We start from the raw sequence: 57,671 nt of genomic DNA, 5'->3' as shown, positions 1-57,671 counted from the left end.
GCACAAGTTCGCGCCGGAAATGATTTCTATCGTCAAGCGCAACAACTGCGGCAAGGCGCTCGATATCGCCAGGCAAGCCCGTGACATGCACGGCGGCAACGGCATCCAGATCGAATACCACGTCATGCGCCATTCCCAGAACCTTGAAACGGTCAACACCTATGAGGGCACGCATGATGTCCACGCACTGATCCTCGGCCGCGCCCAGACCGGTATTCAGGCGTTCTTCTGATGGGCGGTCCGAACAGTGCACCGCTTGCCGGCCTGAAAGTCGTCGAACTTGCCCGCATCCTTGCCGGTCCCTGGATCGGCCAGACACTCGCCGATCTCGGCGCCGAGGTTATCAAGGTGGAAAGCCCGCAGGGCGACGACACCCGCAGTTGGGGGCCACCCTTTATCGAACGCCCGGACGGTAAGGGCGGCGCTGAGAAGGTGGCGGCGTATTTTCATGCGGCAAACCGAGGCAAGTCGTCGGTCATTTGTGACTTCGGCGATCCCGAGGGTCTTGAGCGCGTCAAAGCATTGATCGCAGAAGCTGACGTTGTGATTGAGAACTTCAAAGTTGCCGGGCTGCAAAAATTCGGTCTCGATTATGAAAGCATCGCCGCGATCAATCCGCGGATCGTCTACGCTTCGGTGACCGGTTTCGGTCAGACAGGCCCGCGCGCCCGTCAGCCAGGATACGATTTCCTCATACAGGGTATGTGCGGAATTATGGACCTGACCGGTGAGCCAGACGGTGAACCGCAGAAAGTCGGCGTCGCCTGGATCGACGTCTTTACCGGACTTTACGGCGTCATCGGCATTCAGGCAGCGCTTGCCGAGCGCGACCGCTCCGGCGTTGGCCAGCATGTCGATCTGGCGCTCTTCGACGTCGGAGTTTCCGTCCTTGCCAACCAGGCCATGAATTATCTCGCAACCGGCAACGTGCCTCACCGTATGGGAAACGCTCATCCGAATATCGTGCCCTATCAGGTTTTCCCGGCCTTCGACGGTCATCTCATTATCGCTTGTGGCAACGATCGGCAGTTCGCATCCCTTTGCGACCTGCTGGATCTCGCTGCGCTCGCCGGAGACCCGGCCTACGCCACCAATCCCGCACGAGTGGAAAACCGCGAGAAGCTTTGCGCGATAATTGCGGAAAAGACGCGACTTCGGCCGAAAGCAGAACTGATCGCCGCACTTGAAGGGGCGGGTGTTCCGGGAGGACCGATCAATAGCGTCGCCGAGGCGATCGACGATCCGCAGATCAAGGCGCGCCGGCTTAAGATCGCTCCGGAAGGCTTGTCCGGCCTGAGAACGCCGATCGGCTTGTCGCGCAGCCTCCTCACGCTCGACAGTGCCTCGCCGCTTTTGGGTGCTGGACGCTGGAGCTTTTCTTCCGAAGAGTCGAGGGTAGACACGAAATGACGATCGAAACCATCGGAGTGCTCGGCGCCGGGCAGATGGGCAGCGGTATCGCTCATGTGCTTGCAATTGCGGGATTCGAGGTCTCGCTGATGGACGTCGACGCGGATCGGCTCGTCGCCGCGGTCGCCAAAATTAGCGAGGATATGGACCGGCAGGTGGCACGGGGAACGATCGCGGCCGAGGCAATGTTGAGCGCCGTTGGACGCCTCAGGACGACCGTAAACCTGCCCGAACTTGGCACGCTCGATCTGATCATCGAGACGGCGGCGGAGAGCGAGCCGGTCAAGCTGAAATTATTCGACGATCTCCGACCTCACCTGAAGCCGGAAGCGATCCTCACCTCAAACACGTCTTCGCTCTCGATCACCCGTCTAGCCGGACGGACTCGAAAGCCCGAGCAGTTTATGGGCCTCCACTTCATGAATCCGGTTCCGGTCATGCAGCTCGTCGAGCTCATTCGTGGAATCGTGACCAGCAACGAGACTTTCGAGGCTGTCCGCGCCGTCGTACAACGACTCGGCAAAACCGCAGTCGTTGCGGAGGATTACCCCGCCTTTATCGTGAACCGGATTCTGGTCCCGATGATCAACGAAGCCGTTTATACGCTTTACGAGGGTGTCGGTTCGGTTTTCGACATCGATCAGAGCATGAAGCTTGGCGCGAATCATCCGATGGGACCGCTGGAACTGGCTGATTTCATCGGCCTCGATACCTGCCTCGCCATCATGAACGTTCTGCATGAAGGCCTGGCGGACAGCAAGTACCGCCCATGTCCACTGTTGGTGAAATATGTCGAAGCGGGATGGCTAGGACGCAAAGTCGCCAGAGGCTTTTATGATTATTGCGGCGATACGCCGGTTCCGAGCCGCTGATCAGGAGTGCTGCACATGAAGATTCTCGTTCCCGTGAAGCGGGTAGTTGATTACAACGTGAAGATCCGGGTGAAGCCGGATGGTTCGGGCGTCGAGCTTGCGAATGTGAAGATGTCGATGAACCCGTTCGACGAGATTTCGGTCGAAGAAGCGCTGCGGCTGAAGGAGGCCGGCAAGGCCGAGGAAGTGGTGGTGGTGTCGATCGGACCGGCCAAGGCCGAGGAGACATTGCGCACCGCCCTTGCCATGGGCGCGGATCGCGCCATCCTGGTCGAGACCGAAGATCAGGTCGAGCCGCTGGCCGTCGCCAAGATCCTCAAAGGTGTTGCCGATGCCGAACAGCCGGGCCTGATCATCGTCGGCAAGCAGGCGATCGATGATGACTCGAACCAGACCGGCCAGATGCTGGCGGCCCTCTTGGGTTCGGCGCAGGCGACCTTCGCCTCGAAGATCGAGATCGGCGAGGGAAAAGCCAAGGTGACCCGCGAGGTCGATGGCGGCCTGCAGACGATCGAGGTCAAGCTGCCGGCGGTGGTGACCACGGATCTTCGCCTCAACGAGCCGCGTTACGCCTCGCTGCCGAACATCATGAAGGCGAAGAAGAAGCCGCTCGACAAGAAGGCGCCTGCCGATTTCGGCGTCGATACGACACCGCGGCTGAAGGTGCTGAAGACCGAAGAGCCGTCCGGCCGCAAGGCAGGCGTCAAGGTCAAGTCGGTCGCCGAACTGGTCGAGAAGCTGAAGACCGAAGCCGGCGTGCTCTGAGGATAGAAAGGGAGAACTTCACCATGGCCATTCTTCTTCTGGCTGACCACGACAATGCCCATCTTTCCGACCAGACCGCCAAGGCGCTGACGGCGGCCACTCAGATCGGCGGCGATATCCATGTGCTGGTGGCCGGCAAAGCCGCCAAGGCTGCGGCCGATGCCGCCGCCAAGCTTGCCGGCGTCTCCAAGGTGCTGCTGGCCGAAAGCGACGAGCTTGCCAACAATCTCGCCGAACCGCTTGCCGATCTCATCGTCTCGCTGGCGGCAGGTTATGACACCATCCTGACGGCTGCTACCTCGGTCGGCAAGAACGTCATGCCGCGTGTCGCAGCTCTCCTCGATGTCGCCCAGGTCTCGGAAATCATCGAGGTGGTTTCGTCCAACACCTTCAAGCGGCCGATCTATGCCGGCAATGCCATCCAGACGGTGCAGGCAAGCGATGCCAAGAAGGTGATCACCGTGCGCACCGCCTCCTTCGCTTCCGCCGCAGAAGACGGTTCGGCCACTGTCGAGGCAATCCCGGCGGTCGCCAATCCCGGTCTTTCGAGCTTCGTCGCCGATGCGCTGTCGACCTCCGATCGTCCGGAACTGACCTCGGCCAAGATCATCATCTCGGGCGGACGCGCACTCGGTTCGGCGGAGAAGTTCAAGGAAGTCATTCTGCCGGTTGCCGACAAGCTCGGGGCGGCCGTTGGCGCCTCCCGCGCTGCCGTCGATGCCGGCTACGCGCCGAACGACTGGCAGGTCGGCCAGACCGGCAAGGTGGTGGCACCGCAGCTTTACATCGCCTGCGGCATATCAGGCGCCATCCAGCATCTCGCCGGCATGAAGGACTCGAAGGTCATCGTCGCCATCAACAAGGACGAGGAGGCACCGATCTTCCAGATCGCCGACTACGGCCTCGTCGCCGATCTCTTCGAGGCACTGCCGGAACTCGAAGAGGCGCTGTGAAGATTGATATCTGTTTCCGATCTAGCATGCCCGTTGTGAGGGCGCGCTCAAACGACGAAGCCAGATGCCGCAATGGGGCGGCGCTCCGCATAGCCAAGAAGATGACTGTGCCTCAGAGCGACGATGGTGAAGCGGGTCCGATGATTTCGGCCCCAAGCATCAAGCGGGGGACAAGCGGGGACTATGTTGTGGGAATTGATGCGTCGCTGGCACGGCTCTGAACTCGGGTTAACGTTTCTTCCCTGAACGGTTTGGGTGTGATTCAAGAGTGTCGGTGATTTGGAGGCCGACATGTTTGAAGACGATCGCCCGCGGCTGCGGGTTTTGCTGGACCATTTTAGTCTCGTTGAGGATGAGCGGGAGCAATGGCGGGTCGCCCATCCGTTACCCGAGGTGCTTCTTCTGGTCGTTTGCGGGACGATCGGCGCATGCGACGATTTTGACGAGGTCGTCGAATGGGGAGAGGATAACCTGGCGTTTTTACGTCGGTTTCTTCCCTATCACCATGGCATACCGGGTTCGCGCTGGCTGCGCATTCTGCTCAACCGGATCGATCCGGACCTGTTTTCGAACTGCTTCATATCCTGGGCGGCGACGCTTCGACCCGATGCTCCGGCGCTGGTGGCGATTGACGGAAAGACCTCGCGCGGCAGTCATGACCGGGCCAACGGCCGGGCGGCGCTGCATCTCGTCTCGGCTTTCGCCACCCGTGAACGGCTGGTTCTTGGACAAGAGGCAGTGGCAACGACAAGCTGTGAGCAGGACACCATCCCCTTGCTGCTGGAACGGTTGGCCGAAAAGGATCGCCTGAAAGGCGCGCTCGTGACCATCGACGCCATTGCCTGCAATGCCAAAACCGCCCAGGCGGTGCTCGATGCAGGCGCTGATTACCTCCTGGCGGCCAAGGCCAATCAGCCCGGCCTGATGGGTGAGATCGAGCGCTTCTTTGCCGACGCTCCGGCAAACCTCACCTCAACCGTGACCGAAGTCGACAAGGGCCATGGCCGGGTCGAAGAGCGGCGGGTCACCGTCTCCACTCAAATCGACTGGCTCTCCGGCGACAGGCGCTTTCCCGGCGAATACCGCTTCCCGTCCATCGCCACCATCGTCAAGGTGCAAGCACAAGTCTATGAAAAGTCCAGGCAAAGCAGCCAGGTCCGCTTCTATATCTCCTCGCGGTCGATGACCGCGCTCCAGTTCGCCGAGGCCATACGTGGCCATTGGGCCATCGAGAACTCCCTCCATTGGGTACTCGACGTCACCTTCAACGAGGATGCCGCCCGATCTCGAACCGGGCATGGACCAGCCAACATGGCCGTCGTCCGACACTTCGCCATCAACATGGTTCGAAGCCATAACGACAAGCGCAGTATCAAACTCAGACGAAACAAAGCAGGCAGAAACCCACAATACATGGCCGAAATCATCCGAGCATGACTGTTAACCCGGATTCAGCGCCGTGGCGTCGCTGGTGGCTCTATAAACATCAATGTCGAAATATGACATGGGCAAGAGACACTCGCTGGGTTCTGACACCATCGTACATTCAGGATGACAGTGAGCGCGACGAACAGCCCACTGCTTTCGGCGTTGACGGGATCGCAATAGCACTTTCTTTTAGAACTTCTGCTTTGCCCGCTTCGGCATAAAATAGGTTCGGATATTGACGAGTGCTTCGGCGACGGCAGCAGCATCCTGGTGGGTCGCTTTCCGTTTTGTCTCGCCGAGCTTGCGGATCGGCGCGATGATATCCCCAGTGACGGCATGACCTCGAAGGACAGGCTGCCAAAGCCTCGGCGCGTATCCTGTTCCGAGGAGAAAGCAGATGTCCCAATCGAATGGATCAAGGGTCTGATCATCGATCCTGGTGAACCTGGGCCGGTGGTCTTTCGGTCTCTCGGAAAGGCTTGCAGATATCCGATTATACTCCGCCACGATCGTCTGCACGGCCCGATGTTCGGTTGTTTCCATTGGCAGGTTCAGGGCATCCGGGCCGGTCAGTTCCGGGATCCATTGGCGTGGGTCGATGAACTTCGGGCCGATGATGAGGGCCGTAAGATAGCCATCGAGACTGCTCATTGACCAGATAGGCGATGGCGGACGACGTCTCCTGATAAAGGCTTCGAATGCGTCGTCATCGAGCTTCGGTCGCGGCGTCATCTCCTGGCTGTTCTGTGTCATGCCGCTTGTCGCTCCTGCTGTGTCATCGCTTCGCGCTCGGCGTTCCAGGCCCAAGGCAAAAGGCTCTCCATCTCGTTGGCTTTGACTTTGCCGGAGATGATGCGTTCCAGCACATCGGCAAGCCAGGCGTCGGGGTCCACGCCGTTAAGCTTTGCCGTGTTCACGAGCGATGCCAGGACCGCGAAGGTCTGGCCACCCCGCTCGTTGCCCACGAATAATGAGTTCTTTCTCGTCAGAGCCACGGATTTCATTGAACGCTCGACTACGTTGGAGTCCACCTCGATCCGGCCATCATCGAGGAAGGCTGTCAGGCCGCCCCAGTGGTTGAGCATGTAAGTGACTGCCTTGCCAAGTGCTGATTTCGACGACACCTCGTCGCTCAGTTCGGTGAGATGGACCTTCAGCTCCCTCATGATGGGAGCCGCCTCACGACGCCTGCCGCTAAGCCGGGTATCTTCATCTTCCCCTCGTAGTTTTGCTTCGATGCGATAGATTTCTGCAATCCTGGCAAGGATCGACAAGGCCTCCGAAGAGCCGGTCAGTTTGACGACATCAACGAACTTTCGCCGTGCATGGGCGAGGCAGAAGGCCAGCCGCATGGGGGCAACGTTGCTCTTGCCGCGTCGTTTGACCATGGTTTTATAGGCTTGGTATCCATCAACCTGAAGCACGCCGGCAAACGACGACAATTGCCCCTCGATCTCGCGCGCACTGCGGCTTTCGGCAAAGATATAAGCAACCGCCGGCGGCGCCGGACCATTCCAGGGGCGGTCGTCAACCGCTTGCGCCCATAACTGGCAGACCTTGGTTCGCTTGCGTCCTGGATCGAGGCGCGGAAGCGGCGTCTCGTCACAGAACACCCTCGGCTGCGAGCGGATGAAGGCGGTCAGCGCATCGTAGAGGAGCTCAAGCCACCAGGCGACACGCGTGACCCATGCCCCGAGCGTACCGCGATCAATGATGACGCCGCAGGAGGCCAGCATTTGCGCCTGTCTGTTGAGCGGGAGATGCCAGGCAAACTTCGAAACAGCGACATGCGCGGCAAACGCCGTGGTCACCATGCCACCGTCCATCACGCGTGCCGGTGCGGACGCCTGCACAACAACACTTTCGCAGGCCCGGCATGCATAGCGTGGCCGGATCGTCCGTTTCACCCGGACAACCGCAGGCACGATGTCGAGCGCCTCGCTGACATCAGTGCCGATGCAATGAAGTTCGAACGAACAGCAGGGGCAAGTCTTGCTCTCTGGTTCGATGACCTCGTCATACCGCGGAAGGTGCTTGGGCAAGCGGCCGATATTGCGCGCTGGCGATCGCCGTGCCTGCATTTTGTCTTCAATGACCGGCACGACATCGTCATTGGCAGCAACGGGAATGTCGCTTAGATCGCCAAGATCGAGCATTGCCTGCGTCGGATCGAGCACTGTCATCTTCTCCGATTTCGTCCCGAAGAGCTGGCGCTCAAGGAAGACCACGCGCGCCTTAAGGTCGGCATTCTCTTCGTTGAGCGAGAGAATGATCCGGGTCAATTGCGCAGTGTCCTGGGGCAAGGGATCGGGTCGAAGCGGCATGACGGACCCTACCACATGAGCCTGAATCTTCAAGCAAAACCAATAGGATCAACCAACTTTCAAGGGCCGCTTCACTGGGTTCTGCTTCACCCTTGTCCAGTCAATACCGGCAACCAAAAGTGAGAACTCTTCGCGCGTCATCTGCATGGCGCCATCGCGGATCGGTGGCCAAACGAACTTGCCTGCCTCCAACCACTTCGTCGCTAAAATCATGCCTGATCCGTCCCAGTAAATGCAACGAAGCCGATCAAGACGCTTGGCGCGGAACACGAACACGTCGCCGCAATAGGGTTATGTGGCGCGCCACATAACCCTTTTTATGCATCGGGTGAGATTTTGTGGCGGAGCCGTCATGGCGCCAGCCGGGGACTGCCAAATCTGGCATCTTCCGCCACATAATGTTTTAGCTTAGATGCTGTTCAGCAGTTGCAGAACGGCATCGGTGGGCCGGAAGCGCGTCCCGTAATCGCCCTTGATGCCCGCCTTTTCGAGTCCGTTACGCATCATCTCGACATCCGCGGCGGCATAGCGGTGGGTGGTGGCGACCTGTGCGTGCCCGAGCCAGGCTTGAATCGTCAAAAGATCCACGCCGGACTGGAGAAGCTTCATGGCAAGGGAGTGCCGGAAGATGTGTGGCGATATGGGCTTTTCGGCCAAATCCGGCCTTGTGGCCACTGCCTTGGCCGCCGCTCGTCGTACGATGTGGGTCGCCCCGAAGCGCGTCAGGCGCTCATTGTGGGCACCGATAAAGATCGGTCGTGGTTCGTGGTTGGTGATTCCGCGCTCGCGCAACAAGGCCGCCAGCGCTCTCGCCAGATCCTGAGGAACGGGGATGACGCGATCTCTGCGCCCCTTACCGTGCAATAGCACCTGCGAGTGCGGGCGTCCCAACTGAAGGTCGTCAGCATTGACACCGATGGCTTCGGAGACCCGCGCGCCGGTCCGCGCCAGGAACAGCAGAAACGCGCGGTCGCGCCGACCACGGGGCGTCCTCTGATCGGGCGCCGCAATGACGGTGTCCACTTCTGCGTCGGTGAGATGGTGCGTCACCTCAATGTGCGCGCGTTTTGTGGGAATCGTCAGCACGCGTTGCGCGACACCAAAGGACGCCGGGTCGGCGGCTGCCACATGGTGGAAGAAAGATCGTATCGCAGCTAGTCGGGCATTACGCGTGGCGACGGTGTTGTTCCGCTTCTCCTCGAGTTCGTCGAGAAATGCGAGAACGAGGTCTCGATCGAGATCTTCGAGCACCAACGCCGCCGGCCTCTTCCGCAACCTGGCGGCGGCAAAGAGGATCAGCATGCGCAAGGCGTCGCGATAGCTCGCGACAGTCGCGGGAGTGGCGTTGCGCTGCTTGGTTAGGCGCCGGCGAAAGTAGGATTCCAGGAGCGGCGCCAGGAGCAGATGTTCGCTCATGCTGCACCTCCATCGAGGAAAGCGCGGTCCGCCGCAATGGCGAGAAGATCCGCCGAACCAGTGAGGTAGTAAGCGGTATCGCTGTAGCTGGCGTGGCCGAGATAGGTGGCGAGCAACGGGAGCAACGCCTGAACGTCTGCGCGCTGTTGATGCCAGAAGCTGAGGCGGGTCACGGCGAACCGGTGCCTGAGATCGTGCGGCCTTAAGGGCTTACCGCCATCAAGGCCGGAGAGCTTACGCACCTCGGCAAAACCGTTTTGCAGGCCGGTCGCTGAGAGGCGGTTGCCACGAGAGCTGAGGAAGAAGCCCTGGTCCTTGGGCGTGGGAAAAGCGGCGTCACGCTCACTGGCGTAGTGGCGAAGGGCAGCCTGGGTCGTCGTGTGAACTGGAACGAGACGGTCCTTGCGGAACTTCGTCTTCCGAACGAGAAGAACCCCGTTGGTCAGATCGACGTCGGAACGATCAAGCCTTACCACTTCGCCAGATCGCAGTCCCGAGCTTGCCAACAATCCGATTAGCGTTGCCATCGTCCGCCCCCTGAGAGGGATGCTTGGCGAAATGCGCGCACATGCGTCGATGAGCGACGCCAACTCTGACTCGCTGAGGATCCGCGGCGGCGGAATTGCCCTGGATCTGGGAAAGACCCTACGCTCCAAGCTCTCGGTTTGGGCGTCATAGACGGCGAGATACTCGTAGAATCTGCGGAGCACGCCGTGACGAGTGGTGCGGCTGTTGGCGGCCCCGCCGAACGATAGGACGAAGTCCAGCGCCATCGTCCGGGTGGCGGGCGCGTCGATTTGAGTGCGTTCAACGTAGCGGACAAAAGCGCGCAACGTACCAGCTTGCTTACTGAAGGCATAGCCGAGCGAGTGGCGCAGTTCGATGTAACGCTCAACCTTCTCGCCGAGGAATCGGGCAAAGGCGGTCATGCGGCGCCTCCCGGAAAGGGGAGTGCGACCTCGGCGAGTTGCGAGGCCGCAACCTTCACGTACAACGCCGTTGTGTTGATGCTCCGGTGGCCAAGAAGATCGGCGACCTCGTTGATTGGCCTTTGCTGCCTGACGAGCTGGGTGGCAAGGCTGTGGCGCAGGAGATGCGCACCTGCGACTCGCCCAAGTTCGACCCCGCCATGCCGCAACCGCTTCCGCACGATCCTCGAAACAGGCGACGCGCACTTGAACGGCCCCAGCGGCGGCGTGAAGGACAGGAACAGATACGGACTATCCACCTTCGGTCGAGCGCGCAGGATGTAATCGGCGAGTGCGGCGCCGGTCTCCTCTAGGAGTGGCACCACCCGATCACGCTTGCCCTTGGTGCGCCGGACAAAAACCTCGCCAGTACGCCAGTCGATATCCTTCAGCCGAATGGCGCGTAACTCGCCGTTGCGAATGCCCGTAGTGGCGAGCAGCAGCAGGACGGCTCGATCGCGGATGTCGACCGGCGTCGTTGCGCCGATCGCATCGATCGCCTGCCGAACGTCATCCCATGCAAGGCGTGGCGGCAAATGTGCCAAACGCCAAGAGGGCGTCCTTGGGACAACGCCGGCGAGATCTTGGCGATGGTAGCCAGCCCAATACAAAAACCGAAGAAATGTTCGAGTGTGAGCAGTCGCTGCCGTGCGGCTGCCGGAGGTCGCCGATAGCGACAGCCGATGCTCGACAGCAGCAAGGACCTGCTCAGCCGTCAACGGCTCGAGGTCCTGGCCGAGATGGTGATGGCGGAACCAATCCAGAAAGCGGCGGCCGCCCAGAAGAACGCCTCGCGGCAAACTGGCTAAAGCGCGCAATCCGGCTCAGGTAAATCTTGGCAGACGCTCGCTTATAACCGAGCGTGAAAAAATGCTCCGCGAAGCGATCCATCTCGCCGCCGAGCGCACCGCTACGCAGACGCTTGAGTACCCCACGATACGAAAAATAGAAGTCGAGCATATTGCCCCTCCAGTATTGCGGCGCAGGGGGATCCCGCGCCCGTCAGAGAGGCATGAAATATTATGTGGCGGAGAATTCTAGATTTGGCAGTCCCCGGCTGGCGCCGTAATGGCTCCGCCACAAAATCTCACCCGATGCATAAATATGGATCGGCCGCAAGGGCTGACGCCACCAACGCCACCAGGCCATTCATGCCGCGCCGGAAGTCGACAGGTCGCGTCGCAACCATGATCTTCACACCGCTTGGTGAAAGTCCGATCACCGGCGCCCTCGCAACACCGCCACCATCGCCTGCGCCAACTCGGGCGCCACCGAGCCGATAACCGTCATGCGTGCGCCCGCAATTTCGATCTCAATTCGGCCAGCAAGAACCTCCGAGGCATTCGATGGCGAGCCTTCGTGTCGTGCGCCATCCCCAACCACTGTCACCGGCACGAACACGGCAGACGGCAAACTGGCCTTTGCCGACCGTTGAGAGGTTAGTCCGGCATCCCGTCGCCACACATTCAGCAAGCCGCGATTGACGCCCCAGCGCCGGGCAACGGCCGAGATGTTCACGTCAGGTTCTGCGCTTTCCGCAAGGATCTGCGCCTTCTCCTCGTCAGTCCAATTCCGCCGCTGGCGCCGACCGGTGATCACCTCGATCCGGCGATACTTTCCCTCATGCCTGGCTTCATGCATGCCTTCATCCATGACTTCAAGCATGGCATCAACGCGATCTCCAACCATTCCATTCCGCTCCTATCGATGAAGGAGCTTATCTCACGGCCTCATTCACAAAAGAAAAGGTGGGTTGTTCGTCGCGCTCACGGATGACAGTAGTTTGCCACAGCAATATTAGACGTCGTCGCACGTCCTCTCAGAAAAAATTTACAAAATCTTCGCGTTCGCAGATTGCTCGGCAATGATACGTTCACCCGCAAATCCGCGGAGAGGCGTGCGTAAAAACTGATGGAAATTCATCCTCAGCTCGCCTGAAAGCACGCCACATGGAGGTTGACGCCAATGAAAGGAAGAACACTCATCTTAATTGAAGGTTCACGGGCTAATGGCCCGCTGTACGTCCAAGCGGCTCAGCGGCTTGGTCTCCATCTTATTACTCTGTCTGCAGATCCAGCTCAGTACGACTATCTTGGCGCGAACGAGGTTCAGACAATCTGTGTCGATACAGACGATCTCGATGCGTTAATCCGCGAATGCTACCAGTTAAGCACGACTTATGAGATTGCTGGCATTACCGGGTTTCCAAGCCCGAGCGAGACAGTCTATGCAACAGTTGCCCGACTCTGTCGACACTTCACTCTACCTGGACCGGACCCCGCATCGATTGATCGATGCTGCGACAAATTTGTGCAACGCCAAGTACTCGCGGAATACGGAGTTCCAGTACCTGCTTACCGCTTGGCAACAGATGCAATGGAGGTGGAATGCTCAGCGGAGAAGATTGGTCTGCCGGTGATACTAAAGCCAACCGCAGGCCTCGGCGGCAGCGGTGTCCGATTGTGCCGGGATGCCAAAGAGTTAGCTCAACATACGAGCCATCTGCTCGACGGAGATCACCCGTGGCAATCTTCGCCGAAGATACTCGTCGAAGAATTCGCACAAGGCCCGTACTACGGCGCTAATACAATGGGAAACCAAGTCATTGCAATTGGTACCGCTGACTTCGGCCCCCCGCCACATTTCGTCTTTCGTGAATACACCTTTCCTGCCCCGCTGACTGAAACCGAACTTCAACGCATCATCGATGTTTCACTTAGCTGCTTGCGAGCTCTCGGTCTTGGATGGGGACCGGCAAACATTGAATTCCGATGGACGAACGATGGCCCAGTTGTCATTGAAGTTAATCCCCGCCTTCCGACCGGGGAAGCTAGACTGGTTCAACTGGCGTACGGCGTTGATTTGATCACGGCGCACATCAATCTTGTCATCGGCCAACAAATTTGTGACTTGCGAGCAAAGCATTCGCACATAGCAGCAGTGAGGAGCCTGCTTCCGGAGGGCGATGGCATCCTCGATTGGATCAGTGGTGACAATCGCGCGGCTGCTGTACCGGGTGTCAACGAGGTCAAATTTTACGTTACACCAAAGGCACAAATCGTCAGAAGAGGTGATTATTTAGACTCGATTGGACATGTCATCGCATGTTCGTCAAGTCGTTCTCAGACAGAAATGATGCTGGAGCGTGCCGTTAATCTGATCAGGTGGTCAATCGCACCATTTCCGTCCCTTTGCGAACCGGACGAAATATCGACCTCAATCTCCGGGGCGAAGGAGGCGCCTCGCGAAGGATGATCTAAATAAGAGTTTGCAAGGCCTTCTTCTGGGAGCTTCGTATTCCTTTTGCTAGTGCCCTCTTGTCAGATGGCAGGCTTGCCAACAAACAGTCATGTCTTGGACAACAGCGCGAACGATGCTGAAGGATACAGCATCACAGATCCGTTCAGTTAACTGCAGCGCCGATGCTTCTGTCCTCGCTTGACCATTTACGTTCTTGGGAGCGAGCGACTCATATGGGAAGATCGGGTCAAGAACTCCATCGCATGTTTTCTTCGGTCGCTCTTTCGGCATCCAAGGCTGAGCCTGTTCGCGTGAACGGGCCTGTTTCCATTGCCGGTTCAAACTCACATTCGGTCGCCGCGCCGAGCGGCTGCACCATCATTCCGCTTGCGTTGCGGCAAAGGCTCGGGAGGACGAGACCATTCTTAGTAGCGGCGTTTGAAGCCATGTCGCGATCGGGCGAGTCGCGGAGGGACTTCACCCTCCGCGCTCTCAGAACCGTGCGTGAAACTGTCGCTTCACACGGCTCCCATCAGACGAACTTACCGGTTATTCCGAGCTGCCAATGCACGAAAAGCTTCGTTCGACTTTGGGCAAGGCGTTGTAGAAATTTCCCTGCTTGGGTCGAACGGGCATAGCGCTTGAACTTCCTTCTCACCCACACGCACAGCGTCTGATTGACGTAACGCCGCAAGGCATCCAGCGCCGATGGCGTAAACCGCCCGTAATACGCAATCCACCCCCGGAGGAGCGGATTGATCTCGCGAGCAATGTCGGCCAGCGACACATGCGTTTTCTGTCGGAGTTTCAAGTCCCGGATCGTCGCCCGCATGTGGTTCAGCGCCGAGGGAGCAACCCCCGGCGTAAATCGGCAGAACAGTCGCCCATTTTGCGGATTTCTCACCACTCGCGGTCGAAAACAGTATCCGAGAAAGTCAAAGCTGACGTTCGGATACGTTCCCCTGCGTTTGGGGTCTTTGCAGTAACCGATCTTGGTTTTGGTGGGATGCATTTCCAGCTGGCATTCCGCCAGCCTTGCTTGAAGGGCAGCCTTGACGGCCTCCGCTTCCTGTTCGGTCCGGCAGTGCACCAGACCGTCATCCGCATACCGGCACCATGGGAGGTCGGGGTATGTCCGGTTAGAGATCAAATGCGTAGTGCAGGAACAGATTTGAAAGAATCGGACTGACCACACCCCCTTGCGGGGTACCGCGATCCGCCCTATCCTTTGTCCATCCTGTTCCAAGGGCGCCGTCAGCCATCTTTCGATATAGAGCAACGCCCCTTGACCCTTGACATGCTTGTGGACCGCCTTGAGCAAGAGATCGTGCGCCAAGTTGTCATTTAGGCCCTTGATATCAAACTCTAAAACCCAATCATATTTCCAGCACCGCTGACGCGTGATCCCTACCGCGTCCAGAGCAGATTTGCCCGGTCGGTAGCCGTAGGAATCTGGCCGGAAGATCTGATCAAGTTCCGGTTCAATGAGCCGTTTGACCACCATTTGCGCGATCCTATCGCTCACGGTGGGCACACCCAAAATCCGCTGGCCCCCAGTCTTTTTGGGAATGGGGACGGCACGGACCGGTGGCGGAAAGTAGCTTCCCGAACTCATCCCGTTCCAGATCTTGTAGAGATTACCCTTCAAGTCGGCTTCGAACTGCTCGATCGTCTGCCCATCCACTCCGGCCGCACCACCATTGGATTTGACCGCTTTATAAGCTTCGTACACCAGCCGCTTATCGATCCTAAACGGCTTGTCTGTCGTATCCGCCGACGTCATCCTGTCTCCAGTTGTTTCGAAAATACGACCACCTGATCCGAGCCCTTTGCTCCAGCTCCATTAAAGCGCCTTCATCACTACTACGGGTCGGTTCGCCCCAACTTCCTGTATCTGTACTCTCGCCTCACGGTGATGTGCCGCTTGTGCTTCTCCCTTGGCATCAGAAAGCTGGTTCCTGCAGTTCCGCGCAAAAGCCTGTGACCGACTCACGCCCTCTCACCGCCGACCGCCGTCCGCCCGATAATCAGGCTCCTGACGGACTTGTCTCAGAGGAACGAACCGCCCCTGATTTTGACGGTATCTGACCAGTTTACGACGAGTCTTCGAGGGTTCACGTTTGTTCGTCTTTCGGACACGCACCTGCTCATGGTCATGCCATGAGCTTTTGATCCGACGCTCACCACCACGGCTCTTTACCGCAGCAAGCAGCTCGGACTGGTTTGGAACCTGCTCCTGAAAGCCGATCCCGAGGGGCCCACCCTCATCTTTCACGCAGCTTGTCCACACGTTAGTTGTTCATGTTGAACTCCCTTCATGTGTGCCTGCAGCACACGTTCGTCCCCCCTGGATCCGCCAGGATTGATCGCTCCTGGAAGATTACAGCGTAAACTCATAAAATTTCTTGGCATTTATCGACCGCCGTGATTCAAGGCTTCGAAATAGGGAAGCATTTGATGACGGTCGTCGCTACGAACTGACTGACCACGAATGGTCGATTATATCGCCGTTGTTACCCAACAAGCCACGCGGCGTTGCCCGCGTTGATGATCGGCGGGTACTGAATGGCATCCTCTGGCGGTTTCGAACGGGCTCGCCTTGGGCGGAAGTTCCGGAACGCTATGGCCCGCCGACGACCTGTTACAACCGCTTCGTCCGCTGGCGCAAAGCCGGGGTATGGGATCGGCTTCTTGAAGCGGTGTCCAAGGCCTACGATGGCGACATCGTCATGATCGACTCGACCTGTGTCCGCGTTCACCAGCACGCGGACACGGGAAAAAAGGGATGGAGACGATGGTGGCATGGGACGTTCCCGCGGCGGCCTTACGAGCAAAATCCATGCGCTCGTCGATGCCGAAGGTCGCCCGGTCAATCTGCGTCTGACTGGTGGACAGATCGCCGATTGTGCCGAAGCCGACGCGCTGACGGATGAGCTTGGCGAGGGGGACATCCTGCTGGCCGACAAGGGTTATGACACGAATGCCATACGGGCTAAGGCCGCCGAGAGAAAGGCCTGGGCCAACATCCCGCCGAAGAGTAATCGCAAGGGCTCTTTGTATTTTCGCGCTGGGTCTATCGGCAACGTAATCTCGTGGAACGGTTCTTCAACAGGATCAAGCAGTTCCGAGGCATCGCAACCCGATATGACAAGCACCCGGAAAACTACCTCGCCGCCGTAAAGCTCGTCGCAACAAGAATATGGTGCCAGAGTTTATGAGTCGACGCCGTAGAGAATTTGGCTTGCTGCGGTCATTCTCTTCTTTCGAAACGGACCGTCGTGTTCGCCTTATCGGATGTCCGCCACGTCCTCGCGTGTCACTTCATTTTCGTAATTGTTGCCGAAATTTGTGCGCACGTAGTTAACGACGGCAGCAACTTGGTCATCGCTCATCATATGACCGATAGGTGGCATGCCTGTATGCCCGTGGAGCACCAAGTAAACTGGGTAATCCCCGACCACTAGATTCTGATTTTGAGTAAGGGCCGGATATTTGCCTGCCCCCATCGCACCTTCCCCATGGTTCATATGACAAGCGGCACAGACGTTCGCATACAGCGCTTCCCCGCTTTGTTCACTGAAGTTCTCACCGTCGCTCAACATTACTTGGGCTCCGACGGGGACAGCGAGCGCCATCGTCAAGATTGAAACAACAACGGAGCCTAGAGGCCCTTTGGAGTTTTTCGCCATCGGAAAAAACCTTCAATTGGTCGCAACGTATTATCAGCCAGCCATGATGCGCTTATGAAGCCTTGTGATTGCGTCTAGTGAGGAGAGAATCGCCCCCTCCATCCAGGCCGGGACTTGGGATGCATGCTCGCCGGCGATTACTACGCGACCGTCGATCTTGCAAAGATTATTGAAGTGTTCCCTGCGGGTGTCTTCCGTCCAGTCCCCGGCGCAGCCAAGTGTAAACGGGGAGCGATGCCAGGCCCAGGAAACGCCATTTTCGAACTCCTCTTTGTATTGAGGATGGATCCGCGCACCGTATTCGACAACCCGCTTCACGCGTTCCTCGGGAGCCATTGACGTGAACTCATAGGAATTCGGCCCATTCCAAGTGTAACAGCCCAGCAGAACGCCCTTTCCCTTCGTATTGAAGTCACTGCTTGGATAAGAAATCTGCCGGATCGGCAGATTGGTGTAGCTCACGCCCCCGAAAATCAGGTCATCTTCCTCCCAAAAACGACGCTTGAACTGTAGGCCTACCTTCACGGATGATGCATAGGGTACAGCTTTGATCGCTGCGAGCATTTCGGCGCTGACATTGATGTCGATTTGACTGAGGATCGTCAGGGGAATCGTACATACGCACCAGTCGCCGCTCGCCCGCTGTATTGTACCGGGATTCTCGCTGTCTTCGTAATAGGCCGTGACGCGCTTCTCGTCCTGCTCGATCTTTGTCACCTTGGCGTTATAGGTGACGAGGTCGTCCACTTCCTTGCTGAAAGCCTTGCCAATCAGGTCGATGCCGCCACGTGGCTGGAACATGGTTGTTTGGAATTCATAGCGCGCAAAAGCGGCTAGATCGCTCCAAAGGCCCGAACCTAGTATTTCGGAAAGGCTCAGCGGCTTTCCGGACGTTGGCACGACGCTATTTCTCCCCGCGCGATAGGCTTCGACCGAACCGCGAAACTCTCTCACGTGTGTGCTATTCTGGTAGGCATAATTCTCATCCAACGCGCCCCAGGAGCGAAGGGCCTCAAGTAGCATCTCCTGATCTTCCTTAGTGACACTCCCTTCGAGTGCGCCCTTGCGCGTCACCTTACACAGCAGCTCTGATATGTGTCCCCGAATATCGGTCATAACGTAACGCACTCGCTGCGGCTTGCCGCCGCCCCCCCTTGTGGAGTGCAGGAACGCGTTGTGGTTGAGTTGTTGGAAGGGCTCTAGCACCACGCCCAGCCGCTTGCAGTATGCGAGCAAGCCATGGTGATGATACGGAATTCGCCACGGACCAGGATTGATGTAAAGCCCCTCATCAAATTCACAATTCCGGATCTCGCCGCCCAGTTCCTTCACGCTATCGCCGCCGCGTATCGTCCAATTTCGGCCACCTACTCGATTGTTGTATTCCAGTATTTTCACGTTGTAACCGGCCTGACGCAGTTCGAGTGCTGCCGTCATACCCGCCAATCCTGCTCCAAGAATCAAGACGGAAGTGTCCTTCGGAGCGCCTTCCAGCTTTATTGGTCCGTTGTATCTAGACTCACCAGCCAGCCCGAGCGTAGTCATGGCGTGGTACATCGTCATACTGCCTGCAGTCATACCGATTAGCGATAGAAGATTGCGCCGGTTTAAGCCAACTAGCTTATCTTGTGCCATTTTCCGTCCTCTCACTGTCCGTGCCAAAACTGTAAGTTTGCGAAGCCCTTTGAAACTTTTTTTATCCATTCAATCGCTATGCCACCACGGCAACTAGTACCGCTCCTAAGAGATTCTGACTGGTGAGCTAGCGTAGGATTGGCAGCGCCTCAGGTTCTACGAGCAATTGAATGCTTCGCGCTTCTCCAGGCTGGCATTGAATGAGGCCGGCTTTTTCCAGGGTTATCACCATCTGGTGTACAGACGGTGCGGTCACCTCAAAGTGGCGACGCATGTCCGCTTCTGCCGGGGAGCGTTTGAAGATCCTGGTATAGGCATAAATGAAGACCAGGTATCGGCCCTGCAACTGCGTGAACTGTGGCGCTCCGGCAGGAGGCTCCTTGTCTCGTTGCGCGGGCTTATCCCAGGATGACGAAACGGTCCTGGTTTCGACGACGCTTGAATTTCTTAACGACGCGTCTTCGGATGGTTCACTTTCGTTCGTCTTTCGGACACGCACCTGCTCGATCTCGTCCGAACTTTTCATCCGACGCTCACCACCACGGCTCTTTACCGCAGCAGCTCGGACTGGTGAGACCCGCTCCCGAAAACCGATCCCGGAGGGCCAGCCTCCATCATTCACGCAGCTTTACGACACAGTGTCAGTTCATACTGAACTCCTTCCGTGCCTCTGCAGCATACTCTCGTCACAGAATACCCCCGGCTGCGAGCGGATGAAGGCGGTGAGCGCATCGTAGAGAAGCTCCAGCCACCAGGCGACCCACGTGACCCAGGCGCCGAGCGTGCCGCGATCGATCATGACGCCGCAGGAGGCCAGCATCTGCGCCTGTCTGTTGAGCGGGAGATGCCAGGCAAACTTCGAAACAGCGACATGCGCGGCAAACGCCCGTGGTCACCATGCCACCGTCCATCACGCGCGCTGGTGCCGACGCCTGCACAACAACGCTTTCGCAGGCCCGGCAGGCATAGCGCGGTCGGATCGTCCGTCTGACCCGGACAACCGCAGGCACGATGTCGAGAGCCTCGCTGACGTCCGTGCCGATGCAATGAAGTTCGAACGAACAGCAGGGGCAAGTCTTGCTCTCCGGCTCGATGATCTCGTCATAACGCGGAAGGTACTTGGGCAAGCGGCCGATATTGCGCGCTGGCGATCGCCGTGCCGGCGTTTTGTCTTCACCGACCGGCGCGACATCGTCATTGGCAGCAACGGGAATGTCGCTCACATGGCCAAGGTCGAGCATTGCCTGCGTCGGATCGATGATCGTCATCTTCTCCGATTTCGTCCCGAAGAGCAGGCGCTCAAGGAAGGCCACGCGCGCCTTAAGGTCGGCATTCTCTTCGTTGAGCGAGAGAATGATCCGGGTCAGTTGCACGGTGTCCTGGGGTAAGGGATCATGTCGAAGCGGCATGACTGGCCCTACCATAGGAGCCTGAATCTTCACGTAAAACCGACAGGATCAGCCTGCTTTTGAGGGCCTCCTCACAGCGTTTCGTTTGACGCGCGTCCAGTCAATACCGGCTAGCAAAAGCGAGAACTCTTCGCGCGTCATCTGCATGGCGCCATCGCGGACCGGGTGGCCAAACGAACTTGCCAGCCTCCAACCACTTGTACCTTATCTGAGAATGCAGCCTCGACCAGCACAGATCAGCAGCTAGTGCTGGTTACACATCAGTTTCATCCGCTTTTCGGACGGCAACGGGCCTCTAATCGACAATGATGCTCTGAAAAAGATCGAAGCGCATGTCGATGACGCTGTCAAAAAAGGGGCGATGGTTCGCTGCGGCGGTCGTCGGATCGGCGCGAAGGGAACATTTTTTGAGGCGACCGTCATCACCAACGTCGTCGGTTCGATGCGGATCGCGCAGGAAGAGACGTTCGGTCCGCTGGCGCCGATCATCCGTTATGATGACCCGGAGCAGGTGATTCGGGAAGCCAACGATACGATCTACGGCCTCGCCGCCTATTTCTACGCCTCGAACCTCAAACGCGTCTGGCGCGTGGCCGAGGCGCATGGTTGGCATCAACACTGGCCGCATGTCATCGGAGGTGGCACCCTTCGGAGGCATCAAGCAGTCCGGCATTGGACGCGAAGGCTCTCGGCACGGTCTCGAGGACTATCTCGAAATGAAGTACCTCTGCATGGGCGGCCTCTAACGCTGGTTGCCGCCCTCCAACATCGACGCCGGGTTCGACGATGTTAAGATCCGGATCACCTCAAAAAAAGAGGCTGCCGTCGACACATGTCCTACGGCAGCCAAGTCGCGTGGGAGGCGAATTTATTGCCAGGGCCATCGAAGAATCGCTGGCTCTCTAGTCTTACTGAGTCACAAAAAACGGGAGATTCGCGGTTTGCGATGATGTGCTAGCGTGGCGATTCGTGGTCAGCAGGAGCAAGCTGAGATGAATGGCCTGAGCGGAAGAAGTGAATCAGACTTTGCGGATTATGTCGAGAGGCTTGTCGATGTGATCGGCCATGCCGATCGGGCAGAGCCGCTGAAGGATTACTGCCTTGGCCTCATGCTGCCGGTGGAGCGCAAGAGTGTCGAGCCTCTGGCAGCGGTAACGGCACCGGCGAGGGTTTCGTCCAAGCATCAGTCGTTACTGCATTTCGTCGGTCAGGCGCCGTGGTCGGACGAGGCGCTTCTGCGGCGGATTGGCGATTTGGTGCTGCCGCTGATCGAGCGACATGGGCCGATCGAGGCGTGGATTGTAGATGACACCGGCTTTCCCAAGTAGGGCAGGCATTCGGTCGGGGTGGCGCGGCAATATTGTGGCCAACTCGGCAAGCAGGACAACTGCCAAGTCGCGGTCAGCTTGTCGATCGCCAACGTCGCAGCGAGCTGCCGATTGCCTACCGGCTGTATCTACCCGAGATCTGGGCCGACGATGCCGAGCGGCGGCGCAAGGCGAAGATCCCTGACAGCGTCGCATTCCAGACCAAACCGGCCATCGCGCTGGAGCAGATCCGAGCCGCCCAGGCAGCCGGAGTGGCGCCCGGTGTGGTGTTGGCCGATGCCGGCTATGGCGTGGACGGCGCATTCCGCGCCGGCCTGTCGGCACTCGGCCTCGACTATGTCGTGGGCGTGCAGCCGACACTCAGCGTCTGGCGACAACACTGACCTCAACTCTCGCTTCGCCGCCGTGCGCGTCAGGCCCGCGTCCAGGGATTACAAATTGACCGAGCCCCGCGCCGAGGAATGGCTGCTGATCGAATGGCCCGAGGGTGATGCCGAACCACTCAAATACTGGCTCTCCACTCTCCCGGCCGCCGCTTCGCTCGCAAAGCTCGTCAGCACCGCCAAGCTGCGCTGGCGCATCGAGCGCGACTATCAGGAACTCAAACAGGAACTCGGGCTCGGCCACTATGAGGGACGCGGTTGGCGCGGCTTCCATCATCATGCAAGCCTCTGCATTGCCGCTTACGGATTCCTCATCTCCCAAAGGGAGACGATTCCCCCCTCAGCGCCGCCCGAAACCAAAAACCGCCCGCAATCTGGCCTTCCCCAGGGTTATCGACCCCGCGGAGCCCCCGATCCGACCCGAGCGACACGTGTCGAATTCGATCGCCACAATCCGAAGGCACTTGACCGTCGCACTCAGTCGCAACCTCCAGCGATGTCCATGCTGCTCCCGGATGAAGGATCGATAAAATCCACAAATTTGTGACGCAGTAAGACTAGGCAGGCAATTGATCAGATTCCTATCGCTTCATAAGCATCGGCGATCTGCCGGATCGACGCGACATAGGCGGCGGTCCGGTAGTCACCGAGTTCCGGTTGCTGTTCGATGAGGTCGGCGATCCGTGTCCAGGTGCTGCGCATGACGTCTTCGAGGCCGGACCGGACGAGGTCGATCTCGGCGCCGCCTTCGAGGAATTCATCGCGGATATCGGCGGGGAATTCCTTGCCGGTCATGCGTTCCAGCGCCATTGCGATGGTCTGGTTGCGCCGCTCGCGCCGGCGCCGTTCCATCAGACCGAAGGGAATATGCGTCAGGTTCTTTACCCACTCGAAGTAGCTGACGACGACACCGCCGGCATTGACGTAAAGATCGGGAAGAACGGTGATCCCTCGGGTGCGAAGCACCTTGTCAGCCTCGAAGGTGATCGGGCCGTTGGCCGCCTCGACGACCAAATTTGCCTTGATGCGGTCTGCATTGCCCGCATGGATGGCATTCTCCATGGCCGCCGGAATGAGGACGTCGCATGGCTGCGCAATGCCCGTCATATCGCCGGCAAACGAGGTGGCGTCTTCGAAGCCGAGAATGCTGCCGGTCTTGATATGATGCTGCTTCAGCGCCTCGATCGCAAGACCATCGGCGTTGGCGACATAGCCGTCGCGTTCGGCAACAATCGTCACCCGGGCACCGTCTTCTTCAGAGACGAACTTTGCCGCATGGTAGCCGACATTGCCGAAGCCCTGGACGATGATTGCAGCACCCTTCAGATCGCGCTTGCCGTTCAGGCCGGCAGTGCGCGGATCGCGGAGATAGCTCTGGATGGCGAACTGCACGCCTCGGCCGGTTGCCTCGGTGCGGCCGGCAATACCGCCCTTCGACAGCGGCTTGCCGGTGACGCAGGCGCGCGCGTTGATGACATCGGTCGGATTGGCGCGGCGGAACTCGTCCATCATCCAGGCCATTTCCCGCTCGCCGGTGCCGATGTCGGGTGCCGGGACGTTGACGCCGGGGCCGATCAGGCCGCGCTTGTTGAGTTCCTGGGTGAAGCGGCGGGTGATGCGCTCGAGCTCCTGCGGCGTCCATTCGCGCGGATCGATCTTTAGCGCGCCCTTCGAGCCGCCGAACGGCACATCGACCAGCGAGCATTTGAGCGTCATCAGCGCTGCCAGGGCCTCGACCTCTTCAGCATCGGCATTCGACGCATAGCGAATGCCGCCCTTCACCGGCTCGCAGTGCTCGCTATGGACCGAGCGCCAGCCGATAAAGCTGTACATGCGACCCCGCAGGCGGACGCCGAACCGAACCGTGTAGGTCGAGTTGCACTGCATGATCCGCTCCGACAGGCCTTCCGGCAGGTCGAGGAATGTCATGGCATGACGGAAGTTTTGGTCAACGCTATCCAGGAAGCCTGCGGAGCTGGTTTCTCCGGCTTGCACGTTGCGTTGTGGTATTGCGTTCACTGGGGTGTTCCTCCTTGGTGGGAAAGTTTCGGGCCGAAGCTGTGTCAGCTCAGCAGAACTCGACGGTCGGCATTGCGCACGAGCAGGGCGTAGATCAGTGTGAACAGCCGGCGGGCGGTGTCGTTGTCGATGTTCACTTTCGCTGACAGCCGGCTTTTCAGCAGTTCGGCTGCCTCGTTATGGACGCCGCGCCGGCCCATATCGATCGCCTCAAGCCGTTCAGGGCCTGGGTGGCGGATGGCGTCGTAGTAGCTCTCACAGATGCGGGTGTAGTCTTTCAGCAATCGGCGGAACGGCGTCAGCGACAGGTAGTGACTGACGACATGCTCGCCATGGGCATCGGCGACATGTAACGCGAGGCGCCCGTCGGCCGCCGCAATCGTGAGGCGGTATGGCCCGCCATCGTGACCGACCGGAATGAAGGTGTTGGATTCCAAGAGGTCGATAACCGCGAGCGCTTGCTCCCGCTCAATTCTCGCGTCCCGGCCAGCGAACGACCGGTCGAGCGATACGTCGCAGAGACGGTACTCGGCGGAGGCCATGGCCCTGCCTCCTCACATCGCTTCCACGCACATGGCGACACCCATGCCGCCGCCGATGCAGAGCGTTGCCAGACGTTTCCTGGCGCCGCGGCGCTTCATTTCGAAGAGCAGCGTGTTGAGCACGCGGGCGCCGGAGGCACCGATCGGATGGCCGATGGCGATGGCGCCACCATTGACATTGACGATGCCAGGATCCCAGCCGAGGTCCTTGTTGACCGCGCAGGCCTGCGCCGCGAAAGCCTCGTTGGCCTCGACCAGCTCGACATCGCCGATCGCCCAGCCGGCTCTGGCCAGCGCCTTGCGCGAAGCCGGGATAGGGCCGGTGCCCATGACCTGCGGGTCGACGCCGGCCGTTGCCCAGGAGACGATGCGCGCAAGCGGCTGGATGCCGCGCTTGGAAGCCTGCGCTTCGCTCATCAGCAGGGTGGCGGCGGCGCCGTCATTGAGGCCGGAGGCGTTGCCGGCGGTGACCGTGCCTTCCTTGTCGAAGGCCGGACGCAGCTTGGTCATCTGGTCGAGCGTTGCGCCGTGGCGGATATATTCGTCCTGGTCGACGGTGACGTCGCCCTTGCGGCCATTGACGATGAAGGGAATGATCTCGTCGGCGAAACGCCCAGCCTTCTGTGCGGCCTCGGCCTGGTTCTGCGAGGCGAGTGCGAACGCATCCTGCTCCTCGCGGCTGAGCTGCCACTGACGGGCGACGTTCTCGGCGGTGATGCCCATATGATAACCGTAGAAGGCGTCGGTCAGGCCGTCCTTGATCATCGTGTCGATCATCTTGAAGTCGCCCATCTTCATGCCGCCAGCGACGATGATATCCGCATCACCGGTTGCAATCTGCTGCATGCCGAGCGCGACGGCGCGAAGGCCCGAGCCACAGAGCTGGTTCATGCCCCAGGCGGTCTTTTCCTGTGGGACACCCGCCTTCATCGCTGCCTGGCGCGCCGGATTCTGGCCCTCGCCAGCCTGCAGCACCTGGCCGAGGATCACCTCGTCGACTTCACCCGCTTCGACGCCCGCGCGCTCAAGTACGCCCTTGATGACGGCAGCACCGAGCTCATGCGCCGGCGTGTTGCCGAAGGCGCCGTTGAAGGATCCGACCGCGGTGCGGCCAGCACTGGCGATGACGATCGATGGGATGCTCATGGTGGTCTCCTCTATGGTCCTCGCGAAGCCGGCACAGGCCGGCTCCAGCTACTCGGCAAAAGGCTCAGGCCTAGTTGACGATGGTCGCCTCGGTGGCGCTGCGGATCTCGCCGTCGGTGACGCCCTCGGCAAGCTCGACCAGCTTCAGTCCGCCATCGACGACGTCGAGCACACCGAGATTGGTGATGATCCGATCGACGACGCTTTGTCCGGTCAGCGGCAGGGTGCAGGCCTTCAGCACCTTGGATTCGCCTGATTTGTTGGTGTGGTCCATGACGACCACCACCCGCTTCACACCAGCAACCAGATCCATCGCGCCACCCATGCCCTTGACGAGCTTGCCGGGGATCATCCAGTTGGCGAGGTCACCGTTCTCGGCTACCTCCATCGCGCCCAGGATCGCCATCGCGATCTTGCCGCCGCGGATCATCGCGAAGCTCTGCGCTGAATCGAAGAAGGCGGAATGCGGCAGTGCCGTCACCGTCTGCTTGCCGGCATTGATCAGATCGGCATCGATCTCACCCTCGGACGGAAAGGGACCGATGCCGAGCAGGCCATTCTCCGACTGCAGCGTCACGTGGACGCCGTCAGGGATGTAGTTGGCGACCAGCGTCGGGATGCCGATGCCGAGATTGACGTAGGTGCCGTCTTGAAGTTCGCGTGCAGCGCGCGCCGCCATCTGGTTTCTGTCCCAGGCCATGTGTTTCTCCCCAGCCTCAAGCCGCCGCGCGCGTGGTGCGCTGTTCGATGCGTTTCCCGTGCTGACCCTGGATCAGGCGATGCACGTAGATCCCCGGCACATGGATGTGATCGGGATCCAGGCTGCCGACCGGGACGATTTCCTCGACTTCAGCGACACAGATCTTGCCGCATGTGGCGGCCGGCGGATTGAAGTTGCGGGCCGTCTTGCGGAAGACGAGATTGCCCGAGGTATCCGCCTTCCAGGCCTTGACGATCGACAGGTCGGCGACGATTCCAGTCTCGAGAACGAAGACCTCTCCATCAAAGACCTTGAGTTCTTTTCCTTTCGCGACGACGGTGCCGACGCCGGTCTTGGTGTAGAAGCCGGCAATGCCGGCGCCGCCGGCGCGCATGCGCTCGGCAAGTGTTCCCTGGGGGTTGAACTCGAGCTCGAGTTCACCGCTCAGATATTGCCGCATGAACTCGGCGTTCTCACCGACATAGGACGAGATCATCTTCCGGATCTGCCTGGTCGTCAGCAGCACGCCAAGGCCGAAGTCGTCAACACCGCAATTGTTCGACGCGATTGTCAGGTCCTTGGTGCCAGCTTTGCGGATCGCATCGATCAACAGCTCCGGAATGCCGCAAAGGCCAAAGCCACCCGCCGCGATGAACATGCCGTCGAACAGCAAGCCCTCAAGTGCTGACGTCGGATTGTCGAAGATTTTGTTCATTCTCCCCCCATCAGGTTCGGCTGTTGCGGCGCCGAGGCGCCGCCTGGATTCATTCACTTGGGTTCGAAAGTCCGGCAGCGGTATCAAACGGCTGCTAGGTCCCTTTACCCACGGTTGATACAAACGACCTTTGGCTGGGTCATCTCTTCATAGGCGAAGCGCACGCCTTCCCGGCCCATGCTGCCGTATTTGGAGCCGCCGAATGGCATGGCATCGAAGCGGTAGTCTGAGGAGTCGTTGATCATCACGCCGCCAGCTTCGATCCTGGCTGCGGCGTCAAGTGCGACATTGAGGTTGCTGGTGAAGATGCCGGCGTGCAGGCTGTATTCGGGTTCATTGGCCAGCTCGACCGCTTCATCGAGCGTCTCGAACGGTGCAAGCATGACCACGGGCGCAAACACTTCTTCGTGCCACAGGCGGCAGGTCACCGGCGTACCTTCCAGCACCGTCGGGTGATAGAGCGACCCTTCGCGTTTGTGGCCGCAGAGCAACTTCGCGCCGGCGGCGATGGCGTCGTTGACGGCTGCTTCGGTGCGTTGGGCGACCTCCTTGGAGATCATCGGACCGACATCTGTGTCCTCCTTCAGCGGATCGCCGGCCTTGAGTTTGTTCGTCGCCGCCACGAAAGCATCGCGGAAGCGCTCATAAAGCTCGGCCTGGACAAGAACACGCTGGGCGCCGATGCAATTCTGACCGGCTGCCCAGAAGGCGCCGGAGACGCATCCTTCAACCGCCTTGTCGAAGTCGCAGTCGTTCATGACGATGACCGGCGCATTGCCGCCAAGCTCCATCGCGAGTTTCTTAAGGCCCGCCTTGCGGCTGATCGCTTCTCCGGTAGCGAAGCCGCCGGTAAACGACACCATGCGAACCTCACGCGCGGAGACGAGAGCCGAGACGATCTCGCGATCGCCGTGAACGACGGTGATGATCTCGGGTGGCAAGCCCGCTTCCACCAAGGCTTCGACAAGCTTGATCGAGGAGAACGGCGTCAGGTTTGACGGTTTCAGCAGAACCGCATTGCCGCCGGCAATCGCCGGACCGAGCTTGTGCGCGACCAGGTTCAGCGGATCGTTGTAAGGTGTAATGGCGGTGATGATCCCGAGCGGCTCGCGGGTGAACCAGCCCTGACGCTGTTCCGAGCCGACATAGGCATCGAACGGTACGATCTCACCGGCATTGCGCTTTGCCTCCTCGGCAGAGAGCTTTAACGTATTGACGCAACGAAGCACTTCCTTGCGCGCCTGGACGATCGTCTTGCCGGCTTCGCGCACGATGGTTTCGGCAAATGCTTCACGGGGGCTCTCGATGATCCGCGCAGCTCCTTCGAGGATGCGCGCGCGCTCATGTCTCGGCAGCCTGGCTGAAAGCTCTGCGCCGCGACGGGCGCGGGCCAGAAGTTCGTTAATTTCGCTCGCATCCGTGGCGTCAATCGTCCCGAGGACAGACCCGTCATAAGGGCTGTAAACAGTGATCGGCGCCAGACTGGTGGTGATATGAAGTTTGGCAACGGTCATAGGCCGGCTTCCTCTTGCGTGATGATGCGCCACCTGCGCGGCGGCTGAGTTGGTCGGTCAGGGCAAGGAGAGGTCCCTGCCCTGTTCTCGTTTCCATGACTGCATTGGTTGCGGTAGGAGCGACCGACCGCTTGGCGGTCAGATTTTCTGACCGTTCAGAACCAGGTCATCGATGACGCAGCGTACTGCCTTTTCCGCGATCGAGACGATCTCGTCGATCTCCGCCTTGGTGGTGACGAGCGGCGGCGCGAAGCCGAGGATGTCGCCATGCGGCATGGCGCGGGCGATGAGGCCCCGGTCTCGAGCAGCCTTGGAGACGCGGGCACCGACCTTCAGCGACGGATCAAACCTGGTCTTGTTCTCACGGTCGGCAACGAATTCAATCGCGCCCATCAGGCCAACACCACGCACTTCACCGACGATCGGCAGCTGCGCGAACTTCTCCTTGAGCTGGGCCTGGAAATAGGCACCGACTTCGCGGGCATTGCCGGGCAGGTCTTCCTTTTCGACGATGTCGAGCACCGCGTTTGCGGCGGCCGCACCGATCGGGTGCCCGGAATAGGTATAGCCATGCGAGAAGGCGCCGACCTTGTCAGCTCCCTCTTCCATGACCTTGTAGACCTTCTCGCCCACGATCGAAGCCGATAGCGGAAAGTAGGCCGAGGTCAGGCCCTTGGCGACCGTGATCAGGTCGGGTTCGATGCCGTAGTGCTGCGAACCGAACATCGAGCCGGTGCGGCCGAAGCCGGTGATCACCTCGTCGGCGATCAGCAGCACGTCGTGCTTCTTCAGCACCGCCTGGATTGCTTCCCAATAGCCTTCCGGCGGTGGCGTGATGCCACCGGTGCCAAGCACCGGCTCGGCGATGAAAGCGCCGACATTGTCCGGTCCAAGCGTCTCGATCATCTCGTCGAGCTCGGCGGCGCGACGGGCCGAGAATTCGCGTTCGGTCTCGCCGGGGTTGGCGCCCCAATAGTGATGCGGAACACCGGCGTGATCGATCTGCGGGAGCGGCAGATCCATATGGTCGTGATAGAAGCTCATGCCGGTCATCGAGCCGGAGACGACGCTACAGCCATGATAGCCGCGTTCACGCGAAATGATCTTCTTCTTCGTCGGCTTGCCACGCAGATTGTTGTAGTACCAGACGAGCTTGGCCTGGGTCTCGTTGGCGTCCGAACCGGACATGCCGTAGAACACCTTGCTCATCTTGCCGGGCGCCATCTTGACGAGGCGGTCGGAGAGGATAGCCAACTCATCGGTCGTGTGCGCGGCATAGGAATGATAATAGGCCAGGCGATAGGCCTGACGAGAGATCGCCTCGGCAACCTCGGTGCGGCCATAGCCGACATTGACGCAGTAGAGACCGGCAAAACCGTCGATCAGCTGGTTGCCGTGCGCATCCTGGATGCGGATTCCCTTGCCGGTCTCCACGATCGTCGGTTCGCCGAGCTTGCCGGTCGCAAAGTCCTTCAACTGGGTGAAGGGATGCAGGACCGAGTTACGATCTTTCTCAGCGATGTCTTTGATGTTGATGGTCATTTTAACCCCTTCGGTCGCCGCTTTTCAGCTGCGCGCTTTTCTTCCTGTGAACCTGGGCCTGATCAAGTGCGAGCAGCAAAACCTCGACTTGAGGACAGCTTTCGCTTGCCCGACCCGCTCAGATGATATTGCCTGTAGGTGCTAGCTTCATCGCACCATTTCGCTCCGGGGTGACGCCGGGTTCCTGCAATCTTCCTCGCTTTTTGCAGGAATTCGCTATCGGTGGAGGCTTTGCTGATTTGACCCGTGCGGTCGGCTCATTGGGTTGGATCGACCGCGGAGACATAGGTTGAAGAACAAAGCGAGGATCGAGGGTGCTTGAGGACCGGCCCACCTCAGGTGAGATTGGAATGTCAGGCCACACTCTCCACCCATCGCAAGCGTCCGCGCAGCCTCAAAACATCACCAGCCTACTTGACTAGCACCGTTCCTCCCAGGACATCGCACTCGTTGGGGGCAGCATGGACGCTCCAATCAACCCGGTCAGCGGATAGCGCGAACACGCCCATCGCCAGAGTTTGCGACCCATCGATTGTTCCGTTCTTGTAGATCGGCACCGTCTCATCGAATAGAGCGACTTCTGCGTCTTCAGCGAGCCTTTGTCCGGCAGTAACCCGGTCCACTGCCGCCTGACGATCGCGGGAAGAGGCGCTGATGGTCTGCTCCAACTGGGCGAATTCTTCGAAGATCAAATGGTTCGCATGGCCTTGGGGGGTGACGGCCTCCCGAATGGCGCAGCCTGAAGCGGGAGCCTCGATTGAGACGAGCCGGCGCGTTTTCGTCTCGCCGAGATTATGATGGAATCCGCTGGCACGGTCCTTGCGCTTGAGGATTTCTACCGCATCGCATAACGACCTTGAGTCGAGGATCGCGCGGCAGATGATGTGTCGGGGTACTCCAGGCTGAAGATCATGCGCGGTGATGTTATTTATCGTCTGCACGAGCCCCATCTCATTGAAGCCAAACGTGTGGCCGGGCAGCATGCCAGGGTACATGAAGCTGGCCCAGGCTGGTCCCTCGTCCGGCTCGACTTCAACCCAAAAGCAGGCGCCGAGGAGCGCTTGGTCACCGTCCTCGTTATGGGCAATTATTGCGGGGCGGTCGTCCTGCGCCGGCAGCAGGAGTGTCGTGCATCCATTGGCAGCAACCGACCCTGTTGCCGGGGAGACATCCTCGGGAAGCCGAAGGTCTCCGCGGCAATTCCAGAGGAAGATCGAATCGAAATCTTGACCGGCGCCTTCGGCGATGCCCTCGATTTCGCGCACAAAGCGGGGATAGGTTGCGCGCGCCGCAGCTTCGAGAGCCTTCAAATATGCAGATCGGCGCCACCGGGTATCCAACGCCCGATATTCTTCAGTGTGCAAGACGCGCTCTCGGAAAGCAGAAGCGCTTGCTCGTCCGAGTGTCACGCCGATCGAGAAGGCATCGCCCTTGGCACGGACGCGCGAAATGGGATTTTTGGACATGCGACTTTCCTCATCGTTTCTTTCGCACTTGAGGTGTCCAATTCAAGGAAGCCACGCCTCCTTGTGGCAAGGCGTCACCGGGCGCATTGTGGATCACGATTTCGCCCGGGGATTGGACTCACTCGATAACGAGCAACTTGCGGGGGACATTGGACAGGAATTCGACTTCGCCCTCCGTGATCAAGAAACTTTCGGTAATTTCGATACCCCAGTCGTCGTACCAAAGCCCGGACATGAAATGAAATGTCATGCCTGGGCGCAGCTCGGTCTTATCACCGTCGCGGAAGCTGGCGGAGTTCTCGCCCCACGCCGGCGGGTATCCCATGCCAATGGAGTAGCCGGCGCGGCTTGCCTTCTTCAGACCGTATTTCGCAAGGGCATTTCCGTAGGCCAGAGCGATATCTTCGCAGTAATTTCCCACCACAGCCTTCTCAAGGCCGGCGCTCATGCCTTCCAAAACGGCCTTCTCAGCATCCAGCATTTGCTGGCTCGGCTTACCGAGATAGTACGACCGAGAGAGCGGGCAGTGGTACCGTTTGTGTACACCAGCAAGTTCAAAGAAGATGCTTTCGTTCGCGCGAATGGGCTTATCAGTCCACGTCAGATGAGGAGCTGAGGCATCGGCACCGGCGCCAAGGTTGGGTACGGCTGACGGATAGTCTCCCCAGTAGTCGCCCACACCACGGGTGCCAACATAGGAAATTTCAGCGATTATGTCCGACTGTTTTACTTCCGGCCGCAGCACCTCTGTGATGCGCTCATACATCGCTTCGACAATCTTGCCGGCGCCGCGCATATATTCGATTTCACGAGGGGATTTGACGATGCGTTCCCAGTTGATCATGCGCATGGCGTTTTTGAAGCGCGCGTTGGGAAGTGCGGCTGTAAGGGCTTCGAAACCGGCCGGTGAGAAATAGTAGCTGTCCTTCTCCAGACCGATTATGGCTGAACCGTGCCCCTCATCCGTGAGGAACTGGCCAAGAACGGTCATGGGGTGCAAGGTGTCTGACTGAACGTAGTGGTCCTCGTACCACCTGATCCGATCCTCGCCGATATATGCCGTGCGACGGCATCCATTGGCATCCTGACCACGGCCGAACCAGAGGGGATCCTTGTCCTTTGACACAACAACACATTGTGGCACGTAGAACGAGTTGCCCTCGTAACCGGTAAGCCAGCCCATGTTAGCGGGATCGGTAACGACCAGTACGTCTATGCCAGCTCGCTCCATGGCGCTGCGCGCCTTCTCGAGGCGTGTTCTGTATTCAGAAAGTTCGAACCGTAGTTTCTCGTCAGACATTTCAGTTCCTTTAGATTTGGATGCGCTAAGTCAGACGCGGGCGGTCACAGTCGCAAGCGTCAGTTTGCAGAGGTCGGTAATGTCGTAGATGGGCAGTCCTGTCTTCAGCCGAAGGGCATTTGCAACGACAGGGAAGCCAGTGCACTCGAAGAGTATCATCGCAATCTCGGGGTGGTCGGAGCGCAGTTGATCGATACGGGCACCGACCTCCTGCTGGATCTGATCCAGCGCTGTCCGCACGAACGGCCGCGCCACGGCATTGCGCACGTATACACCACCTTCGATGCCTCCGACGACCACGCGCTTCCGATCCGCCGGGTGCTGGATGCCCAACAGGTCTTCGGTGCAATGTCGCGAATCCGCTGTTAATACCGCGAGCTTTTTCGCGGGCGATAGCTGACGTAACAAAGTCGGAATGAGTAGAAGGCTTGAGGTTATGACGGGTACATTGACTGCTGCAGAGATTGCAGACTGGTGGCGGATAAGGAAGCCGCAGTCAGCGGCAACAACGTTGGCACCTCGATCGACCAATCGCTGTGCAGCCGCAATGCAGGCGTGTTCCAGCGAAGCATCACCTCGAATGACAACCTCTGCAAAGGCGCCTTCCACCATTTCCGTGATCACAGGCCCGCCAAACGTTGCCGGGTGCAATAGGGATCCTTCGCGCGGGCTAAGAAGCGGACTGTCTGGTGACACGCCTTCATCCAGCTCAAGTAGTCCAAGAACAGTGCTGCTTTGCGAAGTCATGATGAAGTTCCTCGATTTCGGACGGGTTTGGTCAATGCGAGTATCGTAAGACGTGTGAACTTGCTCGACTGCGCCTCACGCCCAGGCGGCCACCGACTTCAGTGCCGGCCCAGGCACGTCATCAGTCTATTGTTGTTCCGGCTTTGACGGCCAGCGCTCTTGCGAAAGCAAGATTTGCAATGGCAGTGTCTTGAATACCCGTCCCGGTCAGATCGGCGATCGTGATCTGGCGATCGTCGGTGCGTCCAGCCACAGCACCGGCAACAATCTGGCCGAGTTCTCGAAGGGCACGATCTTCCGCGACAGCCCCCGCCTCAATCGCGTGATGCAACTCACCGAGGCGTCGCGTCTGAGCGAGGCTGTCAGCCACGTAGAGATCGGCGCGCGCAATAGCCTCGGCCTCTACTTCGTTCTTGTGTTCGGCATCGGAGCCCATCGCCGTGATGTGCTGTCCTTGTTCGAGCCATCGAGCTTCCAGGATCGGCTGATCAGCCGGCGTTGTGGTGATGATCACATGCGCACCGGCAACGGCTGCTTCCCGGCTATCGGAAGCGATGACGCTGATGCCCAATTGGTCAGACAGTTCTCGGGCCGTCTTGTTGGCTTTGGCAGCGTCACGCGCCCAAATCCGCGCCTCACGAATTTGTCGGACCAGCATGAGCGCCTGCAACTGTAGGCGCGCCTGCATACCAGCGCCAAAGACAGCAGCCACCGACGCGTCTTTGCGAGCGAGGTGCATTGCAGCCACGGCACCTGCTGCGGCCGTCCGAACATCGGTGAGATAACCATTATCCAGCAACAATGCTTGAACCAAACCGGTCTTGCTTGACAGCAAAACCATAAGGCCGTTTGTACTGGGCAAGCCAATTTCGGGATTGCCGAAAAAGCCGGGGCTGATCTTGATGGCGAAGCCATCGAGACCAGGTACGTAGGCCGTCTTGACGTCAACCTCACCGCGATGCTCCAAAATATCGAGGCGAAGAATTGGCGGCATCACCACTTTTTTTGTTGCAAGCGTGCGAAATGCCTCTTCCACGCAACGCACAGCCTCCAGATCAAGAGTCACCAGATCTCTCAGTTGCCGTTCAGTCAAAATGGTCATCGATCTCATGACGTGGTCCTCGCAATAATATCTGCTGTCTCATCGCTCACGACGCGACGATGTAAATTCATATCGATGTTGCGGCCCGACAGCACAGTCACGACGGGTCCATGAAGGTTGCGCACTTTGTTCGCCAGGAGCGCCGCGATGCCAATCGCCCCTGCGCCTTCGACGATCTCGCGCTCCTGGAGGTATGCATGTCGGATGCCAGCCGCTATTTCGGCTTCGCTCAACAAAATGACATCGTCCAAGAGGTCGCGGCACATGGGAAAAGTCCATTGATTGGCGAGGCCAATCCCGCCGCCGAGCGAATCCGCCAGACTTTCAAACTCATCGACCTGCACCGGGCGACCTGCATCAAGGCTTGCCTTCATCGCAGCGCCGCGATCCATCGTGAGCCCAATGATACGCACATCCGGCCGCTGGCTTTTCACGGCTGCCGCCACCCCAGAAGCCAAACCGCCCCCCGAGAGCTGGATGAGCACAGTCGCCACGTCCGGCAACGCTTCGACGATTTCTAGCCCTAGCGTTCCTTGACCGGCAATGATTGCCGGGTGATCGAACGGCGGGACGAGGCACCGTCCCTCGCCCGCCAACCTCTCGGCCTCTTCCTGAGCGTTATCCTGGGATTTTCCGACGATACGGACCTCGGCACCTAACCGGCGAATTTCCGAGACCTTGTTTTCGGGGACCAGGTTCGACATGCAGATCGTGGCCGTCACACCACACGTGTTGGCTGCGAACGACAGAGCACGACCGTGATTGCCCGTCGACGCGGCCACAACGCCGCGTGCCCGCTCGTCCGCGGACAGTTGAAGAATGGCATTGAAGGCGCCGCGCAGCTTGAAACTGCCTGTCGTCTGATGGTGCTCCAGCTTTAGATATACGGGCACAGCGCAACAGTTCGACAGAGACGGAGAATGCGCGAGCGGCGTAGTGAGTATGTGATCTTTGATGCGCCGTTTTGCGCCTTCAATGTCGTCGAGGTCAATCATCAAGGTCCTCCCTCCGCACCAGCCGCGCGTTACGCGCTTTGAAAGAGTTCCCAGCAGTAGCGGATCGCCAGCTCGGTTGTCGGGACGAGAGTCTGGTCGGACACCCCGAACGTCGGCGTATGGACGCCGGATTCGTTTCCCGGCTCCTTGCTGCCGAACCAGAAATAGATTGACGGGATGCAGCCGGAGTAAAAACCAAAGTCATCGCTGCCGGAGCTTGCCGAACCCTCGATATATTTGTCCTCGCCATCGGACTGCACGACGATCTGCTTGAATCGCTCGACCATTGAGTTGTCGTTGACCACAGGAGGCTCGCCCGCGTGTGAGCTAAATTCGGCCCGGCCTCGATGGATCGCAGCAACGCCCTCGGCAATTTCGCGCACCCGTTGAACCAGCAACTTTCTCCTCTCGGGACTGCTCGTCCGGATCGTTCCGGTCATTGTGACCGAAGGGCAGATTATGTTCGTCGCTTCCCCGCCGTGGATCGTGCCGATCGTAACGACAGCGCCATCGTCAACCGGCATTTCGCGCGACACCACCTTCTGAACTTCGTTGATGAAGGCGCCTGCTATCGCGATCGCGTCCACGCCCAAGTGAGGCTTGGCGCCGTGTGCCATCGTCCCGATAAATTCGAGCGAGAACTGATCCGCTGACTTTGTTACGGCGCCCGCACGGGCGCCATAGGAGCCGGCTGGAATGTCAGTGCGGACATGAAATCCCACTGCGGCGTCGAACCCGTCTAGCAAGTTTTCTTCAACGACAGTCCGGCCGCCAAGTGGTTCTGCTTCTTCAGCGGGTTGAAAGAACACTCGCAGCCTGCCTGAGAAATTTTCGCGCATGCGATGGAAAGCGAGCGCCGTTCCCAAGGCGATTGAGCCATGCATGTCATGACCGCACGCATGCATGACGCCTGGCACTTGCGACCGATACGGCAGGTCGTCGCGGGCTTCCTGAATGGGAAGCGCGTCGATGTCTCCGCGCATCGCGATCGAACGATTTGCGCCTGGGGCCAAGCCCTGGATATCGACATAGACACCGGTCTTGTGAAACGTCTTTGCTTCGGTCAGGCCGAAGGCGGCCAAGGTCTCGATAATCCGCTTCTGGGTCTTCCACTCGTTGTTGGAAAGTTCGGGCTCGCGATGCATGGCGTGCCGCATCTCGACGACTGCGTTACGCTCGACCTCGGAGAGGAAGTTGTTGGTAGGCATGTTCATGGTGGTCTCCTGGTCTAGTCGTCATGGTGTCTGTTGTTGCACCTAGCAGCGGAGCTGCGCGGCCCGTCGATTCGAATGCACATCACGCAGGGTCCCTGCATAAATGGAGGTGACACTGGATCCGTCGCTGCGACATCATCACTACACCTCGAGCGGGATAGCGAAGCTGGCCTTGAGACGGTCCATCACAACCATGGTCTTGAAGCCTTTGATATCTGCGTTTTCATAGAAAAACCGGCGCGTGAAGTGCTCGTAGTCCTGCATATCTTTCGCGGTAATCACGAGCATGAAGTCGGCATCTCCCGTTACGTAGAAACCCATCATCACCTCACGCGTATTTCGTATCGCAGCCTTGAATCGATCGACGATGTCGGCCCTTTCCCGTTCAAGGGACACCATGACGATCATGGTGATGTGTCGTCCGACTGCTTTGGGCGAGACGATGGAAACGTCTCCCTCGATGACGCCCTCGTTGCGCAACCTTCTCAAACGCCGTTGGCACGCCGTCGGCGAGAGGTGGACCATCCCCGCGAGTTCTTCAGAGGTCAGCCGGTTGTTTTTCTGAACGGCTTGGAGAAGCGCAATGTCGGCGCGATCGAGTTCAACCATCACCTACCTCCCCGAAAGAAGAACCTGGGGAGCCCGCGCGGAGGCCTGCAGCGCCGATGCGACCTGGCATAGGCCGGTTGCTTCGACGTTCCCGGCGCAGATACTCGTCCGAACTGGTTAGGCCATTTCGGAAACGAAGCAGACATGCTGGAACCAGACGAGTATGCACCGGATACAGTCTCTATTTGACGAAGAGCTTGCGCGGCGTCTTCGTCAGGGGCTCGTAACCCGTTTCGGAGACCGCAAAGCTCTGTGTGATCGTGATCCCGACATTGTCGAGCCACAGGCCAGGCATCATGTGGAACACCATACCCGGCTTGAGTACGGTTTCGTCGCCCTTGCGAATGCTTGCCGTTCGTTCGCCTGAGGCCGGAGGGAACCCAATGCCGGTCGGATAACCAATGCGAGACTCTTTCTCGATCCCGTGGCGGGCAAGCGCCTTGCGGAAGTCGGCATCGACCTGCGAGCAGGTGCGACCGGGCCGAACTGCTTCCAGCCCGGCATTCAAGGCCTCAACAGCGATTTCCGACAGGTTCAGGAAAGCGGATGAAGGCTGGCCGACGACGATCGTGCGCGCCAGGTTGACCTGGTAGCGATGCCGGCAACCGTTCAGTTCCAGGTTGACAACGGTGGACTCCGGCAGGGGGTCGTCCGTCCAGGCGGCATGCGGCGCGATTGAGCGTTCGCCAATGCACAAATCGGGGGGGCAACAAGGATAGTCGCCACCGAACTCGGGCGTGCCCGAAATCTGCTGGTGATAGATCGCAGCAGCAATATCGCACTCACGGACCCCGGCTTGCACCATATCGATGACGCGCGTCATGGCGGCATCCGCAAGCTGGCCAGCTTGATGCATAATGGCCACCTCGGCTGGGCTCTTTACGAGCCGGATCCATCCAACAAGAAGATCGGCGTCGACGAACTCTGCATTCGGCAAGGCTCGCGTGAGATCTGCGTGGCCGCGGGCCGGATAGTAATATCCCCCCATCTCGACGCCGATACGCGCCTTTTCCCCTCCGAGCTCCTTCACGATATCGGCCATGAAAGTATAGGCCGACAGCGTTGCCGATTGAACATAGGTGTCGGGATAGGCTCGGATATTGTCCTCGGCCAGATAGGTGGTCATGGAAGCCGAAACACGGTCCATGAAACGGCCGATCCAAATCGGTTCTGCGTGGTCTTGCGCCACAATCACCATTTGCGGTGTGTAGAAGGAATACGCATTATAGCCGGTAAGGTAGTTCTGGTTCGGCGGTTCTGAGAGGAGGAGGATGTCAATCTCTCTCTTCGCCATTTCCTTTTTAACGGCTGCTAGACGGGTCTGGAATTCTCCCAGTGCGAAGTGCAATTCTTTTATCATTCTTGATCTCCCATTCGGCCGCGGCTGCCGCGCCAATATTTCCCCGTCTGTCAGGGGGCAAAGCGGGCCGTCGTTATCCCTGTATTGATCGGCTCCTGATCGGCTCCACGCTTGAACCTGCAGCCTAAGGGCACGGCTGGATCGGAAGGCCGAACTCTCGTTTTTTGCTCCATCAGATTGGGTGTTCAGCCATCTCGTCGACAACGTCTTGGTCGATCGGCGTGTCGAAAGTCATCAATATGAAACCGAGCACCGAATAGAAGCCGACGGTCGCCATAAGGTCGAACACGGCTTGCCGACCTATGCTCGCAGCAATAGCTTGCTCGAGATGCGAAGGCAGACGTGCGCCGTCAAATAGCGCGTCGACAGCACCGGCAAGTACGCCCTCTTCGCCATCGGGAGTTCCAGCCATACTCCGGATTCGCGCATCGGAAATACCAAGAGCGCGAGCGCGGCTTACATGGTGGGACCACTCATAGGCGGAGCCCATACGATGTGCCGCGCGCAAAATCACGAGCTCGGACCGGACCGGACCTAACGCACTATCTTTTACGATATGCTGCCGCAGCGGAGCCCACGCTCTCAGCAGCGCGGGATGATGAGCCATGGTGCGATAGACGTTCAGCGCGCCGGCAAAGCCCGTTTTCATGTCCGCGATTTCCGCGGGCCAGTTTTCATCAGCGATAGGCGGACAGGACGATGTTGTCATTTCGCGAGAACCTCAGTCTACTACTGCGGCGCGGATGGCGTCGGAAAGCCGTTCGACAATCAAATCGATTTCTTCAGGCTGAATGATGTAGGGTGGTGCTAGCAGCACGTGGTCGCCCTGCGCGCCGTCGATCGTACCGCCCATTGGGTAGCACATAAGGCCTCTGCGCATGGCTTCCTTCTTGATGCGGGAATGCATCTTGCGGGCCGGATCGAAAGGTTGCTTGGTGTCTTTGTCGGCCACGATCTCGACGCCGCGGAAAAGACCACGACCGCGGATGTCGCCGACATAGGGTGATTGTCCAAGTGCCTCATCGAGCCCGGCCTGGAGGCGCTTGCCCATCCGGATGACGTTTGCCATCATGTCCGCGCGCGTGATTATTTCAACCACCTTACTGGCTGCCGCTGCTGCGATCGGATGTCCGATATAGGTATGTCCATGCTGAAACAGACCCGACCCGTCGGCGAACGCACGGTAGATCTTTTCGGAGAGCAATACCGCTCCGATCGGCTGAAAGCCGCCGCCCAGTCCCTTCGCAATCGTGACCAGATCCGCGACAATGCCCTCCTGCTCCATAGCGAAGATTGTGCCGGTACGCCCCATTCCGCACATGACCTCGTCGAGGATCAGCAAGATGCCATACTTGTCGCACACCTGCCGAACCCGCTTGAAATAGTCCGAAACCGGGCCAACGGCACCCAGCGTCGCACCGACCACCGGCTCGGCGACGAAGGCCATGACCTTGTCCGCGCCAAGTTCAAGAACCTTGTCTTCCAGTTCCGCAGCAAGACGCTCGGCATAAGCCTCCGGCGTTTCGCCCACCTGCAGGTCGCGGTAGGCATAGCAAGGAGAAACATGATGCGTTTCAGGCAAGATCGGCTTGAACTGGGCACGGCGCCAGGCATTGCCGCCTGTTGCCAAGGCACCGATCGTATTGCCGTGATAGCTTTGCCGACGTGCGATGATGTGGCGCCGCTGCGGCTGCCCGACTTCGACAAAATACTGGCGCGCCATTTTGAGAGCGGCCTCGACAGCTTCCGAACCGCCAGACACCAGATAGACATAATCGAGGCCTTCGGGCGCAAGTTCAACCAATTGCTCGGCAAGCCGCTCGGCGACGTCGGTCGTGAAGAACGACGTATGGGCGTAGCTGATCCGACCCATCTGTAGCTTCATTGCGTCAAGAACTTCTGGATGATTGTGCCCGAGGCAACTGACGGCGGCGCCCCCCGACCCATCCAGGTAGCTCCTGCCCTCGCTATCCACGACGTAGATGCCCTCCCCCGCGACCGCGGTTGGCAGAGTTGTTCCGATCGTTCGATGGAGAATTTTTGTCATGGTCATCTCGGGGTGCTTATCCGTCCGGCTTTCGAACGTTTCCATCCATTGATTTGCAGGTTTTGGCGAAATATGCAACAACTGTTTTATAAATCACGTTTTGATGCATTTGTTTTCCCGCTCTCAAGTCAGAATTTTTGGAGCGGTTGTGATGTGAGATAGCCGACGGCTGTTTGACTTTTTAGTTCCCGAGAGAGATGGTCCAGGTGAATTATGACATCGTATGTGAGGCAAATGTTGCAAAAAGGCCCATTACACGCTCGGATCATCGAGCGATTCGACGACATGTCCGAGCAGTTGCAGCAAGCGGCTCGACACATATTGGAACATCCGCAGGAGGTGGCGCTCGTTTCGATGCGCGAACTCGCGCGGAATGCCGGTGTTCAGCCATCGACAATGACGAGGCTGGCGAAGTTTCTTGAATTCTCCGGGTATGAAGATTTCCGAGAGCAACACGCCGACGTCATCAGGGTGAGCGCCGACGGATTTGCGGCCAGGGCTTTACAAAGAGAAGAAGGGGCGGCGAATGGTGAGGGCTTGGCTTATAGGATGCTCCAAGGTCTCTCCGCGCAGATCGATCGGCTCCGCGACCCTGATACGATTTCGCGTTTGGATACAATGGCGGAGCACCTGGCAAAAGCGAGGCGGATTTTCGTGCTCGGCTTGCGTTCGTGCCACTCGGTCGCGTGGCATTTCCACTACGTCATGACATTGCTCGGCGAAAAGACTGTCCACTTGGATGGTCCGGCTGGAACAAGCGGCGACCCCCTCATCCGCGCAACTCATGAGGACGTGCTTTTGGCGATTTCCATCAACCCCTATTCGCTTCAGACGCTTGAGCTTGCCGAGGCCGCCCGTGAGAAGGGACTGTCCATCCTGGCGATCACCGACAGCGAAGTGTCTCCCCTGGTGACGATCGCAGAGCACGTTGTCTTCTTTCCGACTGAAAGCCAAACATTCTTTCACACGCTGGCGCCAGCGCTGGCCGTCTCTGAAGTTCTATGTGGTCTACTGGCGAGCCGAGATCGTGCGGCGGCCTTGAAAGAGTTGAAGCTAGCCGATCGCCATCTTTCTGCAATGAACACGTATGCGACGTCCATTCCGCGACGAAAGATTTAGCGACGTTTACGAGGCCGGCTACTCGCGCCAACGGCGCCTCCTGACCTTGCAACCGGAATTGAAGTTATTCGCACATCAGTCGATGTCCGATGAGTGGACCTGATGGTTGCCGCGGAATTGTCCCGCAAAGAACGGACTGACAGCAAATAGGGAACGCGCCGTCACCCGAGGGATGACCGTCTAATGCGTCAATGAAACCAGAGCTTGCCTAGAAAGTCCGTCGTGACCGGCTTCGGCTTTGAGCACAAGCGATTGATGAGCTCCATTGCGCAGTAAATGCGCCGGGCAGTCTTCGAGCCAGGAGCCCGCCCCAGAGTTCGCTCTGGGACAGGCAGTCAGTTTCACGGCTGCGAGTTACGGAGCCGGCATGAGTATGATGACTCAGGTCGCGGCGACCGGAGCACTCTTCAACGCCCCTCTTCCGCGCCAAAGCGTGAAATAAAGCGCAACCAGCCAGACGATTGGCAACATTGTCAGCAAAGCGCCAACGGCAGCGATCGTCGGGTCAAGTTGCTGCTTCAGGTTTTCCAGCATTTTCAATGGCAATGTCGGGATCGCATAGCCACTGACAAACGACGTGATGATGACCTCGTCGAAGGAAGCCAAGAACGCGAAGAGCGCGCCGCCGATGATACCAGAGCGGATTAACGGGAGAGTAACCCGCATGAACGTCTGGGTCGGCCCGGCGCGCATGCTCATTGCCGCCTGTTCCAGCCTCCTGTCGAATCCTGCGAGTGTCGCAAGGACGATGACAACGACATAGCCGATGGCTCCGATCGTCTGGCCCAGGATGATCCCGGTGTTCGTTCCAACCAATCCTAGTTTGGCCAGCCCGGTATAGACAGCAACACCAACAACAATGATTGGGAAGGTAATCGGCGTCAGGATCACCATGGTTAGACCCGAGCGCAAGCGCGACGAGCACCGGCTGAGGCCAAACGCTGCCAATGTGCCGACTATGGTCGATACCACGCTGACAATTACGCCGAATTGGAAGCTGTTCCACAATGCGCCGATCCACGAGGGGTCGTTGAAGAACGAATAGTACCATCTGAGCGAAACAGCCTTAGGTGGGAACTCGAGGAACTCCCCTGCATTTAACGAGACGATGATCACGATGAAACCGGGCGCCAATAGATAGATGACAACGACGGCAAGGAATGCTGCCCCCGCAATCTTGGACCACGGGGTTTCCCGCTGCGCTTGATGGAGCTTTGCTGCCCAGCGTCGCGCCCGATACGGGACGAGAAACTCGTTGAGATAGCGGGATGCCTTGTCGAATGAAGGCAGTTTACGTCGTCGGGCGTTCTGCTCGCTTGAAGCAGGCTGTCCATGCGCGCCGGCGAGATTGACGCCCGCTACGGAAAGAACCGCGAGCGCCATCGCCAACAATATAAAGGCTGCCGCGGCGGTCGCCGCAATGTTCAACGATGTTGTAAGCTGCGAATTGATGAGGGTTGAAAGCATGGTGTCGCCCAAGCCGCCCAATGCTTGTGGCGTGATGTAAAAGCCCAGGCAAACAACAAAAACCAATATGCAGCCGCTTCGAACGCCCGGGATACTAAGAGGTACGAAGACCCGGAGAAAGGCGGTGAACGGCTTTGCGCCCATGCTGCGAGCGGCTGCCATCAAGGAAGTATCAATGCTCATCATCACGCTGACAATCGGCAAAATCATCATGGGCAACATGATATGCACCATGCCAACATAAACAGCGAAACGATTATAGATGAGAGACAAAGGGCTATCGATTATGCCCGAATTGAGCAACACGCGGTTGATCAATCCACTATCACCCAAGACGACAGTCCATGCGTAGGTCCGAACCAGAGCACTCGTCAGCCAAGGTAGGAAGACAAGCACCAGGAGGATTGGTCTTGCACGGCCGGCGATCGTAATCAAATAAGCCGTCGGGTAGCCGATGATCAAACAAAGTGCCGTGGCTATGAAGCTGATCTTGAAGGTCTGAATCAGGATCAGGACAAATGAGCGCTGTTCGAAAAAAGCGATATAATTCGCAAAAGACAGATTTGGCGCATTGAGGCTGGTCGCGAAAAGAAGGAGCATGGGTATGCCGAAAATCGCAAACAGCACAGCGAACGCTGGCAAAGTTAGCAACATCGGCGTGGACCGGATTCTCTGAAGTGTTGTCATGGATGCTGTCCTTCCGCTTTACGCAGCGACAAACCGGATGTCGGATCGAAGCCAATCAAGGCGAACCTCTTCGCCCGGACGGAAGACTTGCTGGCCCGATGCCACATGTTCGCGCGCGATCAGCGTCGCATTCCCAACCCGCACCCGGTACTTCCTCAAGGGTCCAGCATAGATCATATCGTCCACGATCCCCGAGACGGACTGTCTGTGGTCCGCATCTGCGCGCCTTGCTGCTGAAGGCACACTGACGCAAATGCGCTCCGGCCGAAGCATCGATACCATACCGGAAGAAGGAACAACGTCCGATTCAATCTTGAAATCAACGCTTTCGAGGATATTTGCTTCACCCAGGAAGTTGGCGACAAAGCGCGTTTTGGGGCGATCGTACAAGGCCTCCGGTGTATCGATCTGCTCGATTTGACCGGCGCGCATGACAACGATGCGGTCCGAAAGCGTGAGTGCTTCTTCTTGATCGTGGGTGACGCAGATGGTCGTTTTCCCAAACTCCTTGTGCAGCTCTTTGATTTCCACTTGCATCTGCTCGCGCAGATTTCGATCGAGCGCGCCCAGCGGTTCGTCCAGCAGCAAAATCGGTGGATCTGCAATCAAGGCGCGCGCGACGGCCACGCGTTGTTGCTGGCCCCCACTCAATTGTGATGGCATGCGCTCGCCAAACTCACCCAGGCGAACACGCTCAAGCATTCTTTTGACCCGCGACGCTCTGTCAGAGGCCTTGATGCCGCGCATTTCGAGCGGGAACTCCAAGTTGTGATGCACCGTAAGGTGCGGGAAAAGTGCATAGCTCTGGAAGACAATGCCTTGGTCGCGGCGGTAAGACGGGACTTCGGACACGGACTTGCCGGAAATGAGGATGTCTCCTCCGGTAGGGGTCGTGAAGCCGGCGAGCAGCATCAATGCTGTCGTTTTGCCAGAACCGCTCGGTCCAAGAATCGTAAGGAACTCGCCGCGCGAAACAGAAAGGGAGATATCCTTAACCGCAGCAACGGCCCCATAGATCTTGGAAACATTGCGAAATTCGATTTGAGCGGTATCCGGAAGCTTCTGCAACACTTCGTCCTCGGCAGGAAGATGATTTTTCAGATTCAAGTTCATTACGATACTCCAGCAGGACTGATGAGCAACTTTGGCATGCAGTCCCGTAAGGCAGGTAGTGGGAAGAGGTGGCGCTAACCTTTGACGGCCCGCGCCGACTGGACGAGCGCCACCGATAGATCGTTGGGGACAGAGGATTACTGAAGAATCCACTCATTCCAACGCTGCACAAGCCGCTCCTTGTTCGACTTTCCGTCCGATCCAACCTCGGCATACCATTTGGCGTTCATAGCGAAGCTGATCGCCTCGTAGTCGGGATGCGACGCAAGTTTTCGGGCGACATCGTCAGGAATCAATTTGAAGGCGTTCTTGTTCGTTGGGCCCTGCGCGATAAGCTTTGCAAACTCGGCCTGTCGGTCCGGGCGGCTTGTCAGCGCAATAAATTTTTGAGCATTTTCGGCATTCGGACTGCCCTTCGGGATGCACCAATAGTCCGTTGTCAGTTTCGCCTGGTTGCGGTTGATCTCGATTGGCCCACCTTCATCAATAAGGGTAAGTGCGCGCGCGTCATAGGACTGCACGATGTCGGCGATGTTGTCTCGCATGATCTGAAGAATTTCCGACCCGCTCGTCCACCATTTGCGAATGTGCGGCTTGATCTTGTCCAAGCTTGCAAACACGCGGTCGATATCCATCGGGTAGAGCTTGTCCATCGGAACGCCATCCGCGAGCAATGCTTCTTCCCAAGGCCCACTTCCGTATTCGCCGGTATTGATGGAGCGAACGCCAGGGAACTTCTTGACGTCCCAGAATTCCGCCCAGGTGGTCGGCCGGGGCTTTCCTGCCGGGAACTTCTTCGTGTTCCAGACCATATTCACCGAGTATACGTACGAAGCAAAGCCGTTCGGTTGCCTCCAGTTTTCTGCGATTGCTTCCAGGTCTTCCTTCTTCCAGATGGAATAATCGATCTTTTCGAGGTAGCCCTTGGCAGTAAGCGGATCGACATTGGTTTGACCAAGGTTGACGACGTCGGCCGAAACGTTTTTGGTATCGACCATCATCGCAATCTGTGTCGATGAGAAGTCCGCATTGACGCGCGTCACCTTGACTCCGGTCTCGGCCTCAAAGGACTCGACGTAAGCCTTCATCACCGCATCGCCCCAGTTGCCGCCGCTCATGTTGACTTTGAGCTCGCCGGTGGAGGCGGCCGTTGCACGGCCGGCCGCGGAAGCCAACGCGCCTACCGCAATTGCGGTCGAAGTAGCCTGCATGAACCGCCGGCGATTTATCAGAATGCTCATTTCGTTCTCCCTCTGTTAATTCCTTGCTCATGGCGCACGGGGATCTCACTTCATCAGTGTACGGCGAACACGACGCCGGCGATGTCAGACCAAAGCACGCGGTTCCTGCGTTTCCACTCGGTCCCGCATTCACCAAGACGGTGGCGCATAAACGATTGCAGTGTTCAGGCAGCAGCCTCCTCGACCGCTACCATCAATGTCCTAACGCAACACGATAAGGAATGCAACAAATGTTTTATAACGCTCAATATGCATCAAGCGTATTATTGATATCTGAGCCTTTGGTCGCCTCAGTTTACCATCTGCCGAACACTGCTGCCGACGCCAGCCCTACGGGAGCGCCTGCAGGCTCTGGACTTCCGGGACGTGGTTTTTAACCGTACCTGATTCAAATGGATCATTGACACAATAGCGACTCATATGTTTCATTCGGTTCCAAAGAGGCCGATTCATCCGCGTAAGCGCGGTCGCTGATCGGCATCATTTCACTCTGCGAACCGCCGGTCGAAGACACCAGGTAAGCTTTCAGGAAAAGAGAAGAGGTCAGATGGCATACTTGGGCAATAATGTGCGTGAGTATCGGTACAAGCTACTAAATGAACTGATGGATCGCGAGAACCTGGATGCTGTCGCTTTCGCAAGCACAGAGTTCTTTCAGTTCGCGACCAACTTCCAGACGGATGTCACCACCTGGGAGCGGCCAATTCTCTGTGTCGTCCCGAGGAACGGCGCGCCGTTTGTTGTCCTCAATGAGCTTTCGACAAACAATTGGCGATATGCGCACGAAGACGGGCGTCTTTGGGTATCCGACACAAGCTTTTATGCGGAGCATCCAGTCCTCTCCAATCGAATGCATCTTGTGCATGAATGGCCGGAGATGGTTGCCGAAAAACTACGAAGTGCAGGTCTCGGGAGAGCTCGCATCGGGACCGATGTTGGTGGCGGTCCATTGCAGAAGGCGTTCGCGCTGCTACCTGAGGCCCGTCCTCTAATGAAGACGCAAGAGTTTCGAGCGCTTCGTTGGGTCAAGCATCCCGAAGAGATCGCACTCATGCGCGAGATAGCGAGCTTGACCGACTGGTTACAGGATCGCTACCGGGAGAGTATCCGTCCGGGTCGGCTCCTGATGGAATTGGATATGATGATGGGAGCCGAGTTAGCGCAGGAGGCCGCACGACGCTTTCCAGCGCAGGATGTTGCCTTGCTCGACCTGTGGTCGATCTCGGGTCCACCGTCGGCAGCTCCACACGGGGACGGCAAGCGATCCGGTGCGATCCTCGAAAAAGGACACGTGATGATCAACTTGATTATCCCCCGCATTAATGGAGTGGTCGTGGAGAATGAGCGGACCTGGTTCTGTGGCAAGCCGGATACCCGGCAGGAACGCTTCTTCGAGGTCGCGCTCGCTGCAAATGAAGCTGGAATTGAAGCCGCTGTGGCGGGTCGACCGGTGTCGGGAATTGATGCAGCAGCGCAGGCAATCATCGAAAAAGCGGGTTTTGGAAACTACATCATGCACCGGACAGGACACGGCATGGGCTTGTTGTGCCACGAGTACCCCGGAGACATGGCATTCAATCACCGTGCCTTGCTCGAAAACGAAGTTTATTCGGTCGAGCCCGGATTGTATGTTTATGGACTCGGCGGCTTCCGACAAGACGATACGGTCGTCATCGGGGAAAAGCCTGAAGTGCTGACACGGGCGTCTAAGGATCTAAGAAGCCAGACTGTTCTGTGACACTTCGTCCCGACAGAATCTAGTCGCGATCGCGATTTTGCCGCTTTGCCCTTTGGTCATCGCTCCGGTGGAGCGGTGGCACGCCCAGAGCCGCGAACGGCCTACCATAAAGCTGCTAGTGGGATCGCTTGGCTAACACGGTCGCGCCCCGCAATCCGCACCCTCCAGGCCGGCGCCCCTGCACTGGTAAGACAAATGCCGCAAAACACTACGTACTGAAACATATGTCGCACACTCACAGGAGCGTTTGCATGACCGATTCTCGCTTTCAGGCCCAGGCCGAGCCGAACGAAAATCCAGTATACCGCCTTGATCTCAGTGCCAAAGCTGCAGGCAGAGAGAAACTCGGCCCATTGGAATCGACGTATGTGTATGCGCACGAAGGTGTCAGGCTCGCTTTGGACGTGGTTCGTCCGATGGGCGATAGCGCGGATCATAAGCGCAACACCATCTTGGTTATGACCTGTTATGGGCGCGGAAAGAAGGGCGAGCCGTCCAATCAATATGCGGATTTGTTCGTTCCAGAAGGCTATGCGGTGGTGGTTGGAGATGTTCGCGGTACCGGCGCCTCGTTCGGCGTTTGGCCAGGTCACCGCTCGCGCGAAGAAATCCTCGACTTTAGTTACGTGTTAGACTGGATCGCTGCACAGCCTTGGTCGACGGGCAATGTGCTTGCGTACGGCGTGTCCTACACCGCCAACTCTGCAGACCTTATTGCTTCGAGAAATCATCCCGCCCTGAAAGGCATCGTGCCGCGCTATGTCGACTACGATATCTTTTTCGAAACCTATCCAGGAGGTGTTCCGAACCTTACCCTCGACAGGTGGAGTCAACTGGTTGAATCGTTGAACAGAGACGAAAATAGCGAGATCAATGCTGATCGCGCCTCAACTCTCCGTGCGGGAATTCGTCCGGTGGGAAGCCAAGCGGAGTTGACGGCCGCGCTGCAAGAACACGGCCGCGCGCCGTCATTCCAGCCGGTCGAGCAAACCACGTCCTTTGACGATTGGCTCAGCAAACGTTCTGGGTTCGATTTCTCTCCACAGGCGTCGGCTGACCTTATCTCGCAATCGGGGGTTCCGATTCAAAATTGGGGCAGTTGGTTCGATTCTGGGTCGCCCCTCGGGTCTATCCGGCGATTTCTACTCCAGTCGAACCCCATGAACATCATTCTTGGTCCGTGGAACCATGGCGGCCGCAAACCATATGACCCACTGCGTGCTGATGTTCAGGACTGCGCTCCGATCATGGCGGCGCAACACGCAAATGATATTCGATTCATTGATGCTTGTTTCACGGGCGAGGCTGCTCTGCAGGCCGATAAAGTCATTCACTACTACACGTGCGGCGAGGGATCCTGGAAGTCAACGCGCTCATGGCCAGTCCCGGCCGTCCGACAACGATGGCATATGGCAAGTGGCTCGCGCCTGAGCTCATCGCCGAGTGACACGGGCTACGACACTCTGCAGGTTGACCGTGAACTGGGGGACGTCCTCTCAAACAGATGGGACACCAATGGTGGCATTGGAACATGGGAAATCGATTATGGAGATCGGCGACAGTTCGATGCGGCTCGACTGGCCTATACGAGCGAACCGCTGCAGAATGATTTGGAGATCACCGGGCATCCAGTTGTGGATCTGAACATAACCTCAACCCGTGAAGACGGTATTTTCTTCGTCTATTTGGAAGCAGTTAAACCTGATGGGACCTCCTGCTACCTTACAGAAGGCCAGTTGCGTGCGCGTCATCGGAAAGTATGGACTGCCTCGCCTTTCGGCGCGCTCGGACCACAACAAAGCTATTTGGAAAGCGACGCCGAGCCGCTCACACCAGGAGAACCGACCAGATTGGCGTTTACACTGTTACCGATTTCGGCGCTCATACCAGCGGACTATAGCTTGAGGGTGTGTCTAGCGGGAAGCGAGAGCACGAGTTTCGCCAATGTACCCGCTGACGGAGAACCGCCGCAGCTCAAGTTGCATCGCGGTCCTCACGGTTGCTACATCGATTTACCCGTTGTTGAACGGTGAGGGCAGTCTTCATCTCCCATAAAGAGAGCGGCGTCGTTAATTCGGCGTCGCCTCCAGCAAAGTGATAGTTTCCGACCCGACTTGGGATAGTCTCATCTTCGCTCGAAGCGCCGCGGAGAGCTTTAGAATTCACTCTCGTGCGGGTGGAGCGCCGTCGGGCGAACTACCTACAAAAGTCCGCGCCGATACAGAATGCGGACCCAAACCGACCGGCCGTCAATGTAGATCATGCTGAGCGTCTGGCATACATCGACGCGTTTCGAGCCGTGCATTTCAGTTAGCAAGGAAAGAAGGCGCGAGAGCCTGCGCGTATAGGCCTGCGAGATCGCACATCTCGAGGGTATAATGTTCGGCAGCATCCAAGAGGTTGATCCAACCAATGACCTCGTTCCGCCAAACGACTGCGGTATTCAATACACCCACGAGGCCCATTTTGATCAATGTTTCGTGGTCGGCAAAGTAGCGCTTCATGTCTTCGCAATCTTTGCCCAGAAAGTGCCGACCAGCGCCGACACGCCTACTCCACTCGTCATCGGCGAGGGGCTTCGTTCCTCCGAGGGGACTGTAATTGAGGTCGGTCGAGTAGATCCGCCGCATAACGCCTGCGGCTCTATCAACCTTGAGGAGGGTAAAGAGCTTGTGGCCAAATTCCTCCTGGAAAGCGTTGTCTGCCAATGCCATTAAGGCTTCGGAATCCGACAGGCGGCCGGCGCGCTCGTGAAATACGACGAGCCGTTGATACTGATCGTCTCTGAGATGATAGCCCATATCTTTCCTTGCAACTTCGCAATGGGGTTTGTGGGATTTTTCACCTGGCCGGGCCTTGAACAGACCGGCTGCAGTTTTTTTGACGTGGCTGATCGCTGCCCAGACGCACCCGTGGGTTCGGTCCCCGGACGACGACGTCGCACCGCTCGGCGACTTGAGGCCGCATTAGACGACGCGCATTGTTCCGCTTAGTGCAGCTCGCTCGTCACGAGCCGCATGTATCCGCCACTCGATGCGGTCTGGAAAAAGCTCGAAAACACTCGTCGCGAGGGTCCGGGAGTCTTTCCAATCCTTGAAGATTAGAGTGGTCTCGTCAAACAGCACCGCTTCTGCTCCACCCGCCAACGCGCCTTCGCCGATCATTCGATCCGCCGCTGCTTGTCGGTCACGGGAGGAAGCGCCGATGGTCTGCTTCACCCCACTGAACTCGCTGGAGAGCAGATGGTTGGCATGCGCTCGCGGTTCAGCAACCTCTACCACGACGCAGCCTGAGGCCGGCGCTTCGACAGAGAGTACCTTGCGGGTCTTCGCATCGCCAAGAGTGTGATGGAATCCACACGAGCGGTCATTGCGCTTCAAAATGCCGACCGCTTCGTCCAAACTTTTAGCATCAAGAATGGCGCGGCAAAGAACCTGTCGGGGCACGCCAGGTTTTTGGTCGTTCGGGGTGATCGCGTTGATCGTCTGGACCAGGCCGGTCTCGTTCAGGCGGAAGGTACCGCCCGGCAGCATGCCCGCGGTCATAAAGCTGCTCCACGCCGGCCCCACATCGGGCTCAATCTCCACCCAGAAATTGGCACCCAGCGATTCGGGCTCGCCGTCCTCATTGTGGGCGATAACCGCCGGCCCATTGCATTCAGCTGGTATTAGGACAGTCGTGCAGCCCATTCCGGCAACAGCTTTTGCCGCGGAGGCGGCGTCTGGAATCTGCAGATCAGTCTGGCAATTCAATAGGAAGATGGTCTCGAAATCCTTGCCGGCACCTTCTGCGATACCCTCGATTTCGCGCACGTAGCGGGGATATGCCGCGCGGGCTGCAGCTTCCAAATTCTTCAAATATTCCGATCCGCGCCATCGAGCATCTAGAGCGCGAAATTGCTCCGTGCCAAGCCGATACTCGAGGAAGCTTGTGGCATTGGCCTTCCCGAGCGCACAACCAATCGAGAAGGCGTCGCCCTTGGCGTGCACACTGGTTATGAGGTTTTTTGTCATTGAGTTCTCTGCTTTCCGCTTACTGTCGGTATGTTTCGGAGAGACTGCTGGCGCTGCCGTCAGAAGTGGGAGAGCGTTTGGTTTTCAGGTCGTGGCTCCCCTTCCGCTGCCAGGCCGCTCAGCCAAATTCATTGCGGCGCGTCGAGGCTAAGTATCCTGCATAAATCATTTGATACAAATTAATGCTTTATGAGTCAATTGCTTCATTCTCCGACTGAAAAGCTGTGTCGGCCCCCGGCTCTACGGCGCTCTTGCTAGATCGCTGATGCAATACCCCGGCCAGCCAAGGCAACGAGAGGATCCCTGAAGCAATTACGATCACTCAAGGGTGCAAAGGTCTGAGCGGTCGTTATTGTGACGGTAGTACACGAGTATTCTTCGGACCGCGTGATTACCGATATCGCCAGTAGGCTGGGTGATGCTCCATTCCACCGTGCGCCGATCAAAACATCGCACACCTAGATCCGTCAAACAAAAAATTTACAAGATCTTTACGTCCGCAATTCGCTGAGGATGGTACGTTCACTGCAGATCTGTGGCCGGGCGTAGCTAGCAAGGTTGATGCGGATACGCTCGGACCGCCGCAAATCCCGCAACGGAGGGTCAGCAGTCAATGGCAAGAAGAGCGCTCATCCTGCTTGAAGGCAACGGACATGGTACTGGTGAGCAATATGTCCAAGCTGCCAAGAGTTTTGGCCTTCATCCAATTACCCTATCGACCGATCCAGCTCAGTACCCCTATCTCGCAGCGGGAGGTGTTGAAGCAATCCAAGTCGATACAGACAATCTCCATGCGCTGATCAACGAATGCTCTCGGCTGGGTAAGACCTACGAAATTGTTGGCATTACAAGCGCCGAGGAGAAGGTCTACGCGACCGCCGGAAAGCTCTGCCAGCAATTCGATTTACCGGGACCAAACCCCGCTTCGGTCGAACAATGTTGCGACAAATTCATTCAACGTCGCCTGCTCGCTGATGGAGGCGTTCCGATACCTGCTTATCGCCTGGCCACTAACGCGGCGGAGGTTGAAAGCTGTGCCGCGGAAATCGGCCTGCCAGTGGTGGTCAAGCCTGCGATCGGGGGTATCGGCGGCATCGGTGTTCGACTGTGCCGAAACGTCGCCGAGTTGGCCGAACATACGGCCCATCTTTTAGGTGGGAAGCATACATGGCGGTCTTCACCGAAGATCCTGGTCGAAGAATTCGCACAGGGCCCGTTCTATGAAGCCGACACGATGGGAAATGAGGTCATTGGGATTAGCGCCGCCGATTTCGATCATCCACCACATTTTCTCTTTCGTGAGAGCATCTTTCCGGCCCTGCTGACTAACGACGAGCACGAGCGAATCTCCGACGTGGCGCTGCGCTGTTTGGGAGCTCTGGGACTTGGGTGGGGGCCAACCAACATTGAATTGCGGTGGACGACGCGTGGCCCAGTTGTAATAGAAGTCAATCCGCGTATTGCGGGCGGAACCTATCCTCGGCGGGCTCATCTTGCTTATGGTGTCGATCTCGTAACCGAGCACATTAAGCTTGCCACCGGCGTGGAATGTGACTTACGCACCACGTATCTCCAGACTGCAGCCGTGCGATTCCTACTCCCTGATCGCGATGGCACCCTCAGTTGGATCGACGGCGACAGTCGGGCGGCTGCCGTGTCGGGCGTTGTAGAGGTCAAATTTTATGTTAAGCCTAAGACGCAGATAGTCAGGAAAGGTGACTACCGGGACCGCATAGGACATGTGATCGCCGCTTCATCCAGCTTTGCACAGACCAAGGCCATACTTCAGCATGCGGTCGGTCTAATCGATTGGTCGATCACGCCATTCTCTACCTCTGGCGAAGAAGAACACGCCGTGCCGTTAAACTCCTCCAGCAGCCTCAAAGGCTCTAGGTAAAGGGCAATTCGCAATGAATATTGAGTTGCCCAGTGTAGATTGCAGAGACGTGCGTTCCTTTTAGCGAGGCAACACTTGATGACCACGGCGCAATTAATTTCCGCTCACCGAATAATCGTGAAGATTGGCTCCGCACTAATTGCCGACGGAGAAACCGGAGACATTCGCGGTTCTTGGCTTGAAACGATGATAGAAGATGTGGTCCGATTTTTCTCACGTGGGCAGCAGGTGATCATCGTGACCTCCGGTGCTGTCGCGGTTGGGTCACGTCACTTCAATGAGTTTGACGTTCCTCTGAGAAGTGAAGAGCGACAAGCGGCTGCAGCCATCGGTCAAGTTCGACTCATGCTTGCCTTCGAACAGAGCTTAAAACGGTTTGGATTTGGACTCGGACAAATACTATTGATGGGCGAAGATCTACGCAACCCGCATCGCCGACTCAATGTTCTGTCAACTGTTCGACAAATCCTCAAAGTTGGCGCCGTTCCCGTTATCAATGAGAACGACACAACCGCAACTGCCGACACCCGTTTTGGCGACAATGATCGTTTGGCGGCCCAGCTCGCAGAGTTGGTGCAGGCTGACATAATTATTTTGCTTTCCAACATAGATGGCCTCTTCACGGAAGATCCACACGACAACCCGTCGGCCCGTTTGATCACAGAGGTGCGACGCATTACCCCCCAAATAGAGGCCATGGCCGGTCATTCCGTCTCTCGTCATAGTTCGGGTGGCATGCTGACGAAGTTGATGGCAGCAAGGATCGCCATGGATGCCGGGTGTTACATGATCATCGCGAAGGGAAACAAATCTTACCCGCTGTCGGCCATCGAGAACGGTGGCCCATCAACCTGGTTTATCCCGTTTGCAAGGGATAGGAGCGACCGCCACACTTGTGGCGACAACCTACCGCAGGCTCAATAATCGTCCTGCATTGCTGATTATTGGTAGCGCTCTTTTCAGTGCACGTTGTAAATCGTTTTGAAGAGCGGCGGCTTATGCTGGCTGGCTTTTGAAGTTGAAGGGCAGCAGATCCTCGATATTGGCATCGTCGGGGCGCCGCAGCAGCGGTGTCCAGCCAAGCCCCAGCCACGCGCGCCAAAAAATCAGCACGCCGCAAGACAAGCGCATGACAGCGGCGGCAACCACATCAGATGGTGCTTCGAAAAACAACGGCTCAATCATTCCTTACATTGGTCGTGTCAACTTGGGTCCATTTCTGTTCTGGCCCTGACACACTGAAGACCCTTGTATTCTGTGGACGCCTGCGTAACCTGACTTTGCGTCACTTTGACAGCAATCAGATCGTCGACGGCACATTGATTGCAGGTGCATAACGAAGAACCGTACGACAATTGCCTCTCGCCTTTTTTTATTAAGGGCTCTAGATGAAGACCACTCGAACTATCCAAGGTAAGACGACAAAATTAAAAGTGGCTCCGCTCATCAGTTCGGACCCGCTGTTGTCGTCCAAGATCATAAATTTCATTGAGGGGGCACGCGCAGTCACCCCCGCCGAGGTGGAAGCAAACAGCATCACGCGTTATCGTGTTACAAAATTCTATCGTGAACAGATCATCAACAGTGGTCATTATGATCAGCTTAAATTCATCGTCGAGCCCTCATTCGAAGAGTTCGACGGTCCCGGCACTCTGGATACCAGCGGAGAGCACGAAAACACGGTCGCGCCCGGGTTTCAGCACAAGTACGCGCAAACAGGATTGTTGCTTGCAACGGACCGCTGCGCTTCATACTGCCGTTATTGCTTCCGCAAACGCATTGTCGGCAAGGACTCAGATGAAATCGCAGCTGACCTTGGGCAGATTGCGCGATACATTGGAGGTCATCCTGAGATGACGAACGTCCTGATATCAGGAGGTGACCCGTTCGTGCTCAACACCGCCAGCCTCCATGAAATTCTTGATCATCTGCTGCCATTCCCACATCTGAATTCCATTCGTTTTGGCACAAAAATGCTCGCCTACGCGCCCCAAAGGTTTGAGGATCCTGCTCTAGTGGCCTTGTTCGAACGGATCCATGTAGCTGGAAAATCCGCAGTGATCGTTACGCATTTTGACCATATCGGCGAAATTTCGGCCGATGCGGAGCGAAGCATTCGGTCATTGCGGGCGCGTGGTACGCAGTTCCTAAACCAGTGCGTGCTTCTCGCGAAAGTCAACGATGACCCCGACATTTTGGCCGCGACCTTCGCCAAGTGTCACCATATGGGTGTCCGCCCATATTACCTATTTCAAGGCAGGCCGGTGAAAGGTGCATCGCATTTTCAGGTTCCACTGCGCCGCGGCCTGGAGATTTCGCATGGCATCAACCAACGCCTGAGCGGCATTCAAAAGACATTTAAATACATCATGTCGCATTACACTGGTAAGATCGAGATTCTCGACTTTGGAACTGATGGCCGCGTCTATATGCGATATCACCAAAACAAGGCTTCAGAAAAGATCGGAAAGATCTTTTCCCGGCCGAACCTCGAAGGCGCCTGCTGGTTGGACGATTTGCCCGAAGGATGAGATCTGAGGGCGCCAATGCAAACTACCAAATCATTCCCTGTGGAAGTACCGTGGACGGCGATGATGAACTCTCCCGCCGTGCGGCAGAACCAGTTTTTACGTTGAGATCTTCAGGAAGCATGCGCCGCTGGAGCAGAGACGCCAGGAGCATGACGGTGAGCAGGCATAAAAGGTCTCTGAATCACCTGAGCAGGCGCAAGAAGTTGTAGCCAACGGCAGCCAGAACGGCATCGACGGCATCTCCTTTTGTCCGGCGAGATAATTGCGATCCATCCGATGCTCGTTCTTGATGTGGCCGATGACGGGCTCGACGGCTGGCTCTCGTCGCATCTGTCGTTTGATGGCCGGCGTCACGCGGCGCTGTTGTGGCTTGTGAAGACCCGCAGCTTGTGACTCTCAGGTGAATTGTGGCCGCGATATCCGGCATCGGCCAGGTGCGGACAACTCGTTGCCGATCGTCTCCTCCATGTCGGGGATGATGGTCTCGAGGGTGCGCCCATAATAGGGGTTCCTGGCAGTGCCATGGCATGGAGGGCGAACTGGCCGCCTTTGGAGAGCGGTTCAGTATCGAGGCCACCGAGACTTGACGCCAAACTCGTAGGGCTTGTGCGCCTTGCCTTCGGATGCATTCGACTTCGTCGTAAGCGCTCATTTCCATGCGCGTTGACGCGGCCCGTTTGACCGGGGTCGCCGTCAGACGGCTGCCATTGGATCATGCAGCGGCGGTTTCAGCGTTTCAGCGAAGTTGAAGGGCAGCAGGTCGGTGATGTCGGCTTCGATGACACGCTGCGGTAATTCGGTAAGGACGTGACGCAGATAAGCCAAGGGTTCGATGCCGCAGGCGCGGCATGTCAGCATGAGGCTGTAGATGACGGCACTGGCCTTGGCTCCGTCCACGGTGTCGCTGAACAGCCAACTCTTTCTTCCCGTGGCAAAAATCCTGATGTCGCGCTCAAGCAAGTTGTTGTCGATCGGCATCCTGCCGTCTTCTGTATAGCGCGTCAGGTACTCCCATTGGTTCAGGGTG

Annotated in this window: 49 protein-coding genes and 8 pseudogenes (1 of these 57 running past the window's edge); 18 read left to right on the top strand and 39 right to left on the bottom strand. The window is 57.9% G+C overall.

Annotated features, from left to right (window positions below; genetic code table 11):
• From RHSP_RS31465 to RHSP_RS31435, 6 genes are all read left to right on the top strand, one after another.
• Positions 1–232, top strand: partial view of an acyl-CoA dehydrogenase gene (locus RHSP_RS31465; RefSeq protein ID WP_015342015.1) — the 3' portion only. Its footprint begins 962 nt before the window's first position; 232 of the gene's 1,194 nt are visible here — the last part of the coding sequence; its start codon lies beyond the left edge, outside the window; its stop codon occupies positions 230–232.
• The gene (locus RHSP_RS31460; protein ID WP_004128995.1) at positions 232–1,410 is read left to right on the top strand and encodes a CaiB/BaiF CoA transferase family protein; all 1,179 of its coding nucleotides are present in this window, start codon (positions 232–234) and stop codon (positions 1,408–1,410) included. Before RHSP_RS31465 ends, RHSP_RS31460 begins: the two co-directional genes overlap by 1 nt.
• Positions 1,407–2,282, top strand: coding sequence for a 3-hydroxybutyryl-CoA dehydrogenase (locus RHSP_RS31455; protein WP_004128992.1), 876 nt, complete (start codon positions 1,407–1,409; stop codon positions 2,280–2,282). Before RHSP_RS31460 ends, RHSP_RS31455 begins: the two co-directional genes overlap by 4 nt.
• A 15-nt stretch (positions 2,283–2,297) precedes the next feature.
• Positions 2,298–3,047 (top strand): electron transfer flavoprotein subunit beta/FixA family protein, encoded by a 750-nt coding sequence (locus RHSP_RS31450; protein WP_004128988.1) that lies wholly within the window; start codon positions 2,298–2,300, stop codon positions 3,045–3,047.
• A gap of 23 nt (positions 3,048–3,070) precedes the next feature.
• Positions 3,071–4,000, top strand: a complete 930-nt coding sequence (locus RHSP_RS31445) for an electron transfer flavoprotein subunit alpha/FixB family protein (RefSeq protein WP_004128985.1) — start codon at positions 3,071–3,073, stop codon at positions 3,998–4,000.
• A gap of 291 nt (positions 4,001–4,291) precedes the next feature.
• Positions 4,292–5,437, top strand: coding sequence for an ISAs1 family transposase (locus RHSP_RS31435; protein ID WP_004128957.1), 1,146 nt, complete (start codon positions 4,292–4,294; stop codon positions 5,435–5,437).
• 180 nt (positions 5,438–5,617) lie between these two features.
• Here the strand turns inward: RHSP_RS31435 and RHSP_RS31430 are convergent, their stop codons facing one another.
• The 6 genes and pseudogenes from RHSP_RS31430 to RHSP_RS35810 all read right to left on the bottom strand — a co-directional run bounded on the left by RHSP_RS31430 (position 5,618) and on the right by RHSP_RS35810 (position 10,672).
• Positions 5,618–6,181: a UPF0149 family protein gene (locus RHSP_RS31430; RefSeq protein ID WP_004128954.1), complete on the bottom strand. Its 564-nt coding sequence runs from the start codon at positions 6,179–6,181 to the stop codon at positions 5,618–5,620.
• Positions 6,178–7,752: an IS66 family transposase gene (tnpC, locus tag RHSP_RS31425; RefSeq protein WP_004128951.1), complete on the bottom strand. Its 1,575-nt coding sequence runs from the start codon at positions 7,750–7,752 to the stop codon at positions 6,178–6,180. Before tnpC ends, RHSP_RS31430 begins: the two co-directional genes overlap by 4 nt.
• Positions 7,753–7,800: 48 nt before the next feature.
• Positions 7,801–8,043, bottom strand: a pseudogene (gene tnpB / locus RHSP_RS31420) (IS66 family insertion sequence element accessory protein TnpB); the annotation flags it as partial.
• 117 nt (positions 8,044–8,160) lie between these two features.
• Positions 8,161–9,168 (bottom strand): tyrosine-type recombinase/integrase, encoded by a 1,008-nt coding sequence (locus RHSP_RS31415; protein WP_004126146.1) that lies wholly within the window; start codon positions 9,166–9,168, stop codon positions 8,161–8,163.
• A complete protein-coding gene (locus tag RHSP_RS31410) occupies positions 9,165–10,097 on the bottom strand; it encodes a tyrosine-type recombinase/integrase (protein ID WP_004126144.1) in 933 nt (310 codons plus the stop codon). The genes RHSP_RS31415 and RHSP_RS31410 overlap by 4 nt, the downstream gene beginning before the upstream one ends.
• Positions 10,094–10,672 (bottom strand): site-specific integrase, encoded by a 579-nt coding sequence (locus tag RHSP_RS35810; protein WP_240535524.1) that lies wholly within the window; start codon positions 10,670–10,672, stop codon positions 10,094–10,096. The genes RHSP_RS31410 and RHSP_RS35810 overlap by 4 nt, the downstream gene beginning before the upstream one ends.
• 147 nt (positions 10,673–10,819) lie before the next feature.
• Here RHSP_RS35810 and RHSP_RS35935 point away from each other — a divergent pair, with 147 nt between their 5' ends.
• Positions 10,820–10,945 carry a hypothetical protein gene (locus RHSP_RS35935; protein ID WP_276307848.1) on the top strand — a complete coding sequence of 42 codons (126 nt, stop codon included), beginning with the start codon at positions 10,820–10,822 and terminating at the stop codon, positions 10,943–10,945.
• Positions 10,946–11,238: 293 nt separating this feature from the next.
• Here the strand turns inward: RHSP_RS35935 and tnpB (RHSP_RS34985) are convergent.
• Both tnpB (RHSP_RS34985) and tnpA read right to left on the bottom strand, forming a co-directional pair.
• Positions 11,239–11,358, bottom strand: a pseudogene (tnpB, locus tag RHSP_RS34985) (IS66 family insertion sequence element accessory protein TnpB); the annotation flags it as partial.
• Complete coding sequence (gene tnpA / locus RHSP_RS31400; RefSeq protein WP_004128939.1) at positions 11,355–11,825, bottom strand: IS66-like element accessory protein TnpA; 471 nt, start codon at positions 11,823–11,825, stop codon at positions 11,355–11,357. The gene tnpA and the pseudogene tnpB (RHSP_RS34985), both read right to left, overlap by 4 nt.
• Positions 11,826–12,101: 276 nt before the next feature.
• Between tnpA and RHSP_RS31395 the strand changes: the two genes are divergently transcribed.
• Positions 12,102–13,391: an ATP-grasp domain-containing protein gene (locus RHSP_RS31395; protein WP_004128937.1), complete on the top strand. Its 1,290-nt coding sequence runs from the start codon at positions 12,102–12,104 to the stop codon at positions 13,389–13,391.
• Positions 13,392–13,908: 517 nt separating this feature from the next.
• On the opposite strand, the gene ltrA is transcribed toward RHSP_RS31395, so the two are convergent.
• Positions 13,909–15,159 carry a group II intron reverse transcriptase/maturase gene (ltrA, locus tag RHSP_RS31390; protein WP_004128932.1) on the bottom strand — a complete coding sequence of 417 codons (1,251 nt, stop codon included), beginning with the start codon at positions 15,157–15,159 and terminating at the stop codon, positions 13,909–13,911.
• A gap of 694 nt (positions 15,160–15,853) precedes the next feature.
• Between ltrA and RHSP_RS34185 the strand changes: the two are divergent.
• Positions 15,854–16,594 (top strand): annotated as a pseudogene (locus tag RHSP_RS34185) (IS5 family transposase).
• A 69-nt stretch (positions 16,595–16,663) separates the two neighbouring features.
• Here the strand turns inward: RHSP_RS34185 and RHSP_RS31380 are convergent.
• The 5 genes and pseudogenes from RHSP_RS31380 to tnpB (RHSP_RS34180) form a co-directional block, all read right to left on the bottom strand.
• Positions 16,664–17,065: a c-type cytochrome gene (locus RHSP_RS31380; RefSeq protein ID WP_004128924.1), complete on the bottom strand. Its 402-nt coding sequence runs from the start codon at positions 17,063–17,065 to the stop codon at positions 16,664–16,666.
• A gap of 33 nt (positions 17,066–17,098) precedes the next feature.
• Positions 17,099–18,700, bottom strand: a complete 1,602-nt coding sequence (locus RHSP_RS31375; RefSeq protein ID WP_004128922.1) for a flavin monoamine oxidase family protein — start codon at positions 18,698–18,700, stop codon at positions 17,099–17,101.
• Between the two features lie 127 nt (positions 18,701–18,827).
• Positions 18,828–19,046, bottom strand: a complete 219-nt coding sequence (locus RHSP_RS36185) for a LexA family protein (RefSeq protein WP_085999212.1) — start codon at positions 19,044–19,046, stop codon at positions 18,828–18,830.
• Between the two features lie 321 nt (positions 19,047–19,367).
• Positions 19,368–20,109: pseudogene (locus tag RHSP_RS31365) on the bottom strand (IS66 family transposase); the annotation flags it as partial.
• 48 nt (positions 20,110–20,157) lie between these two features.
• A pseudogene (tnpB, locus tag RHSP_RS34180) lies at positions 20,158–20,308 on the bottom strand (IS66 family insertion sequence element accessory protein TnpB); the annotation flags it as partial.
• A gap of 90 nt (positions 20,309–20,398) precedes the next feature.
• Between tnpB (RHSP_RS34180) and RHSP_RS34175 the strand changes: the two are divergent.
• From RHSP_RS34175 to RHSP_RS36130, 3 genes and pseudogenes are all read left to right on the top strand, one after another.
• Positions 20,399–20,855 (top strand): annotated as a pseudogene (locus RHSP_RS34175) (aldehyde dehydrogenase family protein); the annotation flags it as partial.
• A 246-nt stretch (positions 20,856–21,101) separates the two neighbouring features.
• Positions 21,102–21,820: pseudogene (locus RHSP_RS36135) on the top strand (IS701 family transposase).
• 55 nt (positions 21,821–21,875) lie between these two features.
• Positions 21,876–22,367 (top strand): transposase, encoded by a 492-nt coding sequence (locus tag RHSP_RS36130; RefSeq protein WP_240535549.1) that lies wholly within the window; start codon positions 21,876–21,878, stop codon positions 22,365–22,367.
• A 26-nt stretch (positions 22,368–22,393) separates the two neighbouring features.
• On the opposite strand, the gene RHSP_RS31350 is transcribed toward RHSP_RS36130, so the two are convergent.
• From RHSP_RS31350 to RHSP_RS31270, 17 genes are all read right to left on the bottom strand, one after another.
• Positions 22,394–23,839, bottom strand: coding sequence for a Glu/Leu/Phe/Val family dehydrogenase (locus RHSP_RS31350; protein WP_037136561.1), 1,446 nt, complete (start codon positions 23,837–23,839; stop codon positions 22,394–22,396).
• 44 nt (positions 23,840–23,883) lie between these two features.
• Positions 23,884–24,381, bottom strand: coding sequence for a UPF0262 family protein (locus tag RHSP_RS31345; RefSeq protein WP_004128902.1), 498 nt, complete (start codon positions 24,379–24,381; stop codon positions 23,884–23,886).
• A 12-nt stretch (positions 24,382–24,393) separates the two neighbouring features.
• Positions 24,394–25,527 (bottom strand): acetyl-CoA C-acetyltransferase, encoded by a 1,134-nt coding sequence (locus RHSP_RS31340; RefSeq protein ID WP_004128900.1) that lies wholly within the window; start codon positions 25,525–25,527, stop codon positions 24,394–24,396.
• Positions 25,528–25,597: 70 nt separating this feature from the next.
• Entirely contained in the window at positions 25,598–26,227 is a 630-nt protein-coding gene (locus RHSP_RS31335) for a 3-oxoacid CoA-transferase subunit B (protein WP_004128898.1), read from the bottom strand.
• A 16-nt stretch (positions 26,228–26,243) separates the two neighbouring features.
• Positions 26,244–26,942, bottom strand: coding sequence for a CoA transferase subunit A (locus tag RHSP_RS31330; RefSeq protein ID WP_004128896.1), 699 nt, complete (start codon positions 26,940–26,942; stop codon positions 26,244–26,246).
• A 104-nt stretch (positions 26,943–27,046) separates the two neighbouring features.
• Positions 27,047–28,456: an aldehyde dehydrogenase family protein gene (locus RHSP_RS31325; RefSeq protein WP_004128894.1), complete on the bottom strand. Its 1,410-nt coding sequence runs from the start codon at positions 28,454–28,456 to the stop codon at positions 27,047–27,049.
• A 138-nt stretch (positions 28,457–28,594) separates the two neighbouring features.
• Positions 28,595–29,998 (bottom strand): aspartate aminotransferase family protein, encoded by a 1,404-nt coding sequence (locus RHSP_RS31320; protein WP_004128893.1) that lies wholly within the window; start codon positions 29,996–29,998, stop codon positions 28,595–28,597.
• Between the two features lie 410 nt (positions 29,999–30,408).
• Complete coding sequence (locus RHSP_RS31315; protein WP_004128892.1) at positions 30,409–31,464, bottom strand: C45 family autoproteolytic acyltransferase/hydrolase; 1,056 nt, start codon at positions 31,462–31,464, stop codon at positions 30,409–30,411.
• Positions 31,465–31,582: 118 nt separating this feature from the next.
• Positions 31,583–32,764: a M24 family metallopeptidase gene (locus tag RHSP_RS31310; RefSeq protein ID WP_004128891.1), complete on the bottom strand. Its 1,182-nt coding sequence runs from the start codon at positions 32,762–32,764 to the stop codon at positions 31,583–31,585.
• Positions 32,765–32,794: 30 nt separating this feature from the next.
• Entirely contained in the window at positions 32,795–33,511 is a 717-nt protein-coding gene (locus RHSP_RS31305) for an aspartate/glutamate racemase family protein (RefSeq protein WP_004128890.1), read from the bottom strand.
• Between the two features lie 121 nt (positions 33,512–33,632).
• A complete protein-coding gene (eutC, locus tag RHSP_RS31300) occupies positions 33,633–34,622 on the bottom strand; it encodes an ectoine utilization protein EutC (protein WP_004128888.1) in 990 nt (329 codons plus the stop codon).
• Positions 34,619–35,608: a hydroxyectoine utilization dehydratase EutB gene (eutB, locus tag RHSP_RS31295; RefSeq protein ID WP_004128886.1), complete on the bottom strand. Its 990-nt coding sequence runs from the start codon at positions 35,606–35,608 to the stop codon at positions 34,619–34,621. The genes eutC and eutB overlap by 4 nt, the downstream gene beginning before the upstream one ends.
• A 29-nt stretch (positions 35,609–35,637) precedes the next feature.
• Positions 35,638–36,822, bottom strand: a complete 1,185-nt coding sequence (locus RHSP_RS31290) for a M20 family metallopeptidase (protein ID WP_004128884.1) — start codon at positions 36,820–36,822, stop codon at positions 35,638–35,640.
• A 141-nt stretch (positions 36,823–36,963) separates the two neighbouring features.
• Positions 36,964–37,431: an Lrp/AsnC family transcriptional regulator gene (locus tag RHSP_RS31285; RefSeq protein WP_004128880.1), complete on the bottom strand. Its 468-nt coding sequence runs from the start codon at positions 37,429–37,431 to the stop codon at positions 36,964–36,966.
• A gap of 181 nt (positions 37,432–37,612) precedes the next feature.
• Entirely contained in the window at positions 37,613–38,791 is a 1,179-nt protein-coding gene (locus tag RHSP_RS31280; protein ID WP_004128877.1) for a M24 family metallopeptidase, read from the bottom strand.
• Positions 38,792–38,963: 172 nt separating this feature from the next.
• Positions 38,964–39,440, bottom strand: a complete 477-nt coding sequence (locus RHSP_RS31275) for a carboxymuconolactone decarboxylase family protein (protein WP_240535548.1) — start codon at positions 39,438–39,440, stop codon at positions 38,964–38,966.
• A gap of 72 nt (positions 39,441–39,512) precedes the next feature.
• Entirely contained in the window at positions 39,513–40,838 is a 1,326-nt protein-coding gene (locus RHSP_RS31270; protein WP_004128870.1) for an aspartate aminotransferase family protein, read from the bottom strand.
• 234 nt (positions 40,839–41,072) lie between these two features.
• Here RHSP_RS31270 and RHSP_RS31265 point away from each other — a divergent pair, with 234 nt between their 5' ends.
• Positions 41,073–41,957: a MurR/RpiR family transcriptional regulator gene (locus RHSP_RS31265; protein WP_004128868.1), complete on the top strand. Its 885-nt coding sequence runs from the start codon at positions 41,073–41,075 to the stop codon at positions 41,955–41,957.
• Positions 41,958–42,338: 381 nt separating this feature from the next.
• On the opposite strand, the gene RHSP_RS31260 is transcribed toward RHSP_RS31265, so the two are convergent.
• The 3 genes from RHSP_RS31260 to RHSP_RS31250 all read right to left on the bottom strand — a co-directional run bounded on the left by RHSP_RS31260 (position 42,339) and on the right by RHSP_RS31250 (position 46,465).
• A complete protein-coding gene (locus tag RHSP_RS31260; RefSeq protein ID WP_004128865.1) occupies positions 42,339–44,111 on the bottom strand; it encodes an ABC transporter permease subunit in 1,773 nt (590 codons plus the stop codon).
• An 18-nt stretch (positions 44,112–44,129) separates the two neighbouring features.
• Entirely contained in the window at positions 44,130–45,224 is a 1,095-nt protein-coding gene (locus RHSP_RS31255; protein ID WP_004128856.1) for an ABC transporter ATP-binding protein, read from the bottom strand.
• Between the two features lie 137 nt (positions 45,225–45,361).
• A complete protein-coding gene (locus RHSP_RS31250) occupies positions 45,362–46,465 on the bottom strand; it encodes an ABC transporter substrate-binding protein (protein WP_004128854.1) in 1,104 nt (367 codons plus the stop codon).
• 547 nt (positions 46,466–47,012) lie between these two features.
• Between RHSP_RS31250 and RHSP_RS31245 the strand changes: the two genes are divergently transcribed.
• Together RHSP_RS31245 and RHSP_RS31240 are read left to right on the top strand one after the other, a co-directional pair.
• Entirely contained in the window at positions 47,013–48,203 is a 1,191-nt protein-coding gene (locus RHSP_RS31245) for a M24 family metallopeptidase (RefSeq protein WP_004128852.1), read from the top strand.
• 251 nt (positions 48,204–48,454) lie between these two features.
• Positions 48,455–50,236, top strand: a complete 1,782-nt coding sequence (locus RHSP_RS31240; protein ID WP_004128850.1) for a CocE/NonD family hydrolase — start codon at positions 48,455–48,457, stop codon at positions 50,234–50,236.
• A gap of 273 nt (positions 50,237–50,509) precedes the next feature.
• On the opposite strand, the gene RHSP_RS31235 is transcribed toward RHSP_RS31240, so the two are convergent.
• Both RHSP_RS31235 and RHSP_RS31230 read right to left on the bottom strand, forming a co-directional pair.
• Entirely contained in the window at positions 50,510–51,004 is a 495-nt protein-coding gene (locus tag RHSP_RS31235) for a hypothetical protein (RefSeq protein ID WP_015342013.1), read from the bottom strand.
• Positions 51,005–51,169: 165 nt separating this feature from the next.
• Positions 51,170–52,216: a C45 family autoproteolytic acyltransferase/hydrolase gene (locus tag RHSP_RS31230; protein WP_004128849.1), complete on the bottom strand. Its 1,047-nt coding sequence runs from the start codon at positions 52,214–52,216 to the stop codon at positions 51,170–51,172.
• Between the two features lie 613 nt (positions 52,217–52,829).
• Here RHSP_RS31230 and RHSP_RS31225 point away from each other — a divergent pair.
• Both RHSP_RS31225 and proB read left to right on the top strand, forming a co-directional pair.
• On the top strand, positions 52,830–54,113 hold the full coding sequence (locus tag RHSP_RS31225; protein WP_004128847.1) for an ATP-grasp domain-containing protein: 1,284 nt from the start codon (positions 52,830–52,832) through the stop codon (positions 54,111–54,113).
• Between the two features lie 78 nt (positions 54,114–54,191).
• Entirely contained in the window at positions 54,192–55,037 is an 846-nt protein-coding gene (gene proB / locus RHSP_RS31220) for a glutamate 5-kinase (RefSeq protein ID WP_004128845.1), read from the top strand.
• A gap of 72 nt (positions 55,038–55,109) precedes the next feature.
• Here proB and RHSP_RS34980 read toward each other — a convergent pair whose 3' ends face one another.
• Positions 55,110–55,286: a hypothetical protein gene (locus RHSP_RS34980; RefSeq protein WP_154660804.1), complete on the bottom strand. Its 177-nt coding sequence runs from the start codon at positions 55,284–55,286 to the stop codon at positions 55,110–55,112.
• Positions 55,287–55,501: 215 nt separating this feature from the next.
• Here RHSP_RS34980 and RHSP_RS31215 point away from each other — a divergent pair, with 215 nt between their 5' ends.
• Positions 55,502–56,644, top strand: coding sequence for a KamA family radical SAM protein (locus RHSP_RS31215; protein WP_004128843.1), 1,143 nt, complete (start codon positions 55,502–55,504; stop codon positions 56,642–56,644).
• A 187-nt stretch (positions 56,645–56,831) separates the two neighbouring features.
• Here RHSP_RS31215 and RHSP_RS34170 read toward each other — a convergent pair.
• Together RHSP_RS34170 and RHSP_RS31210 are read right to left on the bottom strand one after the other, a co-directional pair.
• Positions 56,832–57,281 (bottom strand): annotated as a pseudogene (locus RHSP_RS34170) (transposase); the annotation flags it as partial.
• A gap of 56 nt (positions 57,282–57,337) precedes the next feature.
• Positions 57,338–57,671: IS66 family transposase (locus RHSP_RS31210; RefSeq protein WP_037155728.1), on the bottom strand; the 334-nt coding region annotated here is incomplete at its 5' end.

Origin of the sequence: Rhizobium freirei PRF 81, assembly GCF_000359745.1 — a bacterium.
Lineage (GTDB): Bacteria > Pseudomonadota > Alphaproteobacteria > Rhizobiales > Rhizobiaceae > Rhizobium > Rhizobium freirei.
The sequence above is the reverse complement of the archived record's forward strand: the minus strand, read 5'-3'. Positions and strand labels throughout refer to the sequence as shown.

What these genes read in the sequence shown, in the direction of transcription:
- RHSP_RS31460 (WP_004128995.1), top strand. Translation starts at nt 232, where the DNA reads ATGGGCGGTCCGAACAGTGCACCGCTTGCCGGCCTGAAAGTCGTCGAA.
- RHSP_RS31455 (WP_004128992.1), top strand. Translation starts at nt 1,407, where the DNA reads ATGACGATCGAAACCATCGGAGTGCTCGGCGCCGGGCAGATGGGCAGC.
- RHSP_RS31450 (WP_004128988.1), top strand. Translation starts at nt 2,298, where the DNA reads ATGAAGATTCTCGTTCCCGTGAAGCGGGTAGTTGATTACAACGTGAAG.
- RHSP_RS31445 (WP_004128985.1), top strand. Translation starts at nt 3,071, where the DNA reads ATGGCCATTCTTCTTCTGGCTGACCACGACAATGCCCATCTTTCCGAC.
- RHSP_RS31435 (WP_004128957.1), top strand. Translation starts at nt 4,292, where the DNA reads ATGTTTGAAGACGATCGCCCGCGGCTGCGGGTTTTGCTGGACCATTTT.
- RHSP_RS31430 (WP_004128954.1), bottom strand. Translation starts at nt 6,181, where the DNA reads ATGACACAGAACAGCCAGGAGATGACGCCGCGACCGAAGCTCGATGAC.
- tnpC (WP_004128951.1), bottom strand. Translation starts at nt 7,752, where the DNA reads ATGCCGCTTCGACCCGATCCCTTGCCCCAGGACACTGCGCAATTGACC.
- RHSP_RS31415 (WP_004126146.1), bottom strand. Translation starts at nt 9,168, where the DNA reads ATGAGCGAACATCTGCTCCTGGCGCCGCTCCTGGAATCCTACTTTCGC.
- RHSP_RS31410 (WP_004126144.1), bottom strand. Translation starts at nt 10,097, where the DNA reads ATGACCGCCTTTGCCCGATTCCTCGGCGAGAAGGTTGAGCGTTACATC.
- RHSP_RS35935 (WP_276307848.1), top strand. Translation starts at nt 10,820, where the DNA reads ATGCTCGACAGCAGCAAGGACCTGCTCAGCCGTCAACGGCTCGAGGTC.
- tnpA (WP_004128939.1), bottom strand. Translation starts at nt 11,825, where the DNA reads ATGGTTGGAGATCGCGTTGATGCCATGCTTGAAGTCATGGATGAAGGC.
- RHSP_RS31395 (WP_004128937.1), top strand. Translation starts at nt 12,102, where the DNA reads ATGAAAGGAAGAACACTCATCTTAATTGAAGGTTCACGGGCTAATGGC.
- ltrA (WP_004128932.1), bottom strand. Translation starts at nt 15,159, where the DNA reads ATGACGTCGGCGGATACGACAGACAAGCCGTTTAGGATCGATAAGCGG.
- RHSP_RS31380 (WP_004128924.1), bottom strand. Translation starts at nt 17,065, where the DNA reads ATGGCGAAAAACTCCAAAGGGCCTCTAGGCTCCGTTGTTGTTTCAATC.
- RHSP_RS31375 (WP_004128922.1), bottom strand. Translation starts at nt 18,700, where the DNA reads ATGGCACAAGATAAGCTAGTTGGCTTAAACCGGCGCAATCTTCTATCG.
- RHSP_RS31345 (WP_004128902.1), bottom strand. Translation starts at nt 24,381, where the DNA reads ATGGCCTCCGCCGAGTACCGTCTCTGCGACGTATCGCTCGACCGGTCG.
- RHSP_RS31340 (WP_004128900.1), bottom strand. Translation starts at nt 25,527, where the DNA reads ATGAGCATCCCATCGATCGTCATCGCCAGTGCTGGCCGCACCGCGGTC.
- RHSP_RS31335 (WP_004128898.1), bottom strand. Translation starts at nt 26,227, where the DNA reads ATGGCCTGGGACAGAAACCAGATGGCGGCGCGCGCTGCACGCGAACTT.
- RHSP_RS31330 (WP_004128896.1), bottom strand. Translation starts at nt 26,942, where the DNA reads ATGAACAAAATCTTCGACAATCCGACGTCAGCACTTGAGGGCTTGCTG.
- RHSP_RS31325 (WP_004128894.1), bottom strand. Translation starts at nt 28,456, where the DNA reads ATGACCGTTGCCAAACTTCATATCACCACCAGTCTGGCGCCGATCACT.
- RHSP_RS31320 (WP_004128893.1), bottom strand. Translation starts at nt 29,998, where the DNA reads ATGACCATCAACATCAAAGACATCGCTGAGAAAGATCGTAACTCGGTC.
- RHSP_RS31315 (WP_004128892.1), bottom strand. Translation starts at nt 31,464, where the DNA reads ATGTCCAAAAATCCCATTTCGCGCGTCCGTGCCAAGGGCGATGCCTTC.
- RHSP_RS31310 (WP_004128891.1), bottom strand. Translation starts at nt 32,764, where the DNA reads ATGTCTGACGAGAAACTACGGTTCGAACTTTCTGAATACAGAACACGC.
- RHSP_RS31305 (WP_004128890.1), bottom strand. Translation starts at nt 33,511, where the DNA reads ATGACTTCGCAAAGCAGCACTGTTCTTGGACTACTTGAGCTGGATGAA.
- eutC (WP_004128888.1), bottom strand. Translation starts at nt 34,622, where the DNA reads ATGAGATCGATGACCATTTTGACTGAACGGCAACTGAGAGATCTGGTG.
- eutB (WP_004128886.1), bottom strand. Translation starts at nt 35,608, where the DNA reads ATGATTGACCTCGACGACATTGAAGGCGCAAAACGGCGCATCAAAGAT.
- RHSP_RS31290 (WP_004128884.1), bottom strand. Translation starts at nt 36,822, where the DNA reads ATGAACATGCCTACCAACAACTTCCTCTCCGAGGTCGAGCGTAACGCA.
- RHSP_RS31285 (WP_004128880.1), bottom strand. Translation starts at nt 37,431, where the DNA reads ATGGTTGAACTCGATCGCGCCGACATTGCGCTTCTCCAAGCCGTTCAG.
- RHSP_RS31280 (WP_004128877.1), bottom strand. Translation starts at nt 38,791, where the DNA reads ATGATAAAAGAATTGCACTTCGCACTGGGAGAATTCCAGACCCGTCTA.
- RHSP_RS31275 (WP_240535548.1), bottom strand. Translation starts at nt 39,440, where the DNA reads ATGAAAACGGGCTTTGCCGGCGCGCTGAACGTCTATCGCACCATGGCT.
- RHSP_RS31270 (WP_004128870.1), bottom strand. Translation starts at nt 40,838, where the DNA reads ATGACAAAAATTCTCCATCGAACGATCGGAACAACTCTGCCAACCGCG.
- RHSP_RS31265 (WP_004128868.1), top strand. Translation starts at nt 41,073, where the DNA reads ATGTTGCAAAAAGGCCCATTACACGCTCGGATCATCGAGCGATTCGAC.
- RHSP_RS31260 (WP_004128865.1), bottom strand. Translation starts at nt 44,111, where the DNA reads ATGACAACACTTCAGAGAATCCGGTCCACGCCGATGTTGCTAACTTTG.
- RHSP_RS31255 (WP_004128856.1), bottom strand. Translation starts at nt 45,224, where the DNA reads ATGAACTTGAATCTGAAAAATCATCTTCCTGCCGAGGACGAAGTGTTG.
- RHSP_RS31250 (WP_004128854.1), bottom strand. Translation starts at nt 46,465, where the DNA reads ATGAGCATTCTGATAAATCGCCGGCGGTTCATGCAGGCTACTTCGACC.
- RHSP_RS31245 (WP_004128852.1), top strand. Translation starts at nt 47,013, where the DNA reads ATGGCATACTTGGGCAATAATGTGCGTGAGTATCGGTACAAGCTACTA.
- RHSP_RS31240 (WP_004128850.1), top strand. Translation starts at nt 48,455, where the DNA reads ATGACCGATTCTCGCTTTCAGGCCCAGGCCGAGCCGAACGAAAATCCA.
- RHSP_RS31235 (WP_015342013.1), bottom strand. Translation starts at nt 51,004, where the DNA reads ATGGGCTATCATCTCAGAGACGATCAGTATCAACGGCTCGTCGTATTT.
- RHSP_RS31230 (WP_004128849.1), bottom strand. Translation starts at nt 52,216, where the DNA reads ATGACAAAAAACCTCATAACCAGTGTGCACGCCAAGGGCGACGCCTTC.
- RHSP_RS31225 (WP_004128847.1), top strand. Translation starts at nt 52,830, where the DNA reads ATGGCAAGAAGAGCGCTCATCCTGCTTGAAGGCAACGGACATGGTACT.
- proB (WP_004128845.1), top strand. Translation starts at nt 54,192, where the DNA reads ATGACCACGGCGCAATTAATTTCCGCTCACCGAATAATCGTGAAGATT.
- RHSP_RS31215 (WP_004128843.1), top strand. Translation starts at nt 55,502, where the DNA reads ATGAAGACCACTCGAACTATCCAAGGTAAGACGACAAAATTAAAAGTG.